Genomic DNA, 51011 nt, shown 5'->3' with positions numbered 1-51011 from the left:
CAGTACCTCTGGAACGCGGGCATGTTCATCGCCCGCGCCCGCCGCTTGATCGGCACCGTCCTCGAGCAGCTCGCCGCCCGCTGACCCCCCGAGGTCCGAGCAGCCGTCCGCGCGGGAACCCGGCTCCCGGCACGCCGCTCCGCGGCCACTCGACCAGCAGGGGGAGGAGGACGCCCTCTCCCCGCAAGGTGGAGGGCGCGTCCGAGAATCGCGTGCCAGCGATTCGAGGCAGCCCGACGCGACCCGCTCTTGAGAACGCGCCCCGTCGGGAGGCCGACCGCGCTGAGCCGCGCAGGGAGCGGCTCAGAGTCGAGCACCGCGCGTGCCAGCGATTCGAGACAGCCCGACGCGACCCGCTCTTGAGAACGCGCCCCGTCGGGAGGCCGACCGCGCTGAGCCGCGCAGGGAGCGGCTCAGAGTCGAGCTCAGCCCAGCGCTCGCTCGATCTTCTCCGTGATCTCGTTCTGGTCGAGGTAGTTGTCGATGACGACGACCTCGGCGAAGGTGCGGCCGATGCGGTCGACGAGCTCGCCGGAGGTGAGGATGACCTGCGCGTCGGCGGCGAGCGCGTCGACGGAGGCCAGGTCGGAGGCGATCACCTCGGCCTCGAGGTCGAGGGTCTCGAGGGCGCGCTCGGCGCCGAGCTTGAGGATGGCGGAGGTGCCGATTCCGGCGCCGCAGAGGGTGACGATCTTCATGCGCTTCTTCCGTGGTGCGGGTGGTGCGGGGTGCTGTCGGTGAGGACGGCGTTGATGCTGCGGAGGGTGCGGGCCGCGGCGAGGGCGCCGACCGCGTCCGGACGGCTGAGCACGTCGGCGAGCCCGGAGACGAAACCGACGTGCCCGTGCGCCTGGGTGGCGGCGATCCCGATGACGACCGAGACCGGATCGTTGGTGCTGTGCCCGAAGGCGACGGGCTCGGCCAGCGTGACGACGGAGAGGCCGTCCGCGAGGACGTCGTTGCCGGGCCGGGCGTGCGCGAGGGCGAGCCCGGGCGCGATGACGATGTACGGCCCGAGCACGTCGACCTGCTCGACCATGCGCCGGGAGTAGGCGGCGTCCACCGCGCCGGTCCGCTCGAGAGCACGGCCCGCCTCGAGGACGGCCTCCCGCCAGGATCCGGCGGAGTGGCGGAGGGCCACCGCCTCCTCGGGGAGCGCGTCGAGCGGCACCGTCAGGCCGCCTCGAAGCCGGCGCTGATCGTCTCGACGAGCTCGCGGCGCTCGTCGAGCGGCAGGAAGGCGGCGTGGGCCGCGTTGAGCTGGAAGGCCTCGAAGTCGTCGAGATCGTACCCGAACGCGTCCGACAGGAGGGCGAGCTCGCGGCTGAGGGTCGTCGCGCTCATCAGGCGGTTGTCGGTGTTCACCGTGACGCGGAAGCCCAGCTGGTAGAGCAGGTCGAAGGGGTGGTCGGCGAGCTCGGCACCCCACGCCGCGACGGCGCCGGTCTGCAGGTTGGAGGAGGGGCTGAGCTCGAGGGCGATCTCGCGGTCCTTCACCCACTCCGAGAGCTCGCCGAGGGTCACGTAGCTCGCGTCGTCGTCCTGGCGCTCGATGCGGATGTCCTCCGCGATCCGGACGCCGTGACCCAGGCGCAGCGCGCGGCCGTCGAGCAGGGCGGAGCGGATGCTGTCGAGGCCGTCCGCCTCCCCCGCGTGCACCGTGGTCGGGAAGTGCGCCGCCGCGAGCAGCTCGAAGGCGGGACGGTGCCTCGAGGCGGGGAAGCCCGCCTCGGCTCCGGCGATGTCGAAGCCGATCGCACCGCGCTCGCGGTGGCGCAGCGCCAGCTCGGCGACCTCGAGCGAGCGGTCGGCGTGCCGCATCGCGGTGATCAGCTGGCCGACGCGGATGCGGTGTCCCTGCGCCGCCGCCTCCTGCACGCCCTGCTGCAGCCCCTCCTGGACCGCCTCGACAGCCGCGTCGAGCGAGAGCCCGGCGCGCTGGTGCTGCTCCGGCGCCCAGCGCACCTCGCCGTGCACGACTCCGTCGGCGGCGAGGTCGAGCACGAACTCGCGGGCCACGCGCTCGAGCGCCGGCGCGGTCTGCATCACGGCGACCGTCGTCTCGAAGGTGGCGATGTAGTCGGTGAGGGAGCCGGAGTCGGCCGTGGCACGGAACCACTCGGCGAGCGCGTCCGGCTCCTCGGCCGGGAGCGGCACGCCCGTCTCGCGGGCGATCTCGAGGACCGTCCCGGGCCGCAGGCCTCCGTCGAGGTGGTCGTGCAGCGACACCTTGGGGAGCTCGTCGATGAGGACGCCCTCGCCCGGGAGGAGGTACTCCTCGGTCTGATCGGTCACGGTGCTCCTCGCAGGTCGGCGGTGGTTCGCCGACCACCCTAGAGGGTCGGCGGAAGCGGCTCGCCGGGCGGCGCCTCCTCCGTGCCGGGCGGCGCGGGGCTAGGAGACGCGCTCCGCCACGAGGGGGCCGCCGTCGAGCACCTCGTCGCCCTCGTCGCCGATCCGGAAGGCACCGTCGAGCGCCTCGAGCGCCCGGGCGAAGCGCTCCGGCTCGTCTGCCGAGAGGGTGATCAGGGGCTGGCCCGCGCGGACTCGGTCGCCCGGCTTCGCGTGCAGGTCGATCCCCGCCGCGTGCTGCACCGCGTCGGACTGGCGCGCGCGTCCGGCGCCCAGGCGCCAGGCGGCGATGCCGAACGGCAGCGCCTGCTGCTCCACCAGGACGCCGTCGCGCTCGGCGACCACGACGTGGGTCTCGCGGGCCTCGGGGAGCGCCGCATCCGGATCCCCTCCCTGAGCGCGGATGACCGCGCGCCAGGTGTCCATCGCCGCGCCGCCGTCGAGGGCGCGCTCGACATCCGCGTCCGGCTGCCCGGCGAGGGCCAGCATCTCGCGGGCCAGGGCCAGCGTCAGCTCCCGGACGTCCGAGGGGCCGCCGCCGGCGAGCACCTCGACCGACTCCCGCACCTCGTTCGCGTTGCCGATGGCCAGACCGAGCGGCACGTTCATGTTGGTCAGCAGCGCGGTGGTCCGCACCCCCGCGTCGTTGCCGAGGTCGACCATCGCCCGCGCCAGCTCCCGCGAGCGCTCGATGTCGACCATGAACGCCCCGGAGCCGAACTTCACGTCGAGCACCAGGGCGTCGGTCCCCTCGGCGATCTTCTTCGACATGATCGAGGACGCGATCAGCGGGATCGCCTCGACGGTCCCGGTGATGTCCCGGAGCGCGTAGAGCTTCTTGTCGGCGGGGGCCAGGCCCGAGCCCGCGGCGCAGATCACGCCGCCGACCGTCCGCAGCTGCTCCAGCATCTCCTCGTTGCCGAGGTCGGCCCGCCAGCCCGGGATCGACTCCAGCTTGTCGAGCGTTCCGCCCGTGTGGCCGAGCCCGCGTCCCGAGAGCTGGGGCACCGCCACGCCGAAGGAGGCGACCAGCGGCATCAGCGGCAGCGTGATCTTGTCGCCGACCCCGCCCGTGGAGTGCTTGTCGACCGTGCGCTTGCCGAGCCCGTCGAAGCGCATGCGCTCGCCGCTGGCGATCATGGCCAGGGTGAGGTCGCGGATCTCGTCGCGCTCCATCCCGTTCAGCAGGACCGCCATCGCGAAGGCCGCCATCTGCTCGTCGGCGACGTAGCCGCGGGTGTAGGCGTCGATCAGCCAGTCGATCTGCGCGGTCGAGAGCGTGCCGCGGTCGCGCTTGGTGCGGATGATGTCGACGGCGTCGAAGTCCTCGACGGGGGTGGTGCGGGTCATGCGGAGTCCTCGGTTCGGGAGTGGGAGCGGTGACGGCGGCCCTAGGAGGCGGCGTAGGCCTCGAGCGTGCGCGGGCCGAAGGCGTCGGGGATGACCTCGTCGATCGTCTTCACGCCCGACACGGTCTGGAGGAGCATGCCCTCGGCCGAGTGCTCGAAGAGCAGCTGGCGGCAGCGCCCGCAGGGCATCAGGACGCCGCCCTTCCCGTCGACGCAGGTGAAGGCGACGAGCCGGCCGCCGCCCGTCATGTGCAGAGAGGACACCAGCGCGCACTCGGCGCAGAGCGTGAGCCCGTAGGAGGCGTTCTCGACGTTGCAGCCCGAGATCGTCCGGCCGTCGTCCACGAGCGCGGCGACGCCGACGGGGAACTTCGAGTACGGGACGTAGGCGTGGCTCATGGCCTCGAGGGCGGCCTCGCGCAGCGCCTCCCAGTCGATGTCGGTCACGACGGCTCCTCTCAGGACTTCAGGTACGGCTTGCCGGCGGCGGCCGGTCCGCGGGACTGGCCGACGAGACCGGCCACCGCGAAGATCGTCACGACGTACGGCAGCATCAGCATGAACTCGCTGGGCACGGGCGAGCCGATGACGCCGAGCACGTTCTGCAGGTTGGTCGCGAAGCCGAACAGGAGCGACGCGAGCGTCGCCTTGATCGGGTCCCAGCGGCCGAAGATGACGGCGGCCAGGGCGATGAAGCCCGCGCCCGCGGTCATCTCCTTGCCGAACGCGCCGACCGCGTCGAGCGTGTAGTACGCGCCGCCGACTCCGGCGATCGCCCCGGCGAGGGAGACGTTCCAGAAGCGCGTGCGGGCGACATCGATGCCCACGGTGTCCGCGGCCTGCGGGTGCTCGCCGACGGCGCGCAGGCGGAGGCCCCACTTGGTCTTGAACAGGCCCCACCACACCGCGAAGATCGCGAAGTACATCAGGTAGACGATCACCGTCTGGTTGAACAGGACGGCGCCCACGATCGGCACCTGGCTGAGCACCGGGATCGGGAGGCGGTCGAACTTCACCGGCGAGTTGAACGTCGACGCGTCGGCGGAGAGGACCTGGGAGTAGAGGAAGCTCGTCAGGCCGGTCACCAGCACGTTCAGCACGACTCCGACGATCACCTGGTCGACCAGGTACTTGATCGCGAAGGCGGCCAGCACGAACGACACCAGGACGCTCGCGACCATCGCCGCGAGCAGGCCGAGCACCGGCTGGCGGGTGAGGGAGCCGACCATCGCCGCGGTGAAGGCGCCGGCGAGCAGCTGACCCTCGATCGCGACGTTGACGACTCCGACCCGCTCGGAGATGACGCCGCCGAGCGAGCCGAAGATCAGCGGAGTGGCGAGCCCGACGGTCCCGAGCAGCAGCCCCGAGACGGGCAGCGCGGCACCGGCCGACGCCCAGACGAGGAACCCGATCAGGAAGACCAGGGCGAAGACCGCCGAGAGCCAGAGCGGGATCCGGCGGCCGGCGCGGGTGAGCGCGGCCGACGCGACGGCCAGGGCGACCAGGAGGATCGCGACGACCACGCCCGTCCCCCGCGTCGGGAACGGGATGTCCGGCAGCGCGAAGAAGTCGGTCCCCGCGGCGAGGCGGAACGAGCTCGTCCCGTCGCGGCCGAGGGCCACGAAGAGGACGACGGCGAGCAGCGCGAAGACGCCGAACGCGATCGGCGCCTTCCAGCTGCGGATCACGACGCGGTCGGGGGCGGTGGCGACGGCGGTGCTCATGCGGACACCTCCGAGGTGCGGCGGGTGCGGCGCTTCGGGGCGGCCCCGGGCGTCGGGAGGCGGAAGATCGCGCGCACCAGCGGCGGTGCGGCGATGAAGAGGACGATCAGCGACTGCACGACGAGGACCACGTCGATCGGCACGCCCTCGGCGGCCTGCATCGAGTAGCCGCCCGCCTTGAAGGCGCCGAAGAGGATGCCGGCGAAGAACACGCCCCAGGGTCGGGAGCGGCCCAGCAGCGCGACCGTGATCGCGTCGAAGCCGATGCCCGCGTCGATCCCGGAGGTGAAGCCGGTCGTGACCGTCCCCATCACCTGGGCGCTGCCGGCGAGGCCGAGCAGGCCGCCGGAGAGCAGCATCGCGTACACGTAGCTGTTCTTCACGTCGATGCCCGCGACCCGGGCCGCGTGAGGGTTCTCCCCCACTGCGCGGAACTTGAAGCCGATCGTCGAGCGGTTCAGGAGCCACCAGACGAACACGGTCGCGAGGACCGCGAAGACGAAGCCGAGCGTGAGCGAGTAGCCGGGGCCGAGGAGCGCCGGGAAGACCGCGGTCTCCTTCATCCCGGGCGACTTCGGGTTGTTCGAGCCGGGCGCCTGCAGCGCGCCGGGCGTCCGCAGGAGGTAGGAGATCAGGTAGAACGCGACGTAGTTGAGCATGATCGTGAGGATCACCTCGTGCGCGCCGGTGCGGGCCTTGAGCAGTCCCACGAGTCCACCCCAGAGCGCGCCGCCCAGGATGCCGGCGGCGAGCGCGACGATCAGGTGCACGCCCCACGGGAGGTCGAAGGAGAAGCCGACCCAGCCCGCGCAGGCGGCGGCGATCAGCATCTGGCCGCGGCCGCCGATGTTGAACAGGCCGACGCGGAAGGCCAGCGCCACTCCGAGGCCGCCGGCGATCAGCGGGGTCGCGAAGGCCAGGGTGTCCGTCAGCGGCTTGATGCCGTTGGCGAAGCCCTCGCGGCGGAAGTTGTAGACCGAGCCCTGGAAGAGCGAGGAGTAGGCACCGGAGACGGACTGCCAGATCGCCTGCAGGGTGTCGAGCGGCCGGGCGAAGAAGTAGCCCGACGCCGCCTGGACGTCCTTGTCGGTCGCGGCGATCAGCACGCCGCCCGCGATGAGGGAGAGCAGCACGGCGAGCACCGACATCAGCGCGGTGCCGGAGAGGATCTCGCGCAGGACACGCGAGGCACCGCTCTCGAGCGGGCCGGGGCGCACCTCCTGATCCGGCTTCTGGCCGGGCTCGAGCCCGGACGCCTTCTCGGTCTCCGCGTCGGGATCGACCGCGGGCAGTTGCGCGTCGCTCACGCCGCCGCTCCCTTCTCGGCGGGCGCCTGCCCGGCCATCATGAGCCCCAGGACCTCGCGGGGCGTGTCGGCGGGGACGATGCCGATGATCCCGCCCTTGTACATGACCGCGATGCGGTCGGCGAGCGCCGCGACCTCGTCGAGCTCCGTCGACACCACGATCACGGGGACCCCGGTGTCGCGCGTCTCGACGATGCGCTTGTGGACGAACTCGATGGAGCCGACGTCGATGCCGCGGGTGGGCTGCGCCGCGATGAACAGCCGCAGCTCCCGGCTGAGCTCGCGCGCGAGCACCACCTTCTGCTGGTTGCCTCCGGAGAGGCGGCCGACGTGGGTGCCGATCCCCTGGGCGCGCACGTCGAACTCGCGCACCCGCTCCTCGGCGAAGCGCTCGAGCTCCTTCAGCCGCAGGCCCAGTCCCTTCACGAACGGACCGCGGTCGCTGCGGTCGAGCATGAGGTTCTCGGCGATCGTGAACTCGGCGACCAGACCGTCCTCGGTGCGGTCCTCGGGGACGAAGCCGACCCCCGACTCGAGGACGCGGCGCACGGACAGCCCGTCGAGGCGGCGCCCGTCCAGGGTCACCGAGCCCTCGACCCGCTCCTGCAGGCCCATGATCGCCTCGGTGAGCTCGGTCTGGCCGTTGCCCTGCACGCCCGCGATCGCGAGGATCTCGCCGCGGCGGACCTCGAAGGAGACGTCGTCGACGACGGCCTGGCCGTTGGCGTCGCGCACGGTGAGGTTCGAGACGACGAGGGCCTCGTCGCCCGGCACCGCCTGCTCCTTCTGCACCGTCAGCTCGACGGCGCGTCCCACCATCAGCGAGGCGAGCTCGGCATTGCTCGCCGTCGGCGACGCCTCCCCCACGACTCTGCCGAGGCGGATGACCGTGATGCGGTCCCCGACCTCGCGCACCTCGCGCAGCTTGTGCGTGATGAAGACGATGGCGGTCCCGGCCGCGCGCAGCTGGCGCATGATCGCGATCAGCTCGTCGGTCTCCTGCGGGGTCAGCACCGCGGTCGGCTCGTCGAACACGAGCACCCGGGCGTCGCGCGAGAGGGCCTTGATGATCTCGACCCGCTGCTGCACGCCGACGGGGAGGTCCTCGACCAGGGCGTCGGGATCCACGTCGAAGCCGAAGCGGTCCGAGATCTCGCGCACCCGGGCGCGCGCGGCGGCGAGGTCCAGGCGCCCGCCGGCCTTCGTCTCCTCGTGGCCCAGCATGACGTTCTCGGCGACGGTGAACACGGGGACGAGCATGAAGTGCTGGTGGACCATCCCGATGCCCGCCTTCATGGCGTCACCCGGACCGGAGAAGTGCTGGACCGCGTCGTCCAGCAGGATCTCCCCCTCCTCGGCCTGGTACAGGCCGTAGAGCACGTTCATGAGCGTCGACTTGCCCGCGCCGTTCTCGCCGAGGAGGCAGTGGATCTCGCCGGGTTCGACGGTGAGATCGATGTGGTCGTTGGCCACGAGCGCGCCGAAGCGCTTCGTGATGCCACGCAGTTCGAGCTTCATGGGACCAATCTAACTTTCGGTTCGCGCCACGATGCGCCGTCGGCCGGGATCGATGGACGCAGCGGAGCCGATCCGCCCGCCGGACCGACGAAGAGGCCGGCGGGCCCGAGGTGTGCTCGGGCCCGCCGGCCTCTTCGAGGAAGCGGCTAGGACGCCGCGGGAGCGGACGGGGAGGTGACGGTGATGGAGCCGTCGATGATGCCCGCCTTGATGGTGTCGAGCTCGCCCTGCAGGTCGCCCGAGACCTTCGACTCGAAGTCGTGGAACGGCGCGATGCCGACTCCGTCGTTCTCGAGGGTGCCCACGAAGGGAGTGGGGTCGAAGTCGTCGGCTCCGGCGGAGCTGGTGACGTCGGTCGTGCCGGCCTCGATGCCCTTGAGGATCGAGGTCAGGTACAGGTCGGCGCCGTCGGGGTAGGTCTCGTAGAGGTCCGCGTCCACGCCGACCATCGCGATGTCCTTGCCGGAGTCGCGGATCGCCTCGATCGCCGACTGGAAGATCGGACCGCCGACGGGGAGGATGACGTCCGCGTTCTGGTCGATCAGCGACTGCGCGGCCGACTTGGCCTCGACGCCCGCCGCGAAGCCGCCGGTGAAGGAGCCGGTCTGCGCGTCGACGTCCCAGCCGACGACCTTGACGTCCTTCCCCTTCTGCTCGTTGTAGTACTTCACGCCGTCGGCGTAGCCGTCCATGAAGATCGTGACGGTCGGGAACTGCTGGCCGCCGTAGGTGCCGACGACGCCGGTCTTGGAGTACGACGCGGCCGTGTAGCCGGCGAGGAACGCCGCCTGCGAGGTGTCGAAGGTGATCGGCTTGACGTTCGGCAGGTCGATCGACGCGTCGTCGATGATCGCGAAGTCGATGTCCGTGTTCGCCTCGGCCGCGGCCGACGTGGCCTCCGCCAGCGCGAAGCCGACGGTGATGATCAGGTTGCAGCCCTGGTCGACGAGGCTGGTCAGGTTCGGGGCGTAGTCCGTCTCGGACTCCGAGGTGACGGTCTTCGGCGTGACGCCGAGGTCCTCCGATGCCTTCACGAGGCCGTTGTAGCCGAGCTCGTTGAACGACTTGTCGTCGAACCCGCCCGCGTCGGAGACCATGCAGGGCAGGAAGTCGCCACCGGCGGCGGCGCTGGAGCCGCTCTCCTCGGGGGCGGAGGCGCAACCGGCGAGAAGCGCGGTGACGCCGAGGGCGGCGAGACCGCCGAACGCGGCCTTACGCGAGGTGATAGTCAAGATGTCGTCCTCCAGGAATGCGGCCCCGCGCGACGAGCGCAGCAGGGCGTCGATTCCCACACGTTACCCAATGTGACAAGCCGCTCAGCCGCCCGGACGGTGGTGGTCAGGAAGAGTTACACAGTGTTGATCTTCGCGACACGCGGAGCGTGTCGCGGGGTGCGGGCGGCTGTGCTCGATTCCGAGCCGCGGGGCGGCTCGGCGCGGTCGGCTGGGCTCGATTCCGAGCCGCGGAGCGGCTCGGCGCGGTCGGCTGGGCTCGATTCCGAGCCGCGGAGCGGCTCGGCGCGGTCGGCTTCGCGACGGGTGCGTTCCGCAGAGCGGGTCGCGTCGGGCTGGCCTGAATCGCTTGGCACGCGATTCCGGCTCGCGGCCCTCTCCCCTGCTGCCGGACGTCGAGAGTGCTCGTGGGAGCTCCGCGCTGCGCGCGGTCGGGCACGGACGGGTGCTTCCACGGTGGTCGAGTTGCCGCGCGAGCGGAGACCCGCCCGCCAGCACCGAACGGGACGGCCGAGGCCCTCATCGAGGGTGGTCGAGTGGCCGCGCGAACGGCGTATCAGGACCGCCGCACGCGCAAGAGGCGAGGGGCGGAACGGCGAAGCGCGGCGCCTCCGAGGGGAGGGCCGCGCTTCGCCGGGTGTGACGGAGGGCTAGAGGACGTCGGTGCGGCCGGAGAGGCGCAGGGCGTCGACGACGCCCTTGACCTTCTGGGCGTTCTCGGTCGTGGTCACCAGGAGCGCATCGGGGGTGTCCACGACGACGATGTCCTTCACTCCGATGAGGGCGATGGTGCGGTTGCCGCCGCTGACGACGATGCCCGTCGCGGAGTCGGCGAGCACACGCGCGTCCTCGCCGAGGATGGCGAGGTCCGAGCGGAGCCCGCTCGAGTGCAGCTTCGCGATGGACGCGAAGTCGCCCACGTCGTCCCAGGAGAAGTGGCCCGGCACGACGGCCAGCTTGCCCGCGGCCGCGGCCGGCTCGGCGACGGAGTAGTCGATCGCGATCTTCTCCAGGCCCGGCCAGATGCGGTCGACGACCGCGCCGCGCTCCGGGGTGTCCCACGCGGCGGCGAGCTCGAGCAGTCCGGCGAGCAGCTTCGGCTTCGCGCGGCCGAGCTCCTCGAGGAGGCGGTCGGCGCGGGCGATGAACATGCCCGCGTTCCAGAGGTACTGACCGCTGGAGAGGTAGGCGCGCGCGGTGTCGGCGTCGGGCTTCTCGACGAAGGAGTCGACGGCGAGCGTGTGCGTCGCCCCGTCGATCCCGAGGTGCTTCCCCGTGCGGATGTAGCCGAAGCCCACGGCAGGCTCGGTCGGCGTGATGCCGATGGTCGCGATGTAGCCCGCGTCCGCCGCGACGACGGCCTCGGCGACCGCGTCGTGGAACAGCTGCTGACCGCTGATGACGTGGTCGGCGGCGAACGAGCCGATGATCACGCCGGGCTGGCGGCGCTCGAGGATGGCGGCGGCCAGGCCGATCGCGGCGGACGAGTCGCGCGGCTCGCTCTCGAGGACGACGTTGAGGTCCTCGAGGCTCTCGAGCTGCTCCTCGACGGCGGCGCGGTGCGCGCGCCCGGTCACGACCATGATCCGGTCGGCGCCCGAGATGGGCGCGAGGCGGTCCCAGGTGTCGCGGAGGAGGGTCTGTCCCGACCCCGTCAGATCGTGCAGGAACTTCGGGGCGTCGGCCCGGGAGAGCGGCCACAGCCTCGAGCCGATCCCGCCGGCGGGGATCACGCTGTAGAAGCGGTCGAGCGGGGCGCGGCCATCGGTCTCAGGTGATGTCATGTCCGCAGGATACAAGGGAGCCCGAGCGCGACCGTCCGTTCACCCGGGCGCGCGCCGCCGTTCATCCCGCCGCCGTAGCGTCCGGGGCGTGAGAGTCGCGGTCGTCACCGAGAGCTTCCTGCCGTCCTTGAACGGCGTGACCACGAGCGTCCTGCGGGTGCTCGACGAGTTCGCGGAGCGCGGGATCGAGGCGCTCGTCGTCTGTCCGGCCGCGGGGGCGCCGGGCCACTACGCGGGCCACCGCGTCGTGGAGCACCCGGCGATCGCCTACCGCGACTTCCCGGTCGGGATCCCCACGCTGGCCCTCACCCGGGAGCTGGCCGACTTCGAGCCCGACGTGGTGCACATCGCCTCGCCCTTCCTCCTCGGCGCCCGCGCCATCGCCTCGGCCGGTCGGCTCGGCGTGCCGAGTGTCGCGATCTACCAGACGGACGTCGCGCGATTCGCGGCCCGCTACGGCATCCGCGGCGCCCGCGCCCTCGCCTGGCGGGTGATCCGCCAGATCCACGCCGGGGCGGACCTGACCCTCGCCCCCTCCACCAGCGCCCTCGACGACCTCGCCGCCGCCGGCATCGAGCGCACCGCGCTGTGGGGCCGCGGCGTGCAGAGCGAGCGCTTCCACCCGCGCCGCCGCTCCTCCCCCTATGCGCAGGCCGTCCGAGCCGGACTCGGCGCCGACGACGCGCTCGTCGGCTACATCGGGCGCCTCTCCCCCGAGAAGAGGGTGGAGCGGATGGCGGCACTCGCCTCCCTCCCGCACGCGGAGCTGGTCGTGGGCGGCTACGGCCCCTCCTCCGCCCGGGTCGCCGCCGCCCTCGGCCCGGCGGCGCGGATGCTCGGCCGGCTCGACGGCGACCGGCTGCCGGCGGTCTTCGCCGCGCTCGACGTCTTCGTGCACACCGGCACGGAGGAGACGTTCGGCCAGACGGTCCAGGAGGCGCAGGCGTCCGGCACCGCCGTGGTCGCGCCGCACGCGGGCGGCCCCACCGACCTCATCGAGCACGGCGTGGACGGCCTGCTCTACGCGCCCGAGAGCGACTCGGACCTGCGCCGGCAGGTGGAGCGCCTGGTCCGAGATCCCGCACTGCGCGCCCGGCTCGCCGAGGCGGGCCGCCGCCGCGTGCTCCACCGCACCTGGAGCGCGCTCACCGACGAGCTCCTCGCGCACTACGCGACCGCGGGGGCGCCCGCCCTCGCCCTGCCCCGCAGCTAAGGCTCGCCTAAGCCGCGCCCGCCTGCGAGCGCGCTTAGAATCGGAGGGCGAGTTTCTCGTCGCTCCCCGCCCCGTCCCCGTCCATGCGACGTGGGAACAGGTCAGGCCGTCGGAGCACAACCAGGGAGGGTTGTTCGTGTCAGTTCAAGCTGCTCAAACCCTCGCACCCCGGAAGCAGGGGAAGATCCGGCGTCCGGCCGGCACCCTCTACCGCGGTCGCGAAGGCATGTGGTCGTGGGTGCTCCACCGGATCACCGGTGTCGCCATCTTCTTCTTCCTCCTCGTCCACGTCCTCGACTCCGCTCTCATCGCCGTGAGCCCCGAGGCGTACAACGCGGTCATCGGGACGTACAAGAACCCGATCATGGGACTCGGCGAGACCGGGCTCGTGGGCGCCATCGCGTTCCACGCGCTGAACGGCCTGCGGATCATCCTGGTCGACTTCTGGAGCTGGGCGACCCGCAACCAGCGCGTCCTCTTCTGGGTCGTCATGGGCCTCTGGGTCGTGCTGATGCTCGGCTTCGCGCCGCGCCACCTGATCAACGTCTTCAGCGAGGGGGGTGCGCATTGAGCACCGTCGCCGCACCGCGGACCCCGCACACCCCGACCCGCTCCTCCGGCACCAACTGGGAGAAGTGGGGCTGGATCTACATGCGCGCCTCCGGCGTCGTGCTGATCGTCCTGATCTTCGGGCACCTCATCTACAACCTGCTGCTGGGCGACGGCATCAAGGCCATCGACTTCGGCTTCGTCGGCGGCAAGCTGGCGAACCCGTTCTGGCAGTGGTGGGACGTCCTCATGCTGTGGCTCGCGCTGATCCACGGCGGCAACGGCATGCGCACGCTGGTCAACGACTACGCGACCTCGCCCCTGCTGGCCAAGGCCTTCAAGGGCGGCATCCTCGTCGCCGTCGTCGCGCTGATCGCGCTCGGCACCTGGGTCGTCTTCGCGTTCGACCCGTGCCCCGCCGGCACCGCCGCAGACCTGCTGCCCTCCTTCTGCGCAGCGTGACCACGGTGCCGCGGATCGGAGAGGGGCCCGCGCCCCTCCCGGTCCGCGGCACCGCGTCCCGGCACCTCCCCCTCCCATCCCCGTACGACGGAGCACCCACCCCGTGAGCACACCAGGCCACTCCCACACCGGCGCCGACCAGAGCGCCTTCGCGCAGACGGTCGGACCCGACGGCGTCCACTACCACCAGTTCGACGTCGTCATCGTCGGCGCCGGCGGTGCCGGTATGCGCGCGGCCATCGAGGCCGGCCCCAAGGCGAGGACGGCCGTGATCTCGAAGCTGTACCCGACCCGCTCCCACACCGGAGCGGCGCAGGGCGGCATGGCCGCCGCCCTCGCGAACGTCGAGGAGGACAGCTGGGAGTGGCACACCTTCGACACCGTGAAGGGCGGCGACTACCTCGTCGACCAGGACGCGGCCGAGATCCTCGCGAAGGAGGCCATCGACGCGGTCATCGACCTCGAGAACATGGGCCTGCCCTTCAACCGCACCGAGGAGGGCAAGATCGACCAGCGCCGCTTCGGCGGCCACACCCGCGACCACGGCAAGGCGCCCGTCCGCCGCGCCTGCTACGCGGCCGACCGCACCGGCCACATGATCCTGCAGACGCTGTTCCAGAACTGCGTCCGGCTCGGCATCAACTTCTACAACGAGTTCTACGTCCTCGACCTGGTGATGACCGAGGTCGACGGAGTGGCCAAGCCCTCCGGCGTCGTCGCCTACGAGCTGGCCACGGGCGAGCTGCACGTCTTCCAGGCGAAGGCGATCATCTTCGCGACCGGCGGCTTCGGCAAGATCTACAAGACCACCTCCAACGCGCACACCCTCACCGGCGACGGCGTCGGCATCATCTGGCGCAAGGGCCTCCCCCTGGAGGACATGGAGTTCTTCCAGTTCCACCCGACCGGCCTCGCCGGCCTCGGCATCCTCCTCACCGAGGGAGCGCGAGGAGAGGGTGCGATCCTCCGCAACTCCTCGGGCGAGCGCTTCATGGAGCGCTACGCCCCCACCATCAAGGACCTCGCGCCGCGCGACATCGTCGCCCGCTGCATGGTCCAGGAGGTGGCGGAGGGCCGCGGCGCCGGACCGCACAAGGACTACGTGCTGCTGGACTGCACCCACCTGGGCGCCGAGGTCCTCGAGACCAAGCTCCCCGACATCACCGAGTTCGCCCGCACCTACCTGGGCGTCGACCCCGTCGTCGAGCCGGTCCCCGTCATGCCGACCGCGCATTACGCGATGGGCGGCATCCCGACCAACGTCAAGGCCGAGGTGCTCTCGGACAACACGACCGTCGTCCCCGGCCTCTACGCCGCCGGCGAGTGCGCGTGCGTCTCGGTGCACGGCTCCAACCGCCTCGGCACCAACTCCCTCCTCGACATCAACGTCTTCGGCAAGCGCAGCGGCAACAACGCCGCCGACTACGCCAAGACGGTCGACTTCACCCCCCTGCCCGCCGACCCGGCCGGCGCGATCCGCGACATGCTCGCCTCGCTCCGCTCCGCGACCGGCACCGAGCGGATCGCCTCGATCCGCAAGGAGCTGCAGGACGAGATGGACAAGAACGCCCAGGTGTTCCGCACCGACGAGTCCCTCGAGGCCGTCACCGGGACCATCCAGCGCCTGCGCGACCGGTTCCGCAACATCTCGGTGCAGGACAAGGGAAAGCGCTTCAACACCGACCTCCTCGAGGCCGTCGAGCTGGGCTTCCTGCTCGACCTCGCCGAGGTCGTCGTCTACTCGGCGCGCAACCGCAAGGAGAGCCGCGGCGGCCACATGCGCGACGACTTCCCGAAGCGCGACGACGAGAACTACATGCAGCACACGATGGCGTACCTCTCCGGTGACGCCCACTCCTCCGACGCCGGTGACCACATCCGGCTCGACTGGAAGCCCGTCGTGATCACCCGGTACCAGCCGATGGAGAGGAAGTACTAGCCATGTCGACCGCTACCCTCGAGCAGCCGCCCGCCGCCCCCGCGGCCCCGGAGGCGTTCACCGTCACGTTCATCATCCGCCGCTTCGACCCCGAGGTGGACGCCGAGCCGCGCTGGCAGGACTTCGACGTCGAGATGTACTCGACCGATCGCGTCCTCGACGCCCTGCACCGCATCAAGTGGGACCAGGACGGATCGCTGACCTTCCGCCGCTCGTGCGCGCACGGCATCTGCGGATCCGACGCGATGCGGATCAACGGCCGCAACCGCCTGGCCTGCAAGACGCTGATCAAGGATCTCGACATCTCGCAGCCGATCTACATCGAGGCGATCAAGGGCCTGCCGCTCGAGAAGGACCTCGTCGTCGACATGGAGCCGTTCTTCGCCTCCTACCGCGAGGTGCAGCCGTTCCTGGTCGCCAACACCCCGGCGCCCAAGGGCAAGGAGCGCGTGCAGTCGGTCGCCGACCGCGCCCGCTTCGACGACACCACGAAGTGCATCCTCTGCGCCGCGTGCACCTCGTCCTGCCCCGTGTTCTGGACCGACGGGCAGTACTTCGGCCCCGCGGCGATCGTGAACGCCCACCGCTTCATCTTCGACTCGCGCGACGACGCCGGTGGAGCGCGCCTGGACATCCTCAACGACAAGGAGGGCGTGTGGCGCTGCCGCACGACCTTCAACTGCACGGAGGCGTGCCCGCGCGGCATCCAGATCACGCAGGCGATCGCCGAGGTGAAGCAGGCCGTCATCCGCGGCCGCGCCTGATCCTCCCCCTCGCGAACGCGTCCGGCCCGCCGGGATCCTCGGATCCGGCGGGCCGGACGCGTTCCTGCGTGCAGGCGGGCGCGTGCACGGGAGCGCCGCGAGGCCTCAGTACGCTGGAGGAATGACCGAGGCGGCCGACACTCCCCGCGGGATCCCGGGCCTGTTCGAGCGGGTCATGCGGACGCGGCCGGTGCGGGTGATGCTCCACTACTCCGAGACCGGCGGGCCCCTCTTCGCCTCCGGACTCGCCTTCCAGGCCCTGTTCGCGGTCTTCGCGGCGCTCTTCGTCTTCTTCGCCGTCTTCGGCTTCTGGGTGCGCGACGACTCGGTGCTGCGCGACTCCCTCCTCGACCTGGTGACCCGCTCCGTCCCCGGTCTGATCGGCGGGAAGAACGCCCTCGTGTCGGTCGACGACCTGCTCGACTCGTCGATCCTCGGCTGGACGGGTGCGATCGCGGCCGCCGGCCTGCTCTGGACGGCGCTGAACTTCCTGGGGAGCCTGCGCCAGGCGGTCCGGCTGCTCTTCTCACTCCCCGGACCCACGACCCTCTTCGTCCTGCTCAAGCTCAAGGACGCGGGGCTCGCCCTGGTCTTCGGGGCGGTGCTGCTGGTCTCGGCCGGTCTCTCCGTGTTCTCGACCTCGCTGGTGGACGTGGCGTTCGGCTTCCTCGGGATCGGCAGCGAGTCGATGCCGGCCCGACTCGCCGGCAGCGCGGTCGGCCTGCTGATCATGCTGGCCCTGGACACGGGCACGCTCGCCGGCTCCTTCCGCATCCTCTCGGGCATCTCGATCCCCTGGAAGAACCTCTGGGCGGGGTCGCTGCTCGGCGGGATCGCTCTCGGCGCGCTCAAGGTCCTCGGGACGCAGCTGCTGGGCGGCGCCTCCCGCAATCCGCTGCTCGCCTCGTTCGCGGTCCTCATCGGTCTGCTGATCTGGTTCAATCTCGTCTGCCAGGTGATCCTGATCGCCGCGTCGTGGATCTCCGTCGGGATGAGCGACGCCGGGATCTCGGCGCGCAAGCTCACGCCGGAGGAGCGCGAGAAGGAGCGGGAGGAGCAGCTGCGCACCGCCCGCCGCACCCTCGCCGAGGCCGAGCGCGAGCGGCTTCGCGCCGCGCTGCCGGAGGCGTCCCTCCTCAAACGACGGCGCCTGGAGCGCCAGCTCGCGCAGCTCGAGGAGGAGCTCGAGCAGCTCGCCGCCTGACCCGGCGGTCCGCTTCCCGGTCTTCCCGGCGTCGCCGCGCCCGATTCCGCCTGCCGATTCTGTCCGTTTCTGTTGACTTCCCTCCTGAACGGGTCTAAAAAGAGGTAAACGCAGATCCGAGGTCGGCAACGACACCGCGGATCCGGCGCACCACCCACGGCGAGACGACGGAGTCCACATGTACGCACCGGAGCGGCACCAGGCGATCCTGGACCGCGCCCGCACCGACGGGCGTGTCGAGGTCCGCGACCTCGCCCTCTCCCTCGCCGTGACGCCGGAGACGATCCGCCGCGATCTCACCAGCCTCGAGAAGCGGGGCCTGCTGCGCCGTGCGCACGGCGGAGCCATCCCCGTCGAGCGGCTGGGCATCGAGCCCGAGGTCGCCGCCCGCGAGGGACACCTCGCCGGCGAGAAGGACCGCATCGCCACCGCGGCCCTCGCCGAGGTGCCCGACGGCGGCTCGATCGCCATCGACGCCGGCACCACCACGGTGCGGCTGGCGGAGCTGCTCCCCCTGGACCGCCGGCTGACGGTCGTCACCCACTCCCTCCCCGTCGCGATGGCGCTCGTCGGCCGGCCCAACATCGACCTCCACCTCATCGGCGGGCACCTGCGCGGAGTCACGCAGGCCGCCGTCGGACCGTGGGCCGCCCAGGCCCTCTCCACGGTCTCGGTGGACGTCGCCTTCATCGGCACGAACGGCCTCAGCCTCGAGCGCGGGCTCACCACCCCCGATCTCGACGAGGCCGTCGTCAAGTCCGCGATCATCGCCTCCGCGCGCCGGGTCGTGGTCCTCGCCGACCACTCGAAGTTCGGCCGGCAGGACTTCGGGCACGTCGCTCCGCTGTCCGCGGTCGACACCGTCATCACCGACGCCGATGTCGACGACGAGCTCGCCGACGACATCGAGTCGGCCGGCCCGGAGGTCGTCCGCGCATGATCGTCACCGTCACCGCCAACCCGAGCATCGACGTCACCCTCTCCACGAGCGGCTTCGCCGTCGGCGAGGTCAACCGCGCGCACGACGTGCGGCGCGACCCGGCCGGCAAGGGCGTCAACGTCGCCCGTGCCCTCGCGCGCAACGGCGTCGAGGCGACCGCGGTCTACCCGGCCGACGCCTCCACCGGCCTCGACCTGTCCACGATGCTCCGGGCCGCCGGAGTCCGCTCAGCCAGTGCGGCGATCGCCCACCCGATCCGCACCAACATCACCGTGGTCGACGACCGGACGGGCCGCACCACCAAGATCAACGAGCCCGGCCCCGCCGTCACGGAGGAGGAGGCCCACGCCCTCTCCGAGCTGATCGGCGAGCACGTCTCGGCCTCGCCCCGCTGGCTCGTCGCCTGCGGCAGCGTCCCCCCGGGACTGGGAGCGGACTTCTACCCCGCCCTCGGCCGCCTCGCGCTGCACTTCGGCGTCCCCCTCGCCGTCGACACCTCGGGAGCCCCCCTGACCGCGATCATCGCGGCCGGCACCGCCACCCTGGTGAAGCCCAACCTCGAGGAGCTCGAGGAGCTCCTCGGCCGCTCCCTGACGACGGTCGGAGACGTCGTCGCCGGAGCCCGTGAACTCCTGCAGCTGCCCGACGCGCGAGCGCTCGTCAGCCTCGGAGAGCACGGCGCCCTCCTCGTCACGGCGCACGCGTCGTGGTGGGCGGGCGCCCCCGCCGTCGTGCCCCTCAGCACCGTCGGCGCCGGCGACAGCACGCTCGCCGGCTACCTCTCGGCCGTCGACGCCACGGAGGCGGAGCGCCTCGCGACAGCAGTCGCGTGGGGTACCGCCGCCGTCCAGCTCCCGGGCAGCGAAGCCCCGGGTCCCGACTCCCTCCGCCTCGACGACGTCTCCGTCGTCGAGAACCCCGACCCCACCCTCCCGATTGGAGAACTGAGCGCATGACTGCTCTCACCGAGGCGTCGACGGTCATCGTCGACCTCACCGCCGCCACGAAGGACGAGGCCACCGCGCAGCTCGCGAAGACGCTCGCCGACGCCGGCCGCGTCACCGACCTCGACGGCTTCCTCGCCGACGTCCGCGACCGCGAGTCGCAGATGGCGACCGGCATGCCCGGCGGCATCGGGATCCCCCACGCCCGCTCCTCCCACGTCGTCTCGCCCAGCGTGGCGGTCGGCATCGCGAAGCAGGGCGTCGACTTCGGCGCCCCCGACGGCCCGGCCGACCTGATCTTCCTGATCGCGGCTCCGGACGGCGCCGACCAGGCGCACCTCAAGATCCTCGCCCAGCTCGCCCGCAAGCTGATCCACGAGTCCTTCACCGGTTCCCTCCGCGCCGCCGCCAGCGGCCAGGAGGTCGCGGACATCATCGCCCGAGAGGTCGTCGTCTCATGAGGATCGTCGCCGTCACCAGCTGCATCGCCGGCATCGCGCACACCTACATGGCGGCCGAGGCCCTCGAGCAGGCCGCGAAGAAGAAGGGGTACGAGATCCAGGTCGAGACCCAGGGCGCCGCGGGCTCCGATCCCATGTCGGACCGGACCATCGCCGACGCCGACGTCGTGATCCTCGCCGCCGACCTCGAGGTCCGCGGCAAGGAGCGCTTCGCCGGGAAGCCCACCCTCGAGGTGGGCACGTCGGAGGCGCTCGCGAAGGCGGCCGACGTCATCGACCGCGCCGTGGCGAAGGTGCAGGACGCGCCCGCCGCGAGCCACGCCTCCGGCCCGCGCTTCGTCGCCGTGACCAGCTGCATCGCGGGCATCGCCCACACGTACATGGCGGCGGAGGCGCTCGAGCAGGCCGCGAAGAAGCGCGGCTACCCGATCCACGTCGAGACCCAGGGCGCGGCCGGCTCGGACGAGATGACCGCGGCCGACATCGCCGCCGCGGACGTCGTCATCCTCGCCGCCGACCTCGAGGTCCGCGGCAAGGACCGCTTCGCCGGCAAGCCGATCCTCCAGGTGGGCGTCGCCGAGGCCCTGTCCAAGCCGGACGAGGTCCTCGACCGCGCTCTGGCCCTCCGCGGCTCCGGCTCCGCCGCGTCCGCCCCCGCCCGCTCGACTCCGGCCGCGGCCCCTGCCGCGCCGAAGAAGGTCGGCGTCGGCACGCGCATCCGCCAGAACCTGATGACCGGCGTCTCCTACATGATCCCGTTCGTCGCGGCGGGCGGTCTGCTGATCGCGCTGTCGTTCCTGTTCGGCGGCTACCGGATCGTCGACTTCACGGCCCAGCAGATCATCGACGACGGCTTCAACGTCGCGAACATCACCGACTGGGCCGGAGTGATGTTCCTCATCGGAAGCGCGACCTTCGCGTTCCTGGTGCCGGTGCTCTCGGGCTTCATCGCCTTCGGCATCGCCGACCGTCCCGGCATCGCGCCGGGCTTCCTCGGCGGCGCGGTCGCGGTCACCGTCGGCGCGGGCTTCCTGGGCGGCCTCGCCTCCGGCTTCATCGCCGGCTACGCGGCCCTCTACATCTCGCGGATCAAGCTTCCCGCGGCGTTCAAGTCGCTGATGCCCGTCGTGATCATCCCCCTGATCGCCACCTTCATCACCGGCTTCCTGATGTTCGTGGTGCTCGGAGCGCCGCTCCGCGCACTGAGCGAGGGCCTGTCGTCCTGGCTCTCGGGCCTCTCGGGCGGCAACCTGATCATCCTGGGGATCATCCTCGGCCTCATGATGGCGTTCGACATGGGCGGTCCGGTCAACAAAGTGGCCTACGCCTTCGCGACCACCGGCCTCGCCTCCGTCCCCGCTGACGGCGACCCGAACTCCGTGCAGTTCAAGGTGATGGCGATCGTCATGGCCGCCGGCATGACCCCGCCGCTGGGTCTGGCCCTCGCCACGACGCTCCGCAAGCGCCTGTTCACCGACGCCGAGCGCCAGAACGGCAAGGCCGCCTACCTGCTGGGCGCGTCCTTCATCTCGGAGGGGGCCATCCCGTTCGCCGCGGTCGACCCGCTGCGCGTGATCCCGTCCGCCATGGTCGGCTCGGCCGTCACGGGTGCGCTCGTCGCGCTCTTCGGCTCCACCCTCCGCGCCCCGCACGGCGGCGTCTGGGTCACCGGTCTCGTCGGGCAGCCGATCCTCTACCTGGTCGCCATCCTGGTGGGCATGGTCGTCACGGCCGTCTGCGTGATCATCGCGAAGAGCATCAAGCGCGCCCCGGTGGTCGCCGAGGTGCCCGAGCCCGCCACCGCGCAGGCCGTCCCCGCCTGATCCCCTCCGACCGACCGTCCTGAGCGGTCCCGCCGGCGGTCGCCTCCGCGCTCCTCCCCCTCTCCGAGGGAGTGGCGCGAGGCGGCCGCCGGCTTCCGCGTTCCGGGGTGCGAGCGCGGCCGGGCGGCCCGCTCCGCGGCTCCGAATAGACTGCTCCGGTGACTCGCAGCACCCTCCGCATCGCCTCCGTCAACGTGAACGGCGTCCGCGCCGCCTACCGCAAGGGGATGGGCGACTGGCTCGCCGCGCGCGACGTCGACGTCCTGGCCCTGCAGGAGGTCCGCGCCTCCACGGACGACCTCACGGGGCTCCTCGGGGACGAGTGGGACGTGCTGCACGACGAGGCGACCGCCAAGGGGCGCGCCGGAGTCGCTCTCGCCTCGCGCAGGCGCGCCACGATCCACCGCGTGACCTTCGGCGCCGACGACTTCGACTCGGCCGGACGCTGGCTCGAGGCCGACTACGAGGTCGGCGGCCGCTCGCTCACCGTCGTCTCCACCTACGTCCACTCCGGCGAGGTCGGCACCCCCAAGCAGGTCGAGAAGTACCGCTTCCTCGACGCGATGGAGTCGCGCCTGCCCGAGATCCGGGCGCACAGCGAGCTCGCCGTGGTGATGGGCGACCTCAACGTCGGCCACCGCACGCTCGACATCAAGAACTGGAAGGGCAACGTCAAGAAGGCCGGCTTCCTCCCGGAGGAGCGCGCCTACGTCGACCGCTTCGTCGGCGCCGAGGGCGACCCGGACTACAACGCCGGTGCCGGACTGGGCTGGGTCGACCTCGGCCGCCGGTTCGCGGGCGAGGTGCCCGGGCCGTACACGTGGTGGTCGCAGCGCGGCCAGGCCTTCGACACCGACACCGGCTGGCGCCTCGACTACCAGCTCGCCACGCCCGCGCTCGCCGACCTCGCCCGCAGCTACGAGGTCGACCGCGCCGCCTCCTACGACACCCGCTGGTCCGACCACTCCCCCGTGGTCGTCGACTACGAGCTCTGACCCTCTCCCCCGCGAACCGACCCCTCGAGGCCACCCATGACTCCCAGCACCCCGGGCGCCAAGCCCGTCATCTTCTCCGGCATGCAGCCCTCCTCCGGGTCGCTGCACCTCGGCAACTACATCGGCGCGCTGACCCAGTGGGTCGCGATGCAGGAGGACTTCGACGCCTACTTCTGCGTCGTCGACCTGCACGCGATCACGGTCCCGCAGGACCCGCAGCAGCTCCGCGAGCGCACCCGCGCGACCGCCGCGCAGTACATCGCCGCGGGCATCGACCCCGCGCGCTCGACCCTCTTCATCCAGTCCCACGTGCCCGCTCACGCCGAGCTCGCCTGGGTCCTCAACACCCTGACCGGCTTCGGCGAGGCCAGCCGGATGACGCAGTTCAAGGACAAGTCGGCGAAGCAGGGCGCTGAGGCCGCCTCGGTGGGCCTGTTCACCTACCCGATCCTGATGGCGGCCGACATCCTGCTGTACCAGACGGACGCGGTGCCGGTCGGCGAGGACCAGCGCCAGCACCTGGAGCTCACCCGCGATCTCGCCGCGCGCTTCAACTCGCGCTTCGGCGAGACCTTCGCCGTGCCGGAGCCCCACATCGTGCGCGAGACCGCGAAGATCTTCGACCTGCAGAACCCGGGCGCCAAGATGTCGAAGTCGGCGGAGTCGGACGCGGGCCTGCTCAGCGTGCTCGACGAGCCGAAGGCGACCGCGAAGAAGATCATGCGCGCCGTGACGGACACCGAGTCGGAGGTGCGCTTCGACCGGGCGGCGAAGCCCGGCGTCTCGAACCTGCTGACGATCTACTCGGTCCTCGCCGACCGCTCCGTCGAGTCGCTGGAGCAGGAGTACGCGGGCCGCGGCTACGGGGACCTCAAGAAGGGCCTCGTCGAGGTGGTCGCCGCCACCTTCGACCCGATCCGCTCGCGGACCGCGGAGCTGCTCGCCGACCCGGCCGAGCTCGACCGGGTCCTCTCCCTCGCCGCCGACCGCGCGTCCGAGACCGCGGAGCGCACGCTCGCCGCCGTCTACGACTCCGTCGGCCTCCTCCGCCGCGTCCGCTGAGGCGGCCGTGCTGCGGCTCGCGCTCTTCGACCTCGACGACACCCTCTTCGCCCATGCCCGCGCTGTGCGGGAGGGGATCGTCGCGTACGCCGCCTCGCTCGGCGCCGCCTACGCCGGCGAGCCGGCCGAGGTGCAGCGCCGCTGGCACCTGCTCGAGGAGGAGCACTACCACCGCTACCTCGCGGGCGAGCTCGACTACGAGGGCCAGCGCCGGGCGCGCGCCACGGACTTCGCCGCGGAGGCCGGAGTCGGGCTGACTCCCGAGGAGGCGAGCTCCTGGTTCCGCGGATACCTCGAGCACTACGTCGCCGCCTGGACCCTCCACGACGACGCGCTGCCCGTCCTCGACCGGCTCGACGCCGCCGGAGTCCGCCTCGGCGTCATCACCAACGGCGTGCTCGACTTCCAGCGGGGGAAGATCGAGGGCACGGGCCTCTCCGGTCTCTTCGAGCACGTGATCGCCTCCGGCGACGTCCGCGTCGCCAAGCCGGACGCGCGGATCTTCGCGATCGCCTGCGAGCGGTTCGGGGTCTCTCCGGAGGAGGCCCTCTACGTCGGCGACCGGCTCGGCACCGACGCCGTCGGAGCGGCCGCTGCAGGCCTGCGCGGCGTCTGGCTCGACCGCGTCGGCGGTCCCGAGCACGGCCGCGAGCTGCCGCCCGAGGCGGTCGAGCTGGGCGTGCGCCGGATCGCTTCCCTGGACGAGCTGGACGCGCAGCTCGGGCTGTCGGCGGACTGAGGCCCCGCCCGGTCCGGGTCTCGATAAGCCGCCTGCAGCGACTACGCGACCAGCATGCAGGTCCGAATTGCCGGGTCTCGATGAGCCGTCTGCGGCGACCACTCGACCAGCATGGGTGTCCCCGAACCACCCCGTTGCGATACCCGTTGCGCCGTCGTCGGAACGACGAAGCGCCCCACCCGACCCGAGGGTCGGACAGGGCGCTTCACCGTGAACGGACTCACGTCATCCGCTCGCCGCACGAGGCGAACGGGGAGAACGCGTGTCAGCGTTGTCCCCTAACCGGACGGAACCCGCTCCCCGAGACGCGACCACCTCGATGAGCCGACCGCGCCGCGGCAGGCAGGGACTGCCGCGGAACGAACTACTGCACGTCCTCGTCGATCCAGTCGAAGGTCTTGGTGACGGCCTTCTTCCAGAGGCGGTACTGGCGGGCGGCCTCGTCCTGGTCCATCTGCGGGGTCCAGCGCGAGTCCTCCTGCCAGTTCTGGCGCAGGTCGTCGAGGTTCTCCCAGAAGCCGACCGCGAGACCGGCCGCGTAGGCCGCTCCGAGCGCGGTGGTCTCCGCGACGACCGGTCGGACGACCGGGACGCCGAGGATGTCGGCCTGGAACTGCATGAGCAGGTTGTTGGCGATCATTCCGCCGTCGACCTTGAGCTCCTGCAGGGGGACGCCGGAGTCGGCGTTGACCGCGTCCAGGACCTCGCGGGTCTGGAAGGCGGTCGCCTCGAGCGCGGCGCGGGCGATGTGGCCCTTGTTGACGTAGCGGGTGAGGCCGACGAGGGCTCCGCGGGCGTCGGAGCGCCAGTAGGGGGCGAACAGACCCGAGAAGGCGGGGACGAAGTACGCGCCTCCGTTGTCCTCGACCGTGGCGGCCAGCGCCTCGACCTCGGGGGCCGAGCCGATGAGGCCCAGGTTGTCGCGCAGCCACTGGATCAGCGAGCCGGAGACCGCGATCGAGCCCTCGAGCGCGTAGTGCACCTCGCCGTCGCCGAGCTTGTAGCCGATGGTGGTGAGCAGACCGTTCTTCGAGTGGACGATCTCGGTGCCCGTGTTGAAGATCAGGAAGTTGCCGGTGCCGTAGGTGTTCTTCGCCTCGCCCGGGTCGAACGCCGCCTGGCCGAAGGTCGCGGCCTGCTGGTCGCCGAGGATGCCGGCGATCGGGACCTCGCGCAGCAGCGACGACGACTCGACGTGGCCGTAGACCTCGGAGGAGGAGCAGACCTCGGGGAGCATCGACTTCGGGACCCCGAAGGCCTCGAGGATGTCGTCGCGCCACTCGAGGGTCTCGAGGTCGAGGAACAGGGTGCGGGAGGCGTTGGTGACGTCGGTCTTGTGGACGCCGCCGTCGATGCCGCCGGTCAGGTTCCAGAGGACCCAGGTGTCCGTCGTGCCGAAGATCAGGTCGCCCGCCTCGGCCTTCTCGCGAGCACCCTCGACGTTCTCGAGGATCCAGACGATCTTGGTGCCGGAGAAGTAGGTCGCGAGCGGGAGGCCCACGATCGACTTGAAGCGGTCAGCGCCCTCGTCACCCGCGAGGCGGTCGACGATCGACTGGGTGCGGGTGTCCTGCCAGACGATCGCGTTGTAGACGGGCTTGCCGGTCGTCCTGTCCCAGACGACAGCGGTCTCGCGCTGGTTGGTGATGCCGACGGAGGCGATGTCGTGGCGGGTCAGGTCGGCGCGGGAGAGAGCCTGGCCGATCACCTCGCGGACGTTGTTCCAGATCTCGATCGGGTCGTGCTCGACCCAGCCGGCGCGCGGGAAGATCTGCTCGTGCTCCTTCTGGCCGGTGGAGACGATCGATCCCTTCTTGTCGAAGATGATCGCGCGGGACGACGTGGTCCCCTGGTCGATAGCGATGACGTAGTCAGCCATGAATGATTACTCCTTCGTAACGGGGGTGAAAGGAAGCGCGGCGGTCTAGAGGACCGGGAGCAGCACGAGCGAGGCGAGGCCCGCGAGCACTCCACCGACGATCGGGCCGGCGACGGGCACCCAGGCGTAGCTCCAGTCGCTCGAGCCCTTGCCCTTGATCGGCAGCAGCGCGTGCGCGATGCGGGGGCCGAGGTCGCGGGCGGGGTTGATGGCGTAGCCGGTCGGGCCGCCGAGGGAGGCGCCGATCGCGATCACCAGGATGGCGACGGGCAGCGCGCCGAGCGCGGCCAGACCGCCGTCGCCCTGACGTCCGCCGCCGAAGCCGATGACGACGAAGACGAGGACGAAAGTGCCGATGACCTCGGTGACGAAGTTCCAGCCGTACGAGCGGATCGCCGGGCCGGTCGAGAAGACGCCGAGCTTGTTGGCCGCGTCGGGCTCCTCGTCGAAGTGCTGCTTGTAGGCGAGCCAGCAGAAGACGGCACCGAGGATCGCACCGATCATCTGGGCGAGGATGTAGACGAGGATCGAGACGATGTTGACGGGCACGCCGGAACCGAACTCGGTCGCTCCACTCGCGACGAGGCCCAGGGTGACCGCGGGGTTGAGGTGCGCCCCCGAGTTGTACGAGACGATCACACCGGCGAAGACCGCGAAGCCCCAGCCGATGTTGACCATGAGGGTTCCGCCGTTGAGACCCTTGCTCTTCACGAGCGCGACGTTGGCGACGACACCGCAGCCGAGGAGCACGAGCATGGCCGTTCCCACGACTTCGGCGAGGAAGACCACTCCGAGATTGTCCACGTTGACCTTTTCCTTTTCGTAAGACGGACGCGCACAGGCATCCGCGGCGGGCTTCGATGCCCGACGGTGTGAAGTTATCGGCGCCCTGTCCTAGCGACAAGGAACGGCGCGTGCACGTTTGTGCGTTGTCACGACGGAAGCCCCGGTCGAGGTGATCCTCGGTCCGGGGCTTCCGTCGATCCGCGCCTGATCGCCGATCAGGAGGCGGGCACGGCCGTCGGGGTCTGCACCGAGGTGCCCCCGACGTCGACGCCGTTGTACTCCTTGAGGTGCGCGATGGTCGCGTCGACCTCCGACGCGCGGGCGGCGTCGTCCCAGCCCAGCACGGCGCCCGTGTGCTCGGCGAGCTCCTCGAGGAGCTCGCGGCTCAGGCCGCCCGTGAAGGCGTGGTTGGTGCGGCGCATCACCAGGTCGATGAGGTGCACCACGCTCTCGCGCTGGGCGAGGTAGCGGATCTCACCGGTGGTGAAGTCCTTGTCGAAGTCGAGCGCCTCGTCGTGTCCGTCGGCCAGGGCCTCGATGACCTCCTGCGCGCGGGTGCCGTAGCGCTCGAGCAGCTGGCCCGTGCGGGCCGAGGAGAGCCCGGAGCGGTGCTGGCTGATCCACTGCGCGCGGGACGCGTCGGTGCGCGGGAAGCCCTTGCCGCCTCCGATGGGGGTCTTCACGGTGGAGACGCGACGGGTCACGCCGATCCGCTTGAAGACCTCGTTCGAGAGGTGCTCCGACAGGGCGCGGAACGTCGTCCACTTGCCGCCGACCAGGCTGAGCACGGGCGAGCCGTTGCCGGGGAGCGTCGAGGGCTCGATGCGGTAGTCGCGGGAGACGAAGCCCGGGGCCTCGTCGTCGTGGCGGGGCAGCGGGCGGATGCCGGAGAACTTGAAGACGATCTGCGAACGGTCCACGCGGATGGCCGGGAAGACGTGGTTGACGAGCTCGAAGAAGTAGTCGATCTCCTCCTCCGTGCACACCGCCGGCTTCGTGGGGTCGGCGTCGATGTCGGTCGTGCCGACCATCACGCGGCCCTTGAGCGGGTAGATGAGGACGATGCGTCCGTCGCTGTGCTCGAAGAACATCTCGCGACCCTCGCAGGCCTCGATCAGCTCGGGGTTGTCGAGCACGATGTGCGAGCCCTTGGTGCCGCCCATGAATTTCGTGGACGTGCCGAGGGCCGTGTTGGTGAAGTCGGTCCACGGTCCGGAGACGTTGACGACGACGTCCGCCGCGAAGGTGAACTCCTCGCCGGACTCGCGGTCGCGGAGGACGACGCCCTTCTCGTCGGCGCCGACGGCCTCGACGTAGTTGGCCGCGCGGGCCTTCCTGCCGCCGATCAGCGCGTCGTGGAGCACGTCGAGCGCGAGGCGCTCGGGCTCGTGCACGGAGGCGTCGAAGTAGGTGGCGGTGTACTTGATCTTCGGGTCGAGCTTGGGGAGCTCGTTCAGCGAGCGCTTGCGTCCGTGGAACTGGTGACGCGGGACCGTGCCGCCGTCGCGGGAGAAGAAGTCGTACATCGTGAGGCCGACCTTGATCAGCAGCGCGCCGCGCTCCTGCGGCTTGCCCGACTTGTGGGTCAGGAAGCGCAGCGGAGCCGCGAGGATGCCCGAGAACGTCGAGTAGATCGGGATCGTCGTCTGCAGCGGCTTCACGTAATGGGGAGCGATCTTCAGCAGGCCGTTGCGCTCGTGCACGCCCTCGTTGACGAGTCGGAACTCGCCGTTCTCGAGGTAGCGGATGCCGCCGTGGATCATGTGGCTCGAGGCGCTCGAGGCACCGGAGACGTAGTCGCCGCGCTCGACGAGGGCGACGTCGACGCCGTTGAGCGCGAGCTCGCGGAAGGTCCCGATGCCGTTGATGCCACCGCCGATGACCAGGACCGTGGCGCGGGGGTTGTCGCGGAGAGCAGCGACGCTCTCGCGCAGAGCGGAGTTTCCGGGAGTTCCGTCGGACTGTGCCACTTCGTACTCGCCTTCGTGTCGTAGGGGTGTCGTCGAGGCCTCCGCACCAGCGTGCACCGGGGAGATGACCGATTGATTTCGCGGAGGAATACAGTCATCCTTGACCCGACAACACATCCGGTCAAGACGGGTGGAAATCCGTGCAGGGAGCGCTATGACCCCGGTGAGACCGGTCGTCGAACTCGACGAGACGACCCACGCGACCCATCCCGACAAGACGCGGGACGCGCTTCGTGCGGCCCAGCTGTACTACATGCAGGATCTGACGATGGACGCGATCGCGCACGAGCTGCACACGTCGCGCTCCTCCGTCTCGCGCCTGCTCTCGCACGCCCGCGCGACCGGCCTGGTCGACATCCAGATCCGCTCCCCCCTCGACCGGGCGAGCGCCCTCTCGGCCGAGGTGCGGTCCCACTTCGACATCACGGCGCACATCGTGCCGGTGCCGGACCACACCAGCGAGATCGACCGGCTCGAGCGGGTCGCCCTGTCCGCAGCGAGGATCCTCGGGCAGTTCATCGACTCGAACATGATCGTCGGCATCGCCTGGGGCTCCACGATGAGCGCGATCAGCCGCCACCTGATCGCCAAGGAGACGCACAACACGCAGATCGTGCAGCTGAACGGCGCCGGCAACACCGAGACCACGGGCATCAACTACTCGAGCGAGATCCTCCGCCGCTTCGGCGACGCCTACGCGGCGAAGGTCCAGCAGTTCCCGGTGCCGGCGTTCTTCGACGACCCGACCACCAAGCAGGCGGTGTGGCGCGAGCGCTCCACCCGACGGGTCCTGGAGCTGCAGCAGCGGATGGACGTGGCGCTGTTCGGACTCGGGTCGCCGTTCGCGGCGGTCCCCTCGAAGGTCTACATCGGCGGCTACCTGGAGCCGAGCGACTTCACCTCGCTCAGCGGCTCCGGGGTCGTCGGCGACGTCGCGACGGTGTTCTACCGGTCCGACGGCAGCTGGGACGACATCCCCATGAACGAACGTGCAAGCGGTCCGGACCTCTCCACCGTGCGCCGCGCGTCGCGCCGGATCTGCGTGGTCTCGGGGGCCTCCAAGCTGCCCGGCCTCCGCGGCGCCCTCGCCGCGGGCCTGATCACCGACCTCATCCTCGATGAGGGCACGGCCCGCGCCCTCATCTCGGACTGACGTCCGCGCTCCCCTCCCTCTCCCCCGCCGCGAGATGCCACTTGTGACGCTTCCGTCCGGCGTGTCGCCAGCACAGGTGGCATCTCGCGAGGGTCGTCAGAGCGCGAGCGCGCGGCGGACCCGGGCGGCGGTGGCGTCCGGGTCGAGCATGCCCGAGGCCCGCACTCGGACGACCCGGTAGCCGAGGGCCTCGATCGCTTCGATCCGGGCGATGTCGCGCTCGTACTGTGCACGATCGGTGCGGTGGTGGTCACCGTCGTACTCGACGACGACGCGCGCGATCCGGTAGAGCATGTCGACCCGAGCGACGAAGCACCCGTCGGCATCGGACAGCTCCACCTGCAGCTCCGGCTCGGGAAGCCCGGCCCTGACCAGCAGGAGCCGCAGCAGGGTCTCGCGGGGCGACTCCGCCCCGACCCGGAGGTGGCCCGCTGCTTCGCGTGCTCGCCGGCCGCCACGCCCGCGGAACCGAGCTGCACGCTCCGTGAGGACCGGGAGGTCGACCCGCAGGCCGCGCCTGCGTCCCTCGTCATCAGGGAGGACGATCGCGTCGCCGAGGACGATGAGCTCGTCGAGACGGCGGGAGTCGGCCAGGTGGCAGAAGGTCGAAGCGGGGTCGGCTGCCGGGTATCGCGTTTGCACCACGGCGACCGCCTCGTCCCAGAGATGGTGTGACCGCACGCCCACCCGTCGGGCGGCTCGCATCGGAGGAGCGACCGAGACGTCGAGCGGACTCGTCGCGGTCATCCGCCGATCCGGCAGGCCCAGCAGATGCGCTGCCGTGCCGTGGGAGAAGAACTCGCCCGGCCGCATCACAGCGGAGAACGCGGCGATCCGCTCGTCGACATCGGCCGGCTCAAGCGCTGCACGGGCTCCCCGGAACTCGGCGACCGGGTAGTCCCGGACGAGACCGTGTCGCGACTGCCCGCTCGTCGATGCATTCATGACCCCGGGGTGCTGCTGCTCGCTCATGCCCCGCAGGGTGCCCGATCCGCCGCCCACCCCGCTCGCGTTCTCCACACCCCCTCCTGCGAGATGCCACCTGTGAGGGCGACACGCCGGAGGAGACCGTCACAAGTGGCATCTCGTGGAAGGGGAAGGGTGAGGCGGGAGCGGTCAGGACTCGCGAGCGTGCGCGTCGAGGAACTCGTAGACCTCGGCGTCGTCGATGCCGGGGAAGGTCCCCGACGGCAGCGGCGCGAGCACGTGCGCGTGCAGGCGCGCGCTCGGCCAGGCGTTGCCGTCCCAGCGCGCGGCGAGCTCCGACGGGGCGCGTCGGCAGCAGGACTCGTCGGGGCAGCGGGAGAGCTCGCGGCGGTCGGTGTCGCGGCCTCGGAAGAAGCGGGCCTCGGCGAACGGGACGCCCACGGTGATCGAGAACTCCTCGGTGGCGGTCGTGCCGGTCTGCGACGCCGACCAGAAGGTCCCCGCCGGGGTGTCGACGTACTGGTAGTACTCCGTCGTCCGGTTGGTCCGGGTGAACGCGGAGCGCGCCGACCAGTAGCGGCAGACCACCTGGCCCTCGACGGCCCCGGTGACGTCGGTCGGCAGCGGCAGCCCGTCGTTCTCGTAGGCCTTCTGGATCGAGCCGTCTCCCAGCACCCGCAGGAAGTGCATCCGGATGTCGAGGTGCGAGGTGAGCAGGTTCGTGAAGCGCAGGGCGGCGGCCTCGTGGGTGACGCCGAAGCCGTCGCGGAAGTCCTCCACCGAGATGTCCCGCTCGCGCTTCGCCTCCTGGAGGAACGCGACCGCCGGCTCCAGCGGCATCAGGCACGCGGCGGCGAAGTAGTTGATCTCGAGGCGCTGGCGGAGGAAGTCGGCGTAGGTCACCGGCCGCTCGTGCCCGAGGAGGCGGTGCGCCATCGCCTGCAGCGCCAGCGCCCGCAGGCCGTGACCCCCGGGGATCGAGGCGGGCGGGAGGTAGATCCTGCCGTTCGCGAGGTCGATCACCGAGCGGGCGGAGTGCGGCAGGTCGCCGACGTGGATGATCTCGAAGCCGAGGTGCCGGGCCATCTTCGAGACGGAGCTGTGGGTCAGTGCTCCTCCGCGGTGCCCGACGGTGCGGAGCATCTCGCCCGCCACCTCCTCGATCTCGGGCAGGTAAGAGCTGCGCTCGCGCAGCTGGAGCCGCTGGGCGGTGTTGGCCCGGCGCGCCTCCTCCGGTGTGGCACTCGCCTCGCTCCGGCGACGGGCGAGCTCGCGGTAGACGCCGAGGAACGCCTCCAGCACGGGCGTGCTCAGCCCCTTGTTGACCTTGAACTCGGGCAGGCCGAGCGAGCGGTACAGCGACCCCTTCTGCACGCGCGCCAGCTCGATCTCGAGCGCGGCCCGCTCGCTCGGCGGCTCGTCCGAGAGCAGCGCCGCCAGCTCGACGCCGAGCGCGGCCGCGAGGCGCTGCAGGAGGGAGAGGCGCGGCTCGCGGCGGCCCGTCTCGATCAGCGAGAGCTGGCTCCCCGACACGTCGACGCGCTCGGCGAGCTGCCCGAGGGTCAGTCCGCGCCGGGTGCGGAAGTGGCGCAGGCGCTGCCCGAGCAGCACGGCGTCGGAGCCCGGGGCGGGTGTCGAGGGATCGGTCACGGCGAGCTCCAGCGGTCGGTTGTGACGGAAGCGCAAAAAGGCGGTTTCTTGACCGCCTGAGCGCCGGGAATACCTCCTGATCCTCCTCCATCCTGGCTTCAGGCGCCACTGAGCACCCCTCCCGGCCCGGCCGGCCTCTTCCCGGCTGCGGCCGGCGACTCCCCACCCCCGTCGACGACGACCACCGAAAGCGGAGCCAGCATGAGCATCTACAGCAACACCGTCCGACTCGAGCCGAGCACCATGACCGCGCCGACGTCCGTCCCCGCGCCCGTCGTGCCGCCGGCGCCCCTCGCCCTCCGCCGCTGGGTGCGCGAGACCGCCGCGATCCTCCAGCCCGACGCGATCGAGTGGAGCGACGGCTCCCCCGCGGAGTGGTACCGCCTGACCGAGCGGCTCGTCGCCTCCGGCACGCTCCTCCCGCTCAATCCGGAGTGGCGGCCCGGCTCGTTCCTGGCCCGCACCGACCCGGACGACGTCGCCCGGGTCGAGGACCGCACCTTCATCTGCACGACCGACGAGGCCGACGCGGGACCGACCAACAACTGGCGCGAGCCCGCCGCGATGAGGGCCGAGCTCGCTCCCCTCCTCGACGGAGCGATGCGCGGACGGACGATGTACGTCGTCCCGTTCTCGATGGGGCCCGTCGGCGGTCCGCTCTCGCAGCTGGGCGTCCAGGTCACCGACTCGGCCTACGCGGTGCTGAACCTGCGGATCATGGCGCGCGTGGGCTCCGAGCCGCTCGCCGCCTTCACCGAGGAGACCCCGTTCGTCCGCGGCGTGCACACCGTGGGGCTGCCCCTCCGCGACGCGGACGGCGTCACCCGCGAGGACGTCGCCTGGCCGTGCAGCCCCGTGAAGTACATCACCCAGTTCCCGGAGACGCGCGAGATCGTCTCGTACGGCTCCGGCTACGGCGGCAACGCCCTGCTGGCGAAGAAGTGCTTCGCCCTGCGCATCGCCTCGGCGATGGGGCGCGAGGAGGGCTGGCTCGCCGAGCACATGCTGCTGATCCGCATCGTCTCGCCCGAGGGACGGCGCTACCACGTCGCCGCCGCCTTCCCGAGCGCGTGCGGCAAGACCAACCTCGCGATGATGCAGCCCGCGATCCCCGGCTGGCGGGTCGAGACGCTGGGCGACGACATCACCTGGATGCGCCGCGGGGAGGACGGACGCCTCTGGGCGATGAACCCCGAGACGGGCTTCTTCGGCGTCGCTCCCGGCACCGGGGAGACCTCGAACCCGAACGCCGTGCAGACGCTCTGGGGCAACACGATCTTCACCAACGTCGCGCTCCGCGAGGACGGCGACGTGTGGTGGGAGGGCCTGACCGACGAGGTCCCGGAGCGGCTGACCGACTGGCGCGGGCAGCCGTGGACGCCGGCGTCCGGCACGCCCGCCGCGCACCCCAACTCCCGCTTCACCGCGCCGGCCGCGCAGTGCCCGTCGCTCTCCGCCGACTGGGACGCCCACGAGGGCGTGCCGCTGGACGCGATCGTCTTCGGTGGCCGACGGGCGAGCAACGTCCCGCTGGTCACGCAGGCCACCTCGTGGCAGCACGGCGTCTTCCTGGGTGCGACCGTCGCCTCCGAGAAGACCGCGGCCGCGGAGGGCACGGTCGGGGAGCTGCGCCGCGATCCGTTCGCGATGCTCCCCTTCTGCGGCTACAACATGGCCGACTACTTCGCGCACTGGCTCGCGATCGGCGCCGAGCTCGGCGATGCGGCGCCGGCCGTGTTCCAGGTCAACTGGTTCCGGAAGGACGCGGACGGCGAGTTCCTCTGGCCCGGCTTCGGCGAGAACGCGCGGGTGCTGCAGTGGCTCGTCCGCCGCCTGGAGGGGCTGGCGGAGGCGCGGCGGAGCCCCCTCGGCGACCTGCCGCTCGCGATCGACACGCACGGGCTGCTGCTCTCCGCGGCCCAGAAGGAGGAGCTGTTCTCCGTCCCGGTCGAGGCGTGGCTGGAGGAGTGCGCGCTCACGGAGGAGTTCTTCACGCGGTTCGGCGACCGGCTGCCGCCCGAGCTGACCGCCGAGCTCCAGGCCCTGCGGCTCCGGCTCCTCGCCGAGAAGCTGCCGCTGGCGGCCTGATCCCCCTGACCGAGCCGGCTCCGGCCGGACACCCCTGTGGCCCGCGGGCGGATCATCCCCCTTTCCTCGCACCCCCGCGGGTCCACTCCCCCCTTCCGCTCCCACGACGACGGGCACCATGACCGACCGCATCACGCTCCGCTTCCTCGCCTCCCCGCAGGACGCCACCGCCGACGGCCGCAGCGCCCAGGCCGGCCGCGTCCTCGAATGGATCGACAAGGCCGGCTACGCCTGCGCCGTGGGCTGGAGCGGCGGCTACTGCGTGACGGCGTACGTCGGCAACGTCCACTTCACCCGGCCCATCTCGGTCGGCAACCTGATCGAGGCGACCGCCCGCGTCATCCACACCGGGCGCACGAGCATGCACGTGCTGGTGCAGGTCGCGCAGGCGGATCCGCGGACCGGCCTCTACGAGGACGCCACGCACTGCCTCCTCGTGTTCGTGGCCGTCGACGACGAGAAGAGGCCGCGGTCGGTCCCGGAGTGGCGGCCCCGCTCGATCGAGGACCTGTCCCTCGCCGAGGGCGCCGCCGCGCGCATCGAGGGCCGCCGACGGCTGCACGACGTGATGCGCGCCCAGGAGTACACCGAGGAGGGCACCGGTCCGCGGATCGTGTTCCGCTTCCTCGCGGCACCGGGAGACGTCAACTGGGGCGGCAACGCCCACGGCGGGATCGTGATGCGCTGGATCGACGAGGCGGCCGACGCGGTCGCGCAGCGCTGGACCGGCCGCGACGCGGTGGCCGTCTACTCCGGCGGGATCCACTTCTACCGTCCGGTGCGCATCGGGCACCTCGTCGAGGTGGAGGCGCGCCTCATCCACACGAGCGCCCGGAGCATGCACCTGGCGGTGCAGGTGCGCTCCGGGGACCCGCGGACCGGCGAGCTGGAGCTGACCACGCAGTGCCGGAGCGTCTTCGTGGTGCGGGGCGCCGACGGGGCGGCCGAGCCGGTCCCGCCTCTCGAGATGCGGACCGAGGAGGACCGGCGTCTGGACGCTCATGCGCGCGAGCTGATCCTCCTGCGCGCGGCGCTGCCGCCGCTCCCGCTCGCGGGGACGGCCGGCGCTAGGGTCGGAGCGTGAAGCTGCCGATCCTCGTCCTCAACGGCCCGAACCTGAACCTGCTCGGCACCCGCGAGCCCGAGCTCTACGGCTCGGACACCCTCGTCGACGCCGAGGCGCTGGCGGCGGAGGCGGCCGAGCGGCACGGCTTCACGGTCGAGACCTTCCAGAGCAGCTCGGAGGGCGCGATCGTCGACCGGCTGCACGCGGCTCGCGGCTCCGTCTCGGGAGTGGTGCTCAACGCCGGGGCGTACACGCACACGTCGATCGCGATCCGCGACGCCGTCCTCGCGACCGAGCTGCCGATGGTCGAGGTCCACGTGAGCAACGTGCACCGGCGCGAGCCGTTCCGGCAGCACTCCTACCTCTCGGACGTCGCGATCGCCGTGATCGTCGGCGCGGGGATCGCCGGCTACGGCTACGCGGTGGACGTGCTCGCGCGAGCGGCGGAGAAGCGATGAGCGGCCTCGGACGCTCCTTCGGCAGCGCGGTCGACGCCTACGACCGCGGGCGGCCCGGCTACCCCGACGACGCCGTCGACTGGATCGTGGGGCACGCCCCCGCGCGGGTGGCGGGCGCCTTCATCCCGGAGCGGGCCCGCGCGGCGGGAGCCGACGCCTCCGATCGGCTGCGCGCCGTGGACCTCGGCGCGGGAACGGGCAAGTTCACCGCGTCGCTCGCGTCCCGCGGCCTCGCCGTGACCGCGGTCGAGCCCGACGCGGAGATGCTCGCGCGGCTCGCCTCGAATCTGCCGGGGGTCCGCCCCGAGGAGGGGACGGCAGAGGCGATCCCCGCCGCGGACGCCTCCGCGGATCTCGTCACCGCCGCGCAGTCGTGGCACTGGGTCGACGCCGAGCGCGCGGGAGCCGAAGTCGCCCGCGTCCTGGTGCCGGAGGGCGTGCTCGCGCTGGTGTGGAACATCCGCGACGAGTCGGTCCCCTGGGTGCGCCGGCTCGGCGAGGTCGCCGGAGCCTCCTCCGCCGAGCGCTTCGAGACGCTCCGGCCGCCGCTCGGCTCCGCTCTCGAGCGGGTGGCGTTCGCGGCCTTCGAGTGGTCCTTCGAGCTGGACCGAGCCGGGGTGCGGGACATGTTCGCGTCCCGCAGCTCCGTCATCGCGATGCCCGACGAGGAGCGCGCCGCGGTCCTCGCGGCGGTCGACGCCGTGGTGGACGAGGAGTCGGGCGGGAGCGGGACCGTCGCGATGCCGTACTCGACGCGCGTGACGATCGCGCGCCGCTCCTCCTCCGCCTGACTCCGCGCCGCGCGCCGCGGACCGCCCCGCCCGCCGACTACCCTCGGAGGGCGCCGCACCGGCGCGAGCACCGAGAGCACGAGGAGAGACGCACGTGAGCATCATCGCCGCCGCAGACGGGTCCGCACTGGGCAACCCCGGCCCCGCCGGCTGGGCCTGGTACGTCGACGACGAGCGCTGGGCCGCGGGCGGCTGGTCGCACGGCACGAACAACATCGGCGAGCTCACCGCGGTGCTCGAGCTGCTGCGCGCGACCGCGCAGGAGGAGGAGCCGCTGCACATCCTCTGCGACAGCCAGTACGCCATCAAGGCCTGCACCGAGTGGCTGCCGGGCTGGAAGCGGAAGGGCTGGCGCAAGGCCGACGGCAAGCCGGTGATGAACGTCGAGATCATCAAGGCGCTCGACGAGGAGCTGCAGGGCCGGGCGGTCACCTTCGAGTGGGTGAAGGGGCACGCCAACCACCGGATGAACGAGGCCGCCGACGTCCGCGCCCGGAGCGCCGCGACCGCCTACCAGCGCCGGCAGCCCGTCGACGCCGGACCCGGATGGCCGACGGCCGCCGCCGTGCCTGCCGCGGCCGCTGCGCCCCCCGTCGAGGACTCCGCCACCCTCTTCTAGCCGCGTTCCCTCTGGGGCAGCCGCAGCAGCCCCGTCGCCACCAGCTCGCGCACCCGCGGCAGCACCGAGTCGGACACCGCCTCCTCCTCGACCTGGAGGAGCGAGGCGACCGCCGCCGCGATCGCCGCCACCGAGAGCTCGCCGTCGCAGGCGCCGACCACGGCGGCGAGCGCCGTGTCGACCTCCTCGACCCGGGCGAAGCCGCCGCCCTGGCGCAGCCGCAGCACCGTCGGATCGTCGTTGCCCGGCCAGTAGTGCCGCTCCTCCGTGACGTCTCCGGCGACGACCAGGGCGAGACCCGCCAGAGCGCGATCGTCGAGCGACGCGAGGGCCTCGGCCGCGTCGAGGCAGGCGGCGAGGTGGCCGCCCAGGCCCGCGGTCGCGACCGGCGTGGTGATGCGCTCGAGGCGGCGGATCGGTGGGCGAGGCTGCTCGGGCAGGCGGAGCGTGACGTAGCCGAAGCCGACGCCGGTCACCCCGCGCCGCTCGAAGTCGGTCAGCCAGGCGTCGACCAGCGCGTCGAACGCGGGGCCGCGGGTCGTGCCGCCGTCACGGATCCAGGTCTCGGCGTAGACCGCCGGATCCTGACGCTCGCGCTCCACGACCCAGACGTCCAGCGGAGAGGCGGTCCCGCCCATCCAGGCGTCGAGCCCCTCGGGCCCCGCCTCGAGCGCCTGCTCCAGCGGGCTGCGGGCGTCGGCGAGCCAGTCCGCGATCCGGTCGAAGGCGTCCGCGCCCTCCCGGTACTCCCAGTTCCCCAGGAGCTGCGCGACACCACCGGGCACCAGGTGCTCGGCTGCTCCGAGGATCACGCGGCGCACGATCTCGTCGCCCTCCAGCCCGCCGTCGCGGTACTCGTAGGAGGGGACGCCCTCGACTCGCGGCGTGATGACGAACGGCGGGTTCGTGACGATGTGGTCGAAGCGCTCCCCCGCGACCGGCTCGTAGAGGCTGCCGAGGCGGAACTCGATGTTCTCGATCCCGTTGAGCGCCGCGGTGAAGGAGGCGAGCGCGAGCGCGCGCTCGGAGATGTCGGTGGCGACCACCTGCTCGGCGTGGCGGGAGGCGTGCAGCGCCTGGATCCCGCAGCCGGTCCCCAGGTCGAGCACGCGGCCGACGGGCCGCTGGATCATCAGGCCGGTCAGCGTGAGGCTCGCGCCGCCGACGCCGAGCACGTGGTCCTCGTCGAGGGCGCGGCCGAGGGCGAGCTCCCCGAGGTCGGAGGCGATCCACCAGGAGGCCGCGCCGCGCTGGTCGACCACGTCGTAGGGGCGCAGGTCGAGGGCCGCGGTGACGACGGCTCCGGCCTCGACGCGCACCAGGCCGAGCTCCACCGCCCCCTCCAGCGCGAGAGCGCCGAACGCCTCGTCCGCGTCGTCGGCCGAGACGGGATCGGCCAGGAGGAACAGGCGGGCGAGGGTGGCCAGCGCGTCGTGGTCGCCGCGGTGCTCGAGGGCGCGGCGGGCGGGGACCCGGTCGCCGCGGTGCAGCGCCTCGGCCGCTTCGTCGCCCCAGAGCCCCCGCACGGCGTCCACGCCGTAGCGGGCGCGGATCAGATCGTCGCGCAGGAGGGCGATACGGGCTCGGTCGAACGGGTCTGCGGAGAACACCGCTCCATCCTCCTGCACGCGGGTCGGCCACCGGGGCCGCCGCGGCCGTACGATCGGAGGCATGCCGCTGACCGGAGAGTACGAACCCAGCACGTCCGAGTGGGCCCGCGAGCAGGCGGAGCTCTACGAGCGGACCGGCGGAGCCGAGGGGAACCTCCTCCGCGGCCGCCCCATCATCGTCCTGACCACCGTCGGCTCGAAGAGCGGGAAGCTCCGCAAGACCGCGCTGATGCGCGTCGAGCACGAGGGCGAGTACGTGGTCGTCGCGTCCAAGGGCGGCGCGCCCGAGCATCCCGTCTGGTATGGCAACATGCTCAAGGAGCCGCACGTCGAGCTGCAGGACGGGCCCGTGAAGAAGGACTACGCCGCGAGCGTGCTCGAGGGCGATCTGCGCGCGGCCTGGTGGGAGCGCGCGGTCGCCGCGTGGCCGGACTACGCCGAGTACCAGACGAAGACCGAGCGGCAGATCCCGCTCGTGCTGCTCACTCCCTGGTCCTGAGCGCGGCGGGCGGCTCGGCCCGTCGCTGAGGCGGCCGTCCTCCGGTCGAGGTCGCGCCGCACGGCAGGCGCCTCACGCGGGCGGCGAGCCCAGCGGATCCCGTCCGGCCTCAGACCCGGGCCGCGATGAGGTCGAGCACCTTCGGGCTCGAGAGCAGCGCGAAGTGGCCGACCACCGAGACCGCGATGTTCTCGCGCGCCCCGGCGAGGCGGCTCCCTCCGGGGATGTACTGGTCGCGCATCCCGTAGATCGACGTGATGCGCGCGTCGGCCTCGCGCTCGGCCAGCAGGGTGCGGATCAGCGGGCGGTGGGGTGCGAACTCCCGGAGCGCCCGCGCCGGGGCGATCCGTGCGAGCGACGAGCCGTTGAACGGGGTCGAGACGGCGATCATCCGCTCGATCCGCCCGTCCTCGCGGTCGTCGACGACCATCATGTGCTTGCCGATCAGGCCGCCCTTGCTGTGCGCGACGACGACGACTCCGCGCAGATCGTGCTCGCGCAGGTAGTCCTGGCCGAGTCCGGCCGACGCGACGATCGGCCGCGTGTTGTAGCCGAGCGCGGGCAGCACGTGGATCGGATGGCCCGCCGCGTGCAGCCTCTCGGCGATGGGCCGGAGGAACTGCCACGTCTCGTAGATGCCGGGGATGAGCAGCACCGGAGCGCCGTCGCCGGACGCGTACCGCGACACGTCCCAGCCCTCCCGCAGGTGCACGAAGCGCGAGCCGTAGGCGTAGCGGTAGTCGCGGAGGTACGCGCGCCGCAGCGAGGTCGAGCGGCGCGGGCGGGCGGAGTCACGTGCCGGCATGGGCCCGCTCCAGCTCCGCAATGTCGAGGCGGCTCATCGCGAGCATCGCCTGCAGAGCGCGCGCGGACGCCTCGGAGTCGGCGCCTCCGAGCAGACGCGGGAGGACCTCCGGCACGATCTGCCAGGACAGCCCCCAGCGGTCGCGGAGCCAGCCGCACCGGCTCTCCTCGCCGCCGTCCGCGATCAGGGCGTCCCACAGCCGGTCGAGCTCGGACTGGCCGCCGACGGTCACGACGATCGAGACGGCCTCGGTGAACGGGAACCGCGGCCCGGCGTTGATCGCCTGGAACCGCTGCCCGTCGAGCTCGAACGTCACCGACAGCACCTCGCCGGGCGACGGAGAGCCCTCCGGCAGCACCTGGCTTCCGGTGATCCGCGAGTTCGGCACCAGCTCCGTGTAGAAGCGCGCCGCCTCCCCCGCGCCGTCGTCGAACCAGAGGAAGGTGCTGACCGCGCCCATCGGAGTCTCCGTCCTGCGCGGGAGGGTCTCCGCGGCTCCCTCAGTGTGCCGCGGAGGCGCCCTCCCCGCGACGGATCACAGCGGGTTGACGCCGAACGCCGTGGCCAGCTTGTCGATCTTCTTGGCGCGGCCCAGCCGGGGCAGGTCGCTGCCGTCGCGGATGACGCGGCCGCGGGCCTCGAAGTCGTCGAGGAAGTCGCGGGCCCAGGCGACGTCGGACGGCGTCGGGCTGATGACCTCGTTGATCACGGCGAGCTGCTCGGTGTCGAGGCAGAGCTTCCCGGTGAGGCCGAGCGAGACCGTGAGCGCGGACTGCTCGCGCAGCACGGGGTGGCTGTTCGAGACTGTCGGGCCGTCGATAGGGCCGGGCAGGTCGCCGATGCGCGAGGCGACGACCAGGCGCGAGCGCGGGTAGGCCATCGCGAGATCGTCGGCGCTGGTGCCGGTGTCGCGGCGGTAGTCGCCGCTGCCGAACGCGAGGCGGAAGGTGCCGCGGGCGCGGGCGATCGAGACCGCCTCCTCGATGCCGAGGGCGGACTCGACCAGGGCGAGCACCGGGGTGGAGCCGCCGAGGCGGTCGAAGGTCTCGGTGACGTGCTCGGCGGCCTCGGTCTTGGCGAGCATGACGCCGGCGAGGCCGGGCAGGCCCTTCAGCGCGTCGACGTCGTCGGACCAGAACGGGGTGGAGTGGTCGTTGATGCGGACCCAGGCGCGCTTCTCGCCGGTCAGCCACTCCGCGACGTCGGTCCGCGCGTCGGGCTTCGCCTTGGGGTCGACCGCGTCCTCGATGTCGAGGACGATCTGGTCGGCGCGGGACGCGTGCGCGGCGTCGAACGTCTCGGTGCGGGTGGCGTTCACCAGCAGCCAGGAGCGCGCGATCTCGGGGGCGACGTCGCGCCCCTTCCGCTTCGCGATGGCGGTGGTGGTGGTCTCGGGCAACGTCACGTTCGGGTCCTCTCGGTGGCGCGGTCCTCGCTCCGCGGACGCCACCGCTCTGCGACGGCGCCGGGGACAAGGGTAGCGGCTCCCCGTCGGCGGGGCTCCGGGCACTCCGGCGTCTCTCCACTCCGGGGCTGCGACGCCCCGAGCGCTCCGGATCAGCGGCCCTCCGGGCGCTCCCACAGCGTCAGCACCGTCGTCGGCACCCGGATCCGCTCGCGCGCGACGAACCCCGCCTCCGCGAGCACCGTGTCCGCCTCGCCCTCCGGCAGCGCCTGCCAGACCCGGTCCTCCCCGGCGAGCGCGGCGAGCAGGGCCTCGCCCTCCAGGAGCACGTCGGAGTACGTCCCCGTCGACCCGTACGGAGCGGCGAGGGCGACGTCGTCCACGCCCGCGAACGCCTCCGGGTAGGCGGCGAGCGCCAAACGGGGCCGGAGCGAGACCGTCCCGGAGGAGCCGAGGAGGACGGCGTCGCCCGGACGGGCCCGCTCCTCGACGGCGGCCGCCAGACCGCGGAGGTCCTGCCCGGCCGGCTTCCCGGTGACCGTGCGCATCTGCACCAGGACCGGCAGGGCGGCCACCGCGATCAGGGCGAGGAGGGCGACGCCCGTCCAAGCCCTGAACGAGTCGAGCGCGAGGCCGAGGAGGACCGCGAGGGCGGGCGCGCTCGACGCGAGGTAGCGCGGAGTGAACATCGGCTCGACGAGGAGGGTCCCGAGCACCAGCACCGCCGTCGGCAGCACGATCCAGAGGACGAGGGCCGGCAGGAGCGGCCCGCGCAGGCCGCCCCGCACCGCGGCGACCGCGAGGAGCGCGACGGCGATCCCGGCCAGCCACCACGCGGATCCGAAGAACGGCTCGACCATGACGGTGAACGCGGTCACGGGCTGCGAGCGGAGCCAGCCGACCTGGCCGCTCTGCCCTGCGGCGAGGAGCAGCACCGGCACGGCGCCCAGTGCCGAGAGGGCGCTCGCCGGGAGAGCCCGCACGGCACCCCGGGGCGCCGCGGCCGCGGCGAGAGCGACGAGAGCCGGCAGCACCAGCACGGAGTAGAGGAACACGGCGTTCGCCAGACCTGCGACGGCCGCGAACGCGGTCCAGCGCAGGGCGCCCCCGGAGCGGGCCGCCCGCACGACGAGGACCGCCGCTCCCACCACGAGCGCGGTGGCCAGAGCGGAGGATCGCGCCTCGGTCCCCGAGAACGAGGACCGCGGGAGCAGCACGAGCACCGCGGCGGCGAGGAGTGCAGCCCGGGGCCGGTCGAACGATCGCAGCAGGACGACGACGCCCGCCGCCGCCGCTCCCGTGGCGAGAGCGGACGGCGCCCGCACCGCGAGCTCCGACTCCCCGGCGATCGCGATCCAGCCGTGCATCAGCAGGCCGTAGACCAGGTGCACCGCGTCCTTCTCCTGCACGAAGGCGAGGAGCTCGCCCACCGGGAGCCGCGCCAGGCGGAGGGTCGCGGCCTCGTCGTTCCAGTAGGAGGGGATCCAGGAGCCGACGAGGGTCAGCGCGGTGGCGAGGGCGAGGACCGCGCTCGCGGGCAGGGTCCGGAGCGCGCGCATCCCGCCAGCGTAGAGGCCGGGCTCAGCGCGCCGAGCGCTCGGCGAGACCCTTCGCGTACGCGGCCTGGCCGACGTGCTGCGTGTCGTCGTCGATCACCGAGACCAGCCGCACCCCGAGGGTCACCGGCGGATCCCACTGCTCGTCGACGACGCGCTCGAGGTCCTCGTCGCCGAGCGTGTCGAGGAGGGCGAGCGTCTGCCGGTGCACGGCGTCGGCGTACTCCGCGAGCAGCGCGGCCGGCACCGCGGCGAGCGCCGCCACCTCGGCCGGCTCCTGCCCGTAGCCGGTCTCATCGGGCCCGAAGGGCAGGCCGGACCGGCCGTGGAAGCCGTCGGCCGTCCACACCTGCTCGTGGCCGGCGAGCGGGGCGAGGTGGTCGTCCTGCACCCGGACGAGATGCCAGACGAGCCAGGCGGGCGAGTTCGAGTGGGCGTCCGCGCGGAACGCGAGCTGATCGGGGGTGCTGTCGTCCAGGACGGCGTGCACGTTCTCGTGCACCCGGCCGAAGGCGTCGCGGAGGAGGTCGATGGCTGCGCTCATGCCGCCAGCCTGCCGCTCCCGCGCCCGGTGCGGCACCCCCTCCGCGCGCCTCGGAGGAAGTGCGGAGGCGGGTGCCCGATACTCGGCCCGTGACCTCCGGATCCTCGAACCTGGCGACGAAGCCGTGGCTGACCTCCTACGCGGAGGGCGTGCCCGCCGAGATCGACCCTCCCACCCAGACCCTCGTCGACCTGCTCGAGGACTCGGTCGCGCGGTACCGCCGCGGCACCGCCCTCGAGTTCTTCGGCGCCGAGACCAGCTACGCCGAGCTCGGCGAGCAGGTCGCGCGCGCGGCGGAGGGCCTGCGGCGCCTGGGCGTGCGCGCCGGCGACCGCGTCGCGCTGGTGCTCCCGAACTGCCCGGAGCACGTGGTGGCGTTCTACGCCGCTCTCCGCCTCGGAGCGATCGTGGTCGAGCACAACCCGCTCTACACGCCGCGCGAGCTGCGGCGGCAGTTCGAGGACCACGGCGCCCGGTTCGCGGTCGTCTGGGACAAGATCGCCGACGTCGTCGCGACCATGCCCGCCGACCTGGGCATCGAGCGCGTCGTCTCCGTCGACCTCACCCGCTCCTTCCCGCTCGGCAAGCGCCTGGCGCTGCGGCTCCCCCTGCCGTCGGTGCGCCGGTCACGCGAGAAGCTCACCGCGACCCCCCGCAGCCGCTCCCTGGTGCCCTTCGCGTCGCTGCTGAAGAACCGCCGCATCGCGCGCTCGCACCCCCGCCCGGTCCTCGGCGACACGGCCCTGCTGCAGTACACGAGCGGCACCACCGGGACGCCCAAGGGCGCGATCCTCTCGCACGCGAACCTCCGTGCGAACGCCCTGCAGGGCCGCGCCTGGGTGCCGGGCCTGCGCGAGGGCGACGAGACGTTCTACGCGGCGCTCCCCCTGTTCCACGCCTACGGGCTGACGCTGTGCCTGACCTTCGCGATCAGCATCGGCGCGAAGGTCGTGCTGTTCCCGACCTTCGACGTCGGCCTCGTGAAGGCGGCCGCGAAGTCGTCGCCGCCCACCTTCCTCCCCGCGGTGCCGCCCGTGTACGACGCGCTGGCCCGCGCTTCCGAGCGCCACGAGCTCGACCTGCGCGGCATCCGCTTCGCGATCTCGGGAGCGATGAGCCTGCCGGTCGCGACGGTCGACCGCTGGGAGCGCGCGAGTCGGGGACTCCTGGTCGAGGGCTACGGCATGACCGAGAGCTCGCCGGTCGCCCTCGGGAACCCGGTCGGCCCGACCCGCCGACCCGGCACCGTGGGCGTGCCGTTCCCCAGCACGACGATCCGCCTCGTCGACCCCGCCGATCCGTCGGTCGACCGCGGCCCGGGCGAGTCCGGCGAGCTCCTGCTCCGGGGGCCGCAGGTGTTCCAGGGGTACTGGAAGCGGCCGGAGGAGACGGCCGAGGCCCTCCTCCCCGGCGGCTGGCTGCGCACGGGCGACATCGCGACCGTCTCGGCCGACGGCTTCGTGACGATCGTCGACCGGGCCAAGGAGCTCATCATCACCGGCGGCTTCAACGTCTCCCCCTCCGAGGTCGAGGGAGTGCTGGAGTCGCACCCGGACGTGACGCGCGCGGCCGTCGTCGGGCTCCCCCGGGAGGACGGCGGCGAGAGCGTCGCGGCGGCCGTGGTCCTGCGGGCCGGGACGGCCGTGGATCCGGAGGCGCTGCGCGACTTCTGCCGGCTGCACCTGACGCCCTACAAGGTGCCCAAGCGGATCGTCCCGGTGGACGAGCTGCCGACCTCGCTGATCGGCAAGGTGCTGCGCCGCCAGGTGCGCGAGAGTCTGCTGGACTGAGGCGACCGGAGCGGACGGTGGCCCGCGAGGAGGAGGACGACATGGCGAGGATCGTGCAGTACGAGCGGATCGGCGGGCCCGAGGTGCTCGAGACCGTCGAGGCGCCGGAGCCCGAGGCGGGGCCCGGCACCGTGGTGGTCGCCGTCCGCGCGGCCGGCGTGAACCCGATCGAGTGGAAGGTGCGCTCCGGCCTGCGCCCGAGCCCGCCGTTCGACGGTCCGCGGAGGCTCGGGTCGGACGGCTCCGGCGTGGTCTCCGCCGTCGGTCCGGGCGTGACCGGTTGGAGCGTCGGAGACCGGGTGATCGTCAGCGGCGCCACCGGCACCTACGCGACCGCCGTCGCGGTCTCCCCCGACTCCCTCGATCCGCTCCCCGACGGACTCGGCTTCGAGGAGGCGGCCGCGCTCGGCATCCCGGTCTCCACGGCCTACCAGGCGGTGGTCTCGCTCGGCGTCGCGGAGGGATCGACGTTCGTCGTCCACGCGGGCGCCGGAGCGGTCGGCCGGGCGGCGATCCAGTTCGCCGTCGACCGCGGAGCCCGGGTGATCGCCACGGCGAGCCCGGCGAATCACGAGGCGCTGCGCGCGCTCGGAGCGGTGCCGGTCGCCTACGGGCCCGGACTGCTCGAGCGGCTGCGTGCCGCGGCGCCCGAGGGCGTCGACCGCGTGCTCGACGCGGCCGGGACGGACGAGGCGCTCGCCGCCTCGCTCGCGCTGGTGGCGGATCCGCAGCACGTCGGAACGGTGGTCGCCGGCCCTCGTGCGGCAGAGCTGGGCATCCGGGCCTGGAGCGGCGGCAGTCCCGTGCCGCTGACCGAAAAGGAGCAGCGCCTCCGCCGCGAGGGCGTGCCGCTGGCCGCCCGGCTGGCGAGCGAGGGGCGCTTCGCGGTCGCGACAGGTCCGCGCCTCCCGCTCGAGCAGGCCGCAGAGGCGCACCGGCTCAGCGAGGACGGCCACGTCCGCGGGAAGATCCTTCTCGTTCCCTGAGCCGGGCCGGCATCCGGCATCCGTCTCCCCACCGCTTCCCCCGCTCTCACCGTCGAGAAGGAGTCCCCGTGTCCACTGACGACACCACCCCCGTGATCCTGGGGGGCGCCCGCACCCCGTTCGCCCGCTTCTCCGGAGCCTTCGCGCCGCTCTCGGGCGTCGAGCTCGGCGCCGCTGCCATCCGAGGGGCTCTCGAGCGCTCGGGCGCCTCCGCGGCCGACGTCGACGCGGTCGTGCTCGGCCAGGTGATCCAGGCCGGAGCCGGTCAGGGCCCCGCCCGGCAGGCCGCGGTCCTCGCGGGTCTGGGCTGGGACGTCCCGGCGGTCACGATCAACAAGCTCTGCCTGTCGGGTCTCACCGCGGTGATCGACGCGGCGCGGATGATCCGGCTCGGCGAGGCGCAGGTGGTCGTCGCCGGAGGGCAGGAGTCGATGACCAACGCGCCGCACCTCCTGCTGGGGTCCCGCTCGGGCCTGGGTGTCGGTCCGCGTCCGCTCGAGGACGCACTCCTCCACGACGGCCTGCTCGATCCGTTCGACCGCCGCCTGATGGGGAGGGTGACCGACGACGGCAACGCCGCACGGGGCATCCGCCGCGAGCGCCAGGACGCCTTCGCCGCGCTCTCGCACCAGCGGGCCGCCGCGGCACGGTCCACCGGCGTGCTCGCCGAGGAGATCGTGCCGGTCGCGGTTCCGCAGCGGCGCGGACCGGACCTCGTCGTGTCCGCCGACGACGGGATCCGGGAGGACAGCACGGTCGAGACGCTCGCCCGGCTGGCCCCCGCGTTCTCAGCCGAGGGCACGATCACCGCGGGCAGCTCGTCACCGATCACCGACGGTGCCGCCGCGCTGGTCGTCGTGTCCCGCGGCTGGGCCCGCGAGCGGGGACTGCCCTGGCTCGCGACCGTCGCCGAGCACGGGCAGGTCGCCGGACCGGACAACTCCCTCCACTCGCAGCCGTCGGCGGCGATCCTCCAGGCGCTCGGCCGCCGCGGTGCAGCGGTGTCCGACCTGGACCTGATCGAGATCAACGAGGCGTTCGCCTCCGTCGTCCTCCAGTCGGCGGACGATCTCGGCGTCGAGCCCGAGACGGTCAACCTCGACGGCGGGGCGATCGCGCTCGGCCACCCGGTGGGCGCCTCCGGAGCACGGCTGGCCCTGCACCTGGCGCTGGCCCTCCGTCGCCGAGGCGGCGGGCTCGGCGTCGCCGCGCTCTGCGGCGGAGGCGGCCAGGGCGAGGCGCTGATCCTCGAGGGCTGACCGGCGGTCCGCCCCCAGGAGCGCGTCGGCGCCTCCGGCTACGCTCGCGGGATGAGCATCCTGAGCGCCGACGGCCTCGCCTTCGTCACCGAGCGCCACCTGGCCACCCTCTCCACCCCCGGCCGCCAGGGCCGCCTGCACGTGGTCGCCGTGGGCTTCACCTACGAGGACGGCGTCGTCCGCGTCATCACCTCCCGCGAGAGCCAGAAGGTGCTCAACGTCCGGCGGGGCGGCACCGCGACGGTCGGGCAGGTCGACGGCATCCGGTGGCTGAGCCTGGGCGGTCCGGCCACGATCGAGGAGGAGCCGGACGCCGTGCAGCACGCCGTCGAGCTCTACTCCCAGCGCTACCGCACCCCGCGCCCGAACCCCCTCCGCGTCGCCATCCGCATCGACGTCGACTTCGCCCTCGCCTCCTCCGGCCTGCGCGCGGAGTAGCCGGGTGGCCCGCGGCGACGCGCTGGGCGGGGGCGGTGCCGTCTCCTCCCTCCGCACCTACCGCTACGTCCGCCTCTCCCTGGTGGCGGCCGTGGTGCTCCTCACGGCCGGCCTCGTCCACCAGCTCGTCGTCGGAGGCCCGCTGCGCTCGATCAGCGCCTCGTACTACACCCCGGTCCGCTCCCTCTTCACCGGGGCGCTCTTCGCGGTCGGCGTCTCGCTGGTCGTCCTCGCCGGGAGGAGCGTGCGGCGCTTCCTCCTGCTGCTGGCGGGCATGACGGCGCCGGTCATCGCGATCGTGCCGGTGCCCCTCGCCTCGGAGGAGCTGCAGCGCCTCCAGGGAGCGGTGTGCCCGGCGGGAGGGGCGTCGTGCCTTCCCGCGACGGCCGCGGGTGAGGTCGCCGCCTCACTGCCCGCCTACCTGGTCACGGCCGCGGCCGTCCTCGTCGCCTCCGTGATCCTGCTCGCCCTCGACCGGGTCCTCGACCGCTGGGCGCTCGTCCGCACCGCGATCGCCGCCGCCCTCCTGATCGCTCTGGCGGCCTGGAGCACGCTCCCGTCGTTCCTGCGGCTCGGCCACTACGCCGCCGCCGGCGTCTTCTTCCTCCTCATCGCCGTCACCGCGGGTCTGCACGCCGTCGCGGTGCGCGAGGAGGGAGCGAGCGGGCCGGGGACGCCGCGCTTCTACTCCCGCTGCTACGCCGTTCTCGCGGTGCTGATCGCCGCGGTCGATGCGGCGCTGGTGCTCCTGCTTCTCACGGGGCGGGGAGCGGAACTTCTCGGCGAGCAGTGGCTCCTGCTCGGCGAGGCCGTCGCGCTCGCCCTCTTCGGGATCTTCTGGGTGCTGCAGACCGTCGAGAACTGGGATCGTCCCGACGTGCTGCTCGTCGCGCGGGGCTGAGGGGCCGGTGACGGACGGCCCCCTCAGCCGCTCAGCGCTTGAGGGTGATCGAAGAGCTCCGCCCGAGGTTCCCTGCGGCGTCGTAGGCGTGCGCGACGATCGCGTACCGCCCGGCCGGGTAGGAGGAGGCCGAGACGGTCAGGCGCCACGTGCCGTCCGACGCCCTCGTCGCGTCGCCCAGCCGCGTGGCTCCGCTCCAGAAGCTCAGCTTCGTCGTGCCGACGTCGTCCTTGGCGGTGGCGACCAGGGTGACAGAGCCGCGCACCGTCGATCCGCTCGTCGGCGCGGTGATGACGGTCTTCGGAGCCGTGGTGTCGCGGGACGGCGCGGGCGAGCCCGTGGGTGCCGGAGCAGGAGCCGCGGTGGGCGCCGACGTGGGAGTCGGGGTCGGAGCCGGAGCCGGTTCGTCGCCGAGGCCCCAGGCCGTCCACAGCTCCTCCGCGATCATCGCCTGGCCGGCGACGTTCGGGTGGAAGTAGTCGACGTCCGTCGAGAGCTGGTCGAGCGAGATCGGAGCCGCCGTGAGGGCGCCGCCGTCCCAGACGCAGTCGTTCGCGGCGGATGCGCAGGCCGATTCGAGTGCCTCGTTGAAGTCGGCCTCCCGGTCCTCCGCCGCCGCGAGCGAGGCGGTGTAGGCCGAGCCGGTCAGCGGGGCTCCGGTCGTGGCGTCGACTCCGCGCTGGGTCCGGCAGACCCCGCCCCAGGCCCAGATCGCGGCGCCCGGCGTCGGCTTCACGGCCTCCCACTCCGACTCGATGTCCGGGACCGAGCCGACGAGCACCGTCGCCTCCGGCCACTCCTCGCCGATCGAGCGCAGGATCCGGGTCGCCGACGCGGCGAAGGAGGCCGCGGGCGTCATCGCGTAGCCGTCGCGGGAGTCGGGCGAGAGGCTCAGCGAGCAGAGGTCGTTGCCGCCGATCAGCAGCGTGACCACGTCCGGCTCCTCCCCGGCCGCGACCGCGGCGTCGATCCGCGACTCGACTCCGCTGATGACCGCGCCCGACTTCGCGTAGTTCACCGCACGGACCGCCGTCCGCGGATCCGCCGCCGCCATCCGGCTCGCGATCGAGTCGACCGCGGGCGCCGATCCCGTCGCCCAGGAGTTCTCGACGCAGTCGCGGTTCACCCCGCAGGTCGTCGCCGCGCGCGTGATCGAGTCGCCGAGCGCGAGCAGCGTCTGCGTCCCGGACGCCTGCGCCGGCGGTGCCGCCAGGAGCCCCGCCAGGAGCGCGATCGCCCCCGCGCCGACCCCTGCCGCTCTCCGCCGTCCCCTGTGTGCTGTGGTCCCCATGTCGTCCCGTCCCCTGGTCGTCCGTCGCTCGAGTGCCTCGCGTGCTGCGAGAGCACGAGGGGCGAGCGTACGTCGCTGCGGATCCCCCGACGGACCGGAGGAGGGCGGCTCCCGTCCGGCGCGGCCCGGATGGGGGACACGGAGGACGCACGGAGGCGGGCGGCCCACAGCTTCAGGCGC

The 51011-nt window shown here is 72.3% G+C and carries 47 protein-coding genes; 25 read left to right on the top strand and 22 right to left on the bottom strand.

Annotated features, from left to right (window positions below):
- Positions 1–425 precede the first annotated feature (425 nt).
- From C5C10_RS11985 to C5C10_RS11940, 10 genes are all read right to left on the bottom strand, one after another.
- On the bottom strand, positions 426–698 hold the full coding sequence (locus tag C5C10_RS11985) for a PTS sugar transporter subunit IIB (RefSeq protein WP_104226416.1): 273 nt from the start codon (positions 696–698) through the stop codon (positions 426–428).
- Positions 695–1171, bottom strand: coding sequence for a PTS sugar transporter subunit IIA (locus tag C5C10_RS11980; RefSeq protein WP_104223177.1), 477 nt, complete (start codon positions 1169–1171; stop codon positions 695–697). Before C5C10_RS11980 ends, C5C10_RS11985 begins: the two co-directional genes overlap by 4 nt.
- 2 nt (positions 1172–1173) lie before the next feature.
- On the bottom strand, positions 1174–2295 hold the full coding sequence (locus C5C10_RS11975; RefSeq protein ID WP_104249478.1) for an adenosine deaminase: 1122 nt from the start codon (positions 2293–2295) through the stop codon (positions 1174–1176).
- A 99-nt stretch (positions 2296–2394) separates the two neighbouring features.
- The gene (locus C5C10_RS11970) at positions 2395–3702 is read right to left on the bottom strand and encodes a thymidine phosphorylase (RefSeq protein WP_104329325.1); all 1308 of its coding nucleotides are present in this window, start codon (positions 3700–3702) and stop codon (positions 2395–2397) included.
- A gap of 41 nt (positions 3703–3743) precedes the next feature.
- Positions 3744–4148: a cytidine deaminase gene (locus C5C10_RS11965; protein ID WP_104223180.1), complete on the bottom strand. Its 405-nt coding sequence runs from the start codon at positions 4146–4148 to the stop codon at positions 3744–3746.
- Between the two features lie 11 nt (positions 4149–4159).
- On the bottom strand, positions 4160–5425 hold the full coding sequence (locus tag C5C10_RS11960; RefSeq protein WP_104232837.1) for an ABC transporter permease: 1266 nt from the start codon (positions 5423–5425) through the stop codon (positions 4160–4162).
- Positions 5422–6732 (bottom strand): ABC transporter permease, encoded by a 1311-nt coding sequence (locus tag C5C10_RS11955; RefSeq protein ID WP_219812597.1) that lies wholly within the window; start codon positions 6730–6732, stop codon positions 5422–5424. The genes C5C10_RS11960 and C5C10_RS11955 overlap by 4 nt, the downstream gene beginning before the upstream one ends.
- Positions 6729–8249 (bottom strand): ABC transporter ATP-binding protein, encoded by a 1521-nt coding sequence (locus C5C10_RS11950; protein ID WP_104226419.1) that lies wholly within the window; start codon positions 8247–8249, stop codon positions 6729–6731. The genes C5C10_RS11955 and C5C10_RS11950 overlap by 4 nt, the downstream gene beginning before the upstream one ends.
- Positions 8250–8395: 146 nt before the next feature.
- Positions 8396–9481, bottom strand: coding sequence for a BMP family protein (locus C5C10_RS11945; protein ID WP_104232890.1), 1086 nt, complete (start codon positions 9479–9481; stop codon positions 8396–8398).
- 650 nt (positions 9482–10131) lie between these two features.
- Complete coding sequence (locus C5C10_RS11940) at positions 10132–11265, bottom strand: mannose-1-phosphate guanylyltransferase (RefSeq protein ID WP_104223184.1); 1134 nt, start codon at positions 11263–11265, stop codon at positions 10132–10134.
- A gap of 88 nt (positions 11266–11353) precedes the next feature.
- On the opposite strand from C5C10_RS11940, the gene C5C10_RS11935 reads away from it, so the two are divergent.
- The 13 genes from C5C10_RS11935 (at position 11354) to C5C10_RS11870 (ending at position 24360) form a co-directional block, all read left to right on the top strand.
- A complete protein-coding gene (locus C5C10_RS11935) occupies positions 11354–12478 on the top strand; it encodes a glycosyltransferase family 1 protein (RefSeq protein ID WP_181073452.1) in 1125 nt (374 codons plus the stop codon).
- 136 nt (positions 12479–12614) lie between these two features.
- Complete coding sequence (gene sdhC / locus C5C10_RS11930; RefSeq protein WP_374952907.1) at positions 12615–13049, top strand: succinate dehydrogenase, cytochrome b556 subunit; 435 nt, start codon at positions 12615–12617, stop codon at positions 13047–13049.
- Entirely contained in the window at positions 13046–13489 is a 444-nt protein-coding gene (locus C5C10_RS11925; protein WP_104223187.1) for a succinate dehydrogenase hydrophobic membrane anchor subunit, read from the top strand. The genes sdhC and C5C10_RS11925 overlap by 4 nt, the downstream gene beginning before the upstream one ends.
- A 202-nt stretch (positions 13490–13691) precedes the next feature.
- Positions 13692–15428, top strand: coding sequence for a succinate dehydrogenase flavoprotein subunit (gene sdhA, locus C5C10_RS11920; RefSeq protein ID WP_374953348.1), 1737 nt, complete (start codon positions 13692–13694; stop codon positions 15426–15428).
- 2 nt (positions 15429–15430) lie between these two features.
- A complete protein-coding gene (locus tag C5C10_RS11915; protein ID WP_068254543.1) occupies positions 15431–16192 on the top strand; it encodes a succinate dehydrogenase iron-sulfur subunit in 762 nt (253 codons plus the stop codon).
- Between the two features lie 121 nt (positions 16193–16313).
- Positions 16314–17396, top strand: a complete 1083-nt coding sequence (locus C5C10_RS11910; RefSeq protein ID WP_104223189.1) for a YhjD/YihY/BrkB family envelope integrity protein — start codon at positions 16314–16316, stop codon at positions 17394–17396.
- 178 nt (positions 17397–17574) lie between these two features.
- Positions 17575–18336 carry a DeoR/GlpR family DNA-binding transcription regulator gene (locus tag C5C10_RS11905; RefSeq protein WP_104226423.1) on the top strand — a complete coding sequence of 254 codons (762 nt, stop codon included), beginning with the start codon at positions 17575–17577 and terminating at the stop codon, positions 18334–18336.
- Positions 18333–19292 (top strand): 1-phosphofructokinase family hexose kinase, encoded by a 960-nt coding sequence (locus C5C10_RS11900; RefSeq protein ID WP_104223191.1) that lies wholly within the window; start codon positions 18333–18335, stop codon positions 19290–19292. Before C5C10_RS11905 ends, C5C10_RS11900 begins: the two co-directional genes overlap by 4 nt.
- Positions 19289–19741 carry a PTS sugar transporter subunit IIA gene (locus C5C10_RS11895; protein WP_097166616.1) on the top strand — a complete coding sequence of 151 codons (453 nt, stop codon included), beginning with the start codon at positions 19289–19291 and terminating at the stop codon, positions 19739–19741. Before C5C10_RS11900 ends, C5C10_RS11895 begins: the two co-directional genes overlap by 4 nt.
- Positions 19738–21564, top strand: a complete 1827-nt coding sequence (locus tag C5C10_RS11885) for a PTS fructose-like transporter subunit IIB (protein WP_181073451.1) — start codon at positions 19738–19740, stop codon at positions 21562–21564. Before C5C10_RS11895 ends, C5C10_RS11885 begins: the two co-directional genes overlap by 4 nt.
- Before the next feature lie 158 nt (positions 21565–21722).
- Complete coding sequence (locus C5C10_RS11880; RefSeq protein ID WP_104329322.1) at positions 21723–22559, top strand: exodeoxyribonuclease III; 837 nt, start codon at positions 21723–21725, stop codon at positions 22557–22559.
- Between the two features lie 36 nt (positions 22560–22595).
- Positions 22596–23621 carry a tryptophan--tRNA ligase gene (gene trpS, locus C5C10_RS11875; protein WP_104329321.1) on the top strand — a complete coding sequence of 342 codons (1026 nt, stop codon included), beginning with the start codon at positions 22596–22598 and terminating at the stop codon, positions 23619–23621.
- Positions 23622–23628: 7 nt separating this feature from the next.
- The gene (locus C5C10_RS11870) at positions 23629–24360 is read left to right on the top strand and encodes an HAD family hydrolase (protein ID WP_104329320.1); all 732 of its coding nucleotides are present in this window, start codon (positions 23629–23631) and stop codon (positions 24358–24360) included.
- Between the two features lie 364 nt (positions 24361–24724).
- Here C5C10_RS11870 and glpK read toward each other — a convergent pair whose 3' ends face one another.
- The 3 genes from glpK to C5C10_RS11855 all read right to left on the bottom strand — a co-directional run bounded on the left by glpK (position 24725) and on the right by C5C10_RS11855 (position 28995).
- Positions 24725–26239, bottom strand: coding sequence for a glycerol kinase GlpK (gene glpK, locus C5C10_RS11865; RefSeq protein WP_104226427.1), 1515 nt, complete (start codon positions 26237–26239; stop codon positions 24725–24727).
- A gap of 45 nt (positions 26240–26284) precedes the next feature.
- On the bottom strand, positions 26285–26995 hold the full coding sequence (locus C5C10_RS11860) for an MIP/aquaporin family protein (protein ID WP_374952909.1): 711 nt from the start codon (positions 26993–26995) through the stop codon (positions 26285–26287).
- Between the two features lie 245 nt (positions 26996–27240).
- Positions 27241–28995, bottom strand: a complete 1755-nt coding sequence (locus tag C5C10_RS11855; RefSeq protein WP_258060560.1) for a glycerol-3-phosphate dehydrogenase/oxidase — start codon at positions 28993–28995, stop codon at positions 27241–27243.
- Between the two features lie 154 nt (positions 28996–29149).
- Between C5C10_RS11855 and C5C10_RS11850 the strand changes: the two genes are divergently transcribed.
- Positions 29150–30148 carry a sugar-binding transcriptional regulator gene (locus C5C10_RS11850; protein ID WP_104223198.1) on the top strand — a complete coding sequence of 333 codons (999 nt, stop codon included), beginning with the start codon at positions 29150–29152 and terminating at the stop codon, positions 30146–30148.
- Between the two features lie 96 nt (positions 30149–30244).
- On the opposite strand, the gene C5C10_RS11845 is transcribed toward C5C10_RS11850, so the two are convergent.
- Both C5C10_RS11845 and C5C10_RS11840 read right to left on the bottom strand, forming a co-directional pair.
- Positions 30245–31120: an endonuclease domain-containing protein gene (locus tag C5C10_RS11845; protein WP_219813258.1), complete on the bottom strand. Its 876-nt coding sequence runs from the start codon at positions 31118–31120 to the stop codon at positions 30245–30247.
- 144 nt (positions 31121–31264) lie between these two features.
- The gene (locus C5C10_RS11840; protein ID WP_104223199.1) at positions 31265–32725 is read right to left on the bottom strand and encodes a helix-turn-helix domain-containing protein; all 1461 of its coding nucleotides are present in this window, start codon (positions 32723–32725) and stop codon (positions 31265–31267) included.
- Between the two features lie 243 nt (positions 32726–32968).
- On the opposite strand from C5C10_RS11840, the gene C5C10_RS11835 reads away from it, so the two are divergent.
- The 5 genes from C5C10_RS11835 (at position 32969) to C5C10_RS11815 (ending at position 37747) form a co-directional block, all read left to right on the top strand.
- Complete coding sequence (locus C5C10_RS11835) at positions 32969–34813, top strand: phosphoenolpyruvate carboxykinase (GTP) (protein ID WP_104329326.1); 1845 nt, start codon at positions 32969–32971, stop codon at positions 34811–34813.
- Between the two features lie 118 nt (positions 34814–34931).
- Entirely contained in the window at positions 34932–35897 is a 966-nt protein-coding gene (locus tag C5C10_RS11830) for an acyl-CoA thioesterase (protein WP_104329318.1), read from the top strand.
- The gene (gene aroQ / locus C5C10_RS11825) at positions 35894–36337 is read left to right on the top strand and encodes a type II 3-dehydroquinate dehydratase (RefSeq protein ID WP_104226430.1); all 444 of its coding nucleotides are present in this window, start codon (positions 35894–35896) and stop codon (positions 36335–36337) included. Before C5C10_RS11830 ends, aroQ begins: the two co-directional genes overlap by 4 nt.
- Complete coding sequence (locus tag C5C10_RS11820) at positions 36334–37128, top strand: class I SAM-dependent methyltransferase (protein WP_104329317.1); 795 nt, start codon at positions 36334–36336, stop codon at positions 37126–37128. Before aroQ ends, C5C10_RS11820 begins: the two co-directional genes overlap by 4 nt.
- 94 nt (positions 37129–37222) lie before the next feature.
- Positions 37223–37747 (top strand): ribonuclease H, encoded by a 525-nt coding sequence (locus C5C10_RS11815; RefSeq protein ID WP_104232847.1) that lies wholly within the window; start codon positions 37223–37225, stop codon positions 37745–37747.
- Here the strand turns inward: C5C10_RS11815 and C5C10_RS11810 are convergent.
- On the bottom strand, positions 37744–39357 hold the full coding sequence (locus C5C10_RS11810) for a methyltransferase (RefSeq protein ID WP_258060559.1): 1614 nt from the start codon (positions 39355–39357) through the stop codon (positions 37744–37746). The two genes, C5C10_RS11815 and C5C10_RS11810, sit on opposite strands and share 4 nt — an antisense overlap.
- Before the next feature lie 61 nt (positions 39358–39418).
- Between C5C10_RS11810 and C5C10_RS11805 the strand changes: the two genes are divergently transcribed.
- Positions 39419–39856 (top strand): nitroreductase family deazaflavin-dependent oxidoreductase, encoded by a 438-nt coding sequence (locus C5C10_RS11805; RefSeq protein WP_104223205.1) that lies wholly within the window; start codon positions 39419–39421, stop codon positions 39854–39856.
- A 109-nt stretch (positions 39857–39965) separates the two neighbouring features.
- Here the strand turns inward: C5C10_RS11805 and C5C10_RS11800 are convergent, their stop codons facing one another.
- From C5C10_RS11800 to C5C10_RS11780, 5 genes are all read right to left on the bottom strand, one after another.
- Complete coding sequence (locus C5C10_RS11800) at positions 39966–40661, bottom strand: triacylglycerol lipase (protein ID WP_104223206.1); 696 nt, start codon at positions 40659–40661, stop codon at positions 39966–39968.
- Positions 40648–41121, bottom strand: coding sequence for a VOC family protein (locus C5C10_RS11795; protein ID WP_104329315.1), 474 nt, complete (start codon positions 41119–41121; stop codon positions 40648–40650). The genes C5C10_RS11800 and C5C10_RS11795 overlap by 14 nt, the downstream gene beginning before the upstream one ends.
- Positions 41122–41196: 75 nt before the next feature.
- The gene (locus tag C5C10_RS11790; protein WP_208543400.1) at positions 41197–42060 is read right to left on the bottom strand and encodes a CoA ester lyase; all 864 of its coding nucleotides are present in this window, start codon (positions 42058–42060) and stop codon (positions 41197–41199) included.
- Positions 42061–42218: 158 nt separating this feature from the next.
- A complete protein-coding gene (locus tag C5C10_RS11785) occupies positions 42219–43625 on the bottom strand; it encodes a glycosyltransferase family 39 protein (RefSeq protein ID WP_104329314.1) in 1407 nt (468 codons plus the stop codon).
- A gap of 22 nt (positions 43626–43647) precedes the next feature.
- Entirely contained in the window at positions 43648–44166 is a 519-nt protein-coding gene (locus C5C10_RS11780) for a DinB family protein (RefSeq protein ID WP_104329313.1), read from the bottom strand.
- An 89-nt stretch (positions 44167–44255) separates the two neighbouring features.
- On the opposite strand from C5C10_RS11780, the gene C5C10_RS11775 reads away from it, so the two are divergent.
- The 5 genes from C5C10_RS11775 to C5C10_RS11755 all read left to right on the top strand — a co-directional run bounded on the left by C5C10_RS11775 (position 44256) and on the right by C5C10_RS11755 (position 49540).
- Positions 44256–45956 carry a long-chain-fatty-acid--CoA ligase gene (locus tag C5C10_RS11775; RefSeq protein ID WP_104329312.1) on the top strand — a complete coding sequence of 567 codons (1701 nt, stop codon included), beginning with the start codon at positions 44256–44258 and terminating at the stop codon, positions 45954–45956.
- Positions 45957–45997: 41 nt separating this feature from the next.
- On the top strand, positions 45998–46942 hold the full coding sequence (locus C5C10_RS11770; RefSeq protein WP_104288991.1) for an NADP-dependent oxidoreductase: 945 nt from the start codon (positions 45998–46000) through the stop codon (positions 46940–46942).
- Positions 46943–47010: 68 nt separating this feature from the next.
- Complete coding sequence (locus tag C5C10_RS11765) at positions 47011–48201, top strand: acetyl-CoA C-acyltransferase (RefSeq protein WP_104329311.1); 1191 nt, start codon at positions 47011–47013, stop codon at positions 48199–48201.
- Positions 48202–48252: 51 nt separating this feature from the next.
- Positions 48253–48639 carry a pyridoxamine 5'-phosphate oxidase family protein gene (locus tag C5C10_RS11760; protein WP_104223212.1) on the top strand — a complete coding sequence of 129 codons (387 nt, stop codon included), beginning with the start codon at positions 48253–48255 and terminating at the stop codon, positions 48637–48639.
- 4 nt (positions 48640–48643) lie between these two features.
- Positions 48644–49540, top strand: coding sequence for a hypothetical protein (locus C5C10_RS11755; RefSeq protein ID WP_104329310.1), 897 nt, complete (start codon positions 48644–48646; stop codon positions 49538–49540).
- Positions 49541–49571: 31 nt separating this feature from the next.
- Here the strand turns inward: C5C10_RS11755 and C5C10_RS11750 are convergent, their stop codons facing one another.
- Positions 49572–50831: a GDSL-type esterase/lipase family protein gene (locus tag C5C10_RS11750; RefSeq protein WP_104329309.1), complete on the bottom strand. Its 1260-nt coding sequence runs from the start codon at positions 50829–50831 to the stop codon at positions 49572–49574.
- Between the last annotated feature and the right edge of the window lie 180 nt (positions 50832–51011).

This window comes from Rathayibacter sp. AY1A3 (genome assembly GCF_002930975.1).
In the GTDB taxonomy this organism is placed as follows: Bacteria; Actinomycetota; Actinomycetes; order Actinomycetales; family Microbacteriaceae; genus Rathayibacter.
Note: the sequence above shows the minus strand (reverse complement) of the source record. Positions and strands in the feature narration are given on the sequence as shown.

What these genes read in the sequence shown, in the direction of transcription:
- C5C10_RS11910 (WP_104223189.1), top strand. Translation starts at nt 16,314, where the DNA reads ATGACCGAGGCGGCCGACACTCCCCGCGGGATCCCGGGCCTGTTCGAG.
- C5C10_RS11915 (WP_068254543.1), top strand. Translation starts at nt 15,431, where the DNA reads ATGTCGACCGCTACCCTCGAGCAGCCGCCCGCCGCCCCCGCGGCCCCG.
- C5C10_RS11860 (WP_374952909.1), bottom strand. Translation starts at nt 26,995, where the DNA reads ATGCTCGTGCTCCTCGGCTGCGGTGTCGTCGCCAACGTCGCGCTCGTG.
- C5C10_RS11830 (WP_104329318.1), top strand. Translation starts at nt 34,932, where the DNA reads ATGACCGACCGCATCACGCTCCGCTTCCTCGCCTCCCCGCAGGACGCC.
- C5C10_RS11850 (WP_104223198.1), top strand. Translation starts at nt 29,150, where the DNA reads ATGACCCCGGTGAGACCGGTCGTCGAACTCGACGAGACGACCCACGCG.
- C5C10_RS11950 (WP_104226419.1), bottom strand. Translation starts at nt 8,249, where the DNA reads ATGAAGCTCGAACTGCGTGGCATCACGAAGCGCTTCGGCGCGCTCGTG.
- C5C10_RS11905 (WP_104226423.1), top strand. Translation starts at nt 17,575, where the DNA reads ATGTACGCACCGGAGCGGCACCAGGCGATCCTGGACCGCGCCCGCACC.
- C5C10_RS11895 (WP_097166616.1), top strand. Translation starts at nt 19,289, where the DNA reads ATGACTGCTCTCACCGAGGCGTCGACGGTCATCGTCGACCTCACCGCC.
- C5C10_RS11835 (WP_104329326.1), top strand. Translation starts at nt 32,969, where the DNA reads ATGACCGCGCCGACGTCCGTCCCCGCGCCCGTCGTGCCGCCGGCGCCC.
- C5C10_RS11845 (WP_219813258.1), bottom strand. Translation starts at nt 31,120, where the DNA reads ATGAGCGAGCAGCAGCACCCCGGGGTCATGAATGCATCGACGAGCGGG.
- C5C10_RS11940 (WP_104223184.1), bottom strand. Translation starts at nt 11,265, where the DNA reads ATGACATCACCTGAGACCGATGGCCGCGCCCCGCTCGACCGCTTCTAC.
- C5C10_RS11760 (WP_104223212.1), top strand. Translation starts at nt 48,253, where the DNA reads ATGAGCATCCTGAGCGCCGACGGCCTCGCCTTCGTCACCGAGCGCCAC.
- C5C10_RS11900 (WP_104223191.1), top strand. Translation starts at nt 18,333, where the DNA reads ATGATCGTCACCGTCACCGCCAACCCGAGCATCGACGTCACCCTCTCC.
- glpK (WP_104226427.1), bottom strand. Translation starts at nt 26,239, where the DNA reads ATGGCTGACTACGTCATCGCTATCGACCAGGGGACCACGTCGTCCCGC.
- C5C10_RS11805 (WP_104223205.1), top strand. Translation starts at nt 39,419, where the DNA reads ATGCCGCTGACCGGAGAGTACGAACCCAGCACGTCCGAGTGGGCCCGC.
- C5C10_RS11770 (WP_104288991.1), top strand. Translation starts at nt 45,998, where the DNA reads ATGGCGAGGATCGTGCAGTACGAGCGGATCGGCGGGCCCGAGGTGCTC.
- C5C10_RS11795 (WP_104329315.1), bottom strand. Translation starts at nt 41,121, where the DNA reads ATGGGCGCGGTCAGCACCTTCCTCTGGTTCGACGACGGCGCGGGGGAG.
- C5C10_RS11785 (WP_104329314.1), bottom strand. Translation starts at nt 43,625, where the DNA reads ATGCGCGCGCTCCGGACCCTGCCCGCGAGCGCGGTCCTCGCCCTCGCC.
- C5C10_RS11800 (WP_104223206.1), bottom strand. Translation starts at nt 40,661, where the DNA reads ATGCCGGCACGTGACTCCGCCCGCCCGCGCCGCTCGACCTCGCTGCGG.
- C5C10_RS11750 (WP_104329309.1), bottom strand. Translation starts at nt 50,831, where the DNA reads ATGGGGACCACAGCACACAGGGGACGGCGGAGAGCGGCAGGGGTCGGC.
- C5C10_RS11820 (WP_104329317.1), top strand. Translation starts at nt 36,334, where the DNA reads ATGAGCGGCCTCGGACGCTCCTTCGGCAGCGCGGTCGACGCCTACGAC.
- C5C10_RS11960 (WP_104232837.1), bottom strand. Translation starts at nt 5,425, where the DNA reads ATGAGCACCGCCGTCGCCACCGCCCCCGACCGCGTCGTGATCCGCAGC.
- C5C10_RS11985 (WP_104226416.1), bottom strand. Translation starts at nt 698, where the DNA reads ATGAAGATCGTCACCCTCTGCGGCGCCGGAATCGGCACCTCCGCCATC.
- trpS (WP_104329321.1), top strand. Translation starts at nt 22,596, where the DNA reads ATGACTCCCAGCACCCCGGGCGCCAAGCCCGTCATCTTCTCCGGCATG.
- C5C10_RS11970 (WP_104329325.1), bottom strand. Translation starts at nt 3,702, where the DNA reads ATGACCCGCACCACCCCCGTCGAGGACTTCGACGCCGTCGACATCATC.
- C5C10_RS11885 (WP_181073451.1), top strand. Translation starts at nt 19,738, where the DNA reads ATGAGGATCGTCGCCGTCACCAGCTGCATCGCCGGCATCGCGCACACC.
- C5C10_RS11780 (WP_104329313.1), bottom strand. Translation starts at nt 44,166, where the DNA reads ATGAGCGCAGCCATCGACCTCCTCCGCGACGCCTTCGGCCGGGTGCAC.